Raw genomic sequence first — 57,671 nt, forward strand, 5'->3', positions numbered from 1 at the left:
GGGAAGTCGGTGGTGAGGGTGCCGTCGTCGTTGAGGGTGGTGGTGGACCCGTCCGGGTTGGTGAAGGAGTCGCCGGGGTTGAGCTGTTCGGTGGTGACGTTGCCGGCCGGGTCGGTGACGGTGATCTGGCCGGTGTCCGGGTTGAGCACCTCCGTCGAACCGTCCGGGAAGGTGGTCGTCACCGTCCCGTCGCCGTTGAGCTGCGCGGTGGACCCGTCCGGCGTGGTGAAGGTGCCGTCGCTCGGGTTCAGCGTCGACTCCGTCAGGGTGCCGTCCGGGTTCAGGGTGCTGACCTGGCCGGTCGCCGGGTCGAGGGTCTGCTCCGTGCCGTCCGGGAAGGTGGTGGTCAGCGTGCCGTCGTCGTTGAGCGAGGTGGTCGAGCCGTCCGGGTTGAGCACGCTGGTCCCCGGATTGAGCTGGGAGGTCGAGGTGACACCGTCCGGCGAGGTGGTGGTGACCAGGCCGGTGTTCGGGTCGATGGTCTGGGTGGAACCGTCGGAGAACGTGGTGGTGAGGGTGCCGTCGTCGTTGAGCTGAGTACTGCCGCCGGTGGGGGAGTTCAGCAGCGACGAGCCGCCCTTCGTGGTGTCGTCCGAGTCGGTCGACGTCAGCCCGTTGCCCGTCAGCCCGTTGCCCAGCGCGTTCAGCGCGGACAGGGTGCTCGCCGTCTCGGGACCGGTGCTCCCGTTCAGCGTCTCGTCGGTGATCGGATTCCCGTTGCTGTCGAGCCCCAGGTTGTTGAGGCTGTCGGTGCTGGTCAGGCCGTCCCCGAGGTCGCCCAGACCGTCACCGAGGTCGCCCAGGCTGTCGTTCAGACCGTCATTGAGGTTGGTGAACCCGTCCCCGAGGTCGTTCAGGCTGTCGTTCAGACCATCGTTGAGGTCGGTGAGGTTGTCGTTCAGCCCGTCGTTGAGGTCCTCGAAACCGTCGCCGAGATCGTTGAGGCTGTCGTTCAGTCCGTCATTGAGGTCGTTGAACCCGTCCCCGAGGTCGTTGAGGTTCTCGTTCAGGTCCTCGTTGAGGTCGTTGAAGTCGTCGCCGAGGGTGTTGATGTTGTCGTTGAGATCGTCGAGGTAGTCGTTGAGCTTGTCGTTGTTCGCGTTGGCCTCGTCCTCGGCGAGGTCGGCCTCCTCCTCCGCGAGTACCTCGGCGAGCGTCTCGGAGTTCTTGTTGGTGACTTCCTTGTCGAAGGCGTCCTGCACGTCGGCCCAGGCGTTCTTCACGTTGCTGAGCGCGTCGATGGCGGGCTGCTTCAGCATGTCGTCCGCGTGGTTCGACCAGCTCTCGACGGCGGCGTCGGCGATCTTCGTCCAGGTGGTGTGCTGGGTGAGGTCGCCGTACTCGGAGGTCTGCTTGAACTCCGCGGTGGTCGAGTAACTCTTGTACGTGCCGCCGCCGCTCGGACTGGAGTAGGTGTTGGTCTCCACCTGGACGTGCGGGACATTGTTGTCGATGACCCACTCGGCGACCTTGTCGAGGATCTGCTTGACGTGGTAGTGCGGGTCGTGCTTGCCGTCCTTGGCCCAGTTGGTCCACGCCGTCTGGAGGTCGCTGATCGCCTCCTTCAGCGCGTTCTGCGCGGCGGCCAGCGCGTCGCTCAGTTCCGACTTCGGCACGTAGCCGCCCAGCGTGCTGTTCTTGGCGGCGTAGTCCCGGCCCCCCAACTGGGAGACGTAACCGTCGTAATTGGTTTTCAGCTCGTCCAGCAGGTGCCAGAAGAGGCTGGCCGCCTTGCCCTTCCAGGCGGCCTGGTCCTCGCCCAGCGAGGTCATCCACTGGTTGACGATGTCCGAGCGGGCCTGGAAGAAGCTCATCGCCCGGTCGAAGGACTGCCCGGTGTCCTCGAAGGACTTCAGCTCCACGGCGTTGTCGTCGATGACCGACAGGCCGCTGTAGCTCCAGCCCTTCGTGGAGTAGTTCGGGCCCGTCAGCAACTGGTCCAGCGCCAGCTTGCTGCCGGAGATGTACTGCGCCATCGGCCCGGAGTCCCACTGCACATGCGAGTACGAGCCCTCGAACGCGCCACCGCTGGTGATCTGCCCGTCGCCCCACAGAGTGGCCCGGCCGTCGGAGTCGACGGACACCCCGATCATCACGATCCGGGCCTTCTTCAGGCTCACGCTGTTGTGCGCGCCGTCCCCGCCGGCGTCGTAGAAGGCGAGGTCGTAGTCCTCACCGTTGTTGATCTGGTAGCCACCGATGGCGGAGTAGTCCTCCGGCGCGACCGCCCGCATGCTCTGGCCCTTGATGTCCATCCGGAACAGCTTCAGGTCGGAGAAGTCGTCCCCGCTGTCGCTGCTCAGGCTGTCGAACAGGGAGGAACGGGGTGGAATCGTGTAACCGGTGAAATTGGAGACGGCCTGGGCGAAGTAGTCGTCGGGGTCGTACGTCGGGGTACCGGAGGTGCTGGTGCCGTCGGCCATGGGGCTGAGCTCCGCTGCTGAGGGGGGAGGGAAGGGACGGGTGAGGGCCGGACGCGGGCCGGGCGGCCGGACGAAGCCGCCGCGGCCCCGCGTCAGTCGTCGCTGCCGGTGCCGCTCATGTCGTCGTCGACCGTGTCGAAGATGTCCATCAGCTTCTCGCCGTCGATCGAGGTGAGACTGTCACCCTGCGTCTTGAGCAGAGTGGTGATCGTCTCCCCCAGCGCGTCGTCGATGTCGTCGAACAGGGTCTTCTGGCTCGTGAAGATGTCGTCCAGGCTGGTGGCCTGCGTCTTCAGGGCCGTGACCAGCGCGCCGCCGCCGGTCGGGTCCTCGGTGTCGCCGCCGCCCATCAGCCCGATCCGCAGGATCTTGGCGGCGCCCGACGCCGAGCCGGTGCCGGTCTCGGCGACCAGGTTCTTCAGCGACCGGACGCCCGCCTTGTCCTTGCGGATCTCCAGCAGGGCGTCGATGAAGTCCGCGACATCGTTGTTCCTGAAGTTCTTGAGCGCCTCTGAGTCAAGATGGGTGAGGTCTGCCATGAAGTGCCTCCGCTGGCGGAATGCGCCGGACCGGGCGTTGCGGCCCGGCGCCGGTACGGGGAGATACCGGTACCGCGCCGACCGGGCAGGAGCCGGTCGGCGCGGTGGGGACGCGGGCCGGCTCAGCGGCCGATGGTCACCTCGGACCACATCTGGCTGAGCGAGTTCTCGCTGTACTTGTAGTTGCCGGAGATGTCGTTCAGGAGCGCCGCGTGCGACGTGAGCAGCGTCTCCATGTTCTGCACCGCGGCGTCCCACGCGGCCTGCTTCTGGCGGTAGGTGTCGGCGTCGTTTCCGTACCAGGTCTTGGACAGCTCGCTCAGCTCTGCCTCAAGATTGGACAGGGTCTGGGCGATCGCCTTGGTCTGCATCACCATGTCGTCCGCCGCGTTCGACATGTGGTTGTAGCTGACGTAGATGTAACCGTCGCTCAGGTTGTCTGCCACGGTCTGCCTCTTTCACACGATGCGGAGGGTGGGGGGAGGCCGGTCCGGCGGTCAGCCGACCAGCTGGTCGAAGGCCGACTGCGAGGCGTTGTACGCCTGGTTGATCGCGTCGTTCGACGAACCCTGGGTCTTGTTGTGCTCGACGAGGCTCTGGTTCAGCCGGTCGATGACGTCCTCGAGGTTCTTGAGGATGATGTTGCACTGGCCGTCCCACTGCGCGAGGAGCTGGCCGTACTGGCCGCCGTCGCTGCCCTGGTAGCCGGAGCCCAGGGCGGACTTGGTGCTGTCGACATCCTGGCGGATCTTCATGATGCCGCTGAAGGCCGACTCAAGGGCCTGGATGCCGTTCCGGGTTGATGATTCGCTTGACTGCTGGCCGTCTCCCGCCATCGTCCCACCTTTCATAAGCCGGATCTTGTTCGAGCAACGTGAGCCTAAAGTGGTGCTTGTTGCAAACACAACAAGCTGAGGAAGATCTGAGGTCCCGGAAGCAGAGCTTCCCGGATGCTTAACCGGCGAGAAACCTGGCCGGAACCCGACCGGATCCCGACCGGATCCCGGCCGGGCGCCGCGTTCCGCCAAGTCAGTCGCCCGCGACGGCCCTTGGCGCACCGGCCGCCGCCGGACCCGCGGGCCCGTCCGCCTTCCCGGCCGCCGTCGCGGCGCCCTTCCCGGCGTCGCCCCCGGGGCCCTGCTCGGCACCGGCGCCGCTGTCGGCGCACTGGCCGGCCGCCGCGCCGGCCGCCGCACCCGTTGCCGCCTGCCGCGACCCCGCCGCCGCGGCCGTGTCCAGGTCCGGGCCGGTCGGCAGCAGCGACAGCAGGGTGGACGGCACCCGCACCGCCGACGCCTCGTCGTAGCCGAGCGCGGCGAGCGCCTCCGCGTCCGTGATGCGGTACTTCACCCCGTCGTCGCCCACCAGGAACGTGGTGTCGCCGACCGCCGCGCCGGCCGAGCCGAGCACCCGCACCAGCGTGCCGTGCCCGGGGCGCGTCACCACCTGGTCCACCGCCACGCAGGCCGGTGTCGCCGCCGCCGGATCGGCCTGGGCGACCGGCGCCAGCGCCGTCTGCTCGACCCGCACCGAGGTCACCCGCACCGTGTCGCCGTCCGGGTCCACCTGTGTACACGCCGCCTGCTCGGCGGGCAGCCGCACCGCGCTCGGCGGCGCGTCCGGCAGCCCGGTCACCGACGGGTCCGTACCCGCCGTGCCCGGCGCCTGGTGCGCCCGCAGGTCGGAGACACCGATCGGGACGGCCGTCGGGGACACCCCGGCGTAGGCGTCCTCGCGGGTGTCCGGGTCGCCCAGCAGCAGCACCGACTGGGTCGCCGTCACGGCGTGCAGCCCGTCCTTCTGGAGCACGTAGTCCTGGCTGCCGGAACCCGCCGCCACCCGGAACACCTGCCCCACCTTCGTCTCCCGTCCGGCCAGCTCCGGCCCCGCCGCGCCCCGGCCGGTGACCTTCAGGGTGGCCAGCTTCGGACCGCTCACCAGGGCGTCCAGGAACGCCGCCGACACCGGACGCGGTGTCACCGCGCCGTAGCCCAGGGACTCCGCGGCACCCGAGTCCTCGTCCAGTTCCAGCCGGCTGCCCTGCCACACCAGGTAGGTCCGCTCGTCCGGACCTCGCACCACCAGCCCCGAGCCCGCGCCGATCGGGCTGGTCGCCACCGGCGCCCCCGGCACCACCGTGGTCCGCTCGCCGGTGCCCGTCGAGCACACCTGCCACGCCGAGGTCTCCAGGTCGCCGGCGCCCGGCACCGCGTCCGGAGCGCCGGCGATGCCCACCGGCGTGCCCACCGGGGTGCCCTCCAGGGACGCCGTGCGCACCGACGTGGTCTCCAGGGCGGCGCCGCCGATCAGCATCGCCGACGCGTAGTTGCGCACCGGCCGCAGCCGGCCCTCGGTGTACAGGTAGCGGGCGCCGGTGTCCTCGTTGACGATCAGCGTGTCGCCGCTGCGCCACGCGTCGTTGCCGCCCGGCCGCAGCAGCCCGTAGACGAAGGCGCCGGCGGCGACCAGGATGGCGACGATGATCCCGATCAGGGCGCCGCGCGTGGTGCGGCCCAGCGGGCTCTCCGGGGCGTCGGGGTCGGCCAGCAGCATCCCCGAGGTCAGCCGCCCCATCATGAACGTGTGCGCTTGCACCTGGTCGCGCTTGGACCGCACGGTTGCCTCCTGGCGGGTGAGTGGTTCGTGGTGGTCGCGGGGCCGGTCAGCCGTTCCAGCCGCGCAGGGCGCCGAACACGCCCAGCAGCCAGAGCGTCAGCGGCAGCAGGGCGATCGCGAGCAGCGAGTGCAGCAGCTCCGCCGCCCGGCCCCAGTACGGCACCAGGCGCCGCCCGGGGACCGTCCACACCGCCACCGTCAGCACCGTCGCCACCACCAGCAGACCCGCCACCAGCAGCGCCCGGTCCACCCCCCGCAGGTCCAGGCCCCAGCCGAACGCCAGCAGCAGCAGACCCCAGGCGCCGGGCAGCACCAGCACCAGCCGCTGCGCGATGTTGACCAGCCCCCGGCCGTGCAGGAGCAGCAGCAGCGACAGGGTCAGCGCGCACAGCAGCGCCGGCAGGTTCGGCCGGTAGGCCAGCGCCACCAGACAGGCCGACGCCAGCACGCCCGTCGCGCCGTACAGCGCCGTCATCCACTCCCCGGCCAGCTCGGTGCGGACCGCCACGTCGGCGCCCCGGTAGGGGTCGATGCCCTCCTGCAACTGGCCGGCGTTGGTCGGCAGGGCCGGCATCCGCATGCCCGCGAACCGGAACGACAGCGCCGGCACCAGCCCGCCGAGCAGCACCGTCAGCATCGCCACCACGCCCGCCGCGCCGGCCGGCCGCACCTCGAATACGGTCATGACGCCGCCGCCCACCGCCACCGCGCACGCCGTCAGCGCCGACGCCAGGAACAGCGGCGCCCGCACCGCGGTGGCCGCCAGCGCCAGCACCGCACCGCCCGCCCACGGCGCCGCCGCCGCCAACAGCCGGGCCCCCAGCACCTGGTGGGCCTGCGGCCCGCTCAGCTCACCGCCCGGCACCAGCCAGCCCGCCAGCGCCAGCGCCGGGGAGGCCAGCAGCCCGAGCACCGCGCCGGTGGCGCCGTCGCCCACCGCCCGGCTCGCCGAGGCCGCGCCGGCCAGCAGCAGCGCCCCGGTGACACAGGCCGCGCCCGCGCGCAGCGCCACCGAGCCGCCCGGCCAGGCCAGCAGGGCCAGACCGGCCAGCACGGCCACGGTGATCAGGACCCGCAGCAGATGCCGCGCCGCCCCCTCGCTCCAGTCGTGCAGCCGGTCCCGGGTGACCGACGCGATGCCGTCCACCAGGTCGTCCAGGCGCACCTCGGGCAACGCCTCGGTGTGCGGCCGCAGATGCAGGGTCTCGCCGTCGGTCAGACCGAGCGAGGCGAGCGTGGCCTCCTCGTCGAGCGGCGGTCCGCCCAGCCGCTGGAGTATCCAGCCGTCGTGTTCGAGGCCGTGCTCCTCGGCGTCCTCGCCGGCGTACCGCAGCACTGTCGGCAACAGGTCGGCGACCGGCACGTCGGAGGGCACGGCGAGGTCGATGGTCTGGCGCGGGGCGCGCACGGTCAGGTGGCACAGATCGGCCACGGAGGTGTCGGTCATACCGGGGCTCACGTCTCCTGGGCGTCGGGACGGGGGGTGGCGTGTGCTGGGCGACATACCACTGAGGGGGGCGGGCGCGGCGAGATGGTCTGGCGGTGAGGAAGTGACACGGGATGGGGGAGGGGGTGACGTGGACTTACGGAGTTGACGGGGTGCACACTACTGTCACTCCCCGAGGTCGTCGTCAAGGGGAGTCCCGGCAGCGTTCGGGGCACATCACCGGCCGAACCCGCGCCCCGCGCGGGGCCGGCCGCCGCTCCCGGAGCCCCCCCCCACGTGCTCGATGACCCGTTAGGAGCCCCAGCGTTGAGCGTGGTCCTGTTCCGCCGTCCGGCCCGTCGCCGCGGACCCGACATGCCGAGCGGCGAGTTGACCCTTCAGGAACCGCCGACCCTGATGGAGACCGTGCCGGACACGTCCGCGGTGTGGACGTACCTGCCGATGGCCATGATGTCGGTCTCCATGATGCTGATGTTCCTGCGCATGGGCGGAATGGCGTACGGCGCCTTCATGTACATCGCGCTCGGCATCATGGGACTGGCCGTCGTCGCGATGCTGGTCGGCCAGTACATGCGCAAGGCCGGCGACCGCAAGCAGCGGCTGCGCGGCGAGCGCCGCGACTACCTGCGCTACCTCGCGCAGAGCCGGCGCACCGTGCAGCGCACCGTGGTCGAGCAGCAACTGGCCCTCGCCTGGCGCCATCCCGAGCCGCAGGTGCTGCGCTCCATGGTGCGCACCACCCGGCTGTGGGAGCGCCGCCCCAAGGACGTCGACTACGGCGAGGTCCGCGTCGCCGTCGGCGACCAGCAGCTCGCCCTGCGCCTCAACCCCGTCTCCACCAAGCCGGTCGAGGACCTGGAACCGCTGTGCGCGCACGCCCTGCGCCGCTTCATCCGCGCCTACAGCACCGTGCCCGGCCAGCCCATCGCCCTCTACCTGCGCTCCTGGTCCCGGCTGCTGCTGCGCGGCGACCTCGACGCGGGCCGCGACATGCTCCGCGCCGCCCTGTGCCAACTGGCGGTCTTCCACCCGCCGGAGGAGGTGTGGATCGCGGTCTGCGCGGACGACGAGCACCGCGCCGAGTGGGAGTGGGTGAAGTGGCTGCCGCACAACCAGCACCCGCAGGAGACCGACGGCGCCGGCCCGCTGCGGATGGTCGCCGCCGCCTTCACCGACCTGGAGAACCAGCTCGGCAGCGAGTTCGCCGAGCGGCCCGCCTTCGACCCGGACGCCGTACCCGGCCGGGACGAACCGCTGGTCATCGTCGTCGTGGACGGCGCCACCGTCCCCGCCGGCCACCGCTTCGACGGCCCCGGCTTCCGCAACGCCGTCGTCGTCGACCTGTCCGCCACCCTTACCTGGCGCCCCGGCCGCACCACCCTGCGGCTCGACGTCGCGCCCGACGCCGTCGCCCTGGTGCGCACCGACCGCAGCCGCAAGGAGCAGACCACCGTCCTCGGCCGCCCCGACCGGGTCGGCCCGCGCGCCGCCGAGTCGCTGGCCCGGCTGATCTCCCCGTACCGCATGAGCCTCACCGCCGACGCGGCCGAACCGCTCTCCGCCGACGTGGAGCTGACCACCCTGCTCGGCATCCCCGACCTGCACCGCCTGGAGCCGGACGTGCTGTGGCGCCGGCACACCGGGGCCGGCCGGCTGCGGGTGCCGGTCGCGGTCGGCGCCGACGGCCGCCCGGTCGAACTGGACATCAAGGAGTCCGCGCAGGGCGGCATGGGCCCGCACGGCATGCTCATCGGCGCCACCGGCTCCGGCAAGTCCGAACTGCTGCGCACCCTCGTGCTCGGCCTCGCCCTCACCAACTCCTCCGAGACCCTCAACTTCGTCCTGGTCGACTTCAAGGGCGGCGCCACCTTCCTCGGCCTGGACGAACTCCCGCACACCAGCGCCGTCATCACCAACCTCGCCGACGAGGCCGCCCTCGTGGAGCGCATGCAGGACGCCCTGCACGGCGAACTGCTGCGCCGCCAGGAACTGCTGCGCGCGGCCGGCAACTACACCTCCGCCCTGGACTACGAACGGGCCCGGGCCGGCGGCGCCGACCTCACCCCGCTGCCCAGCCTCTTCGTCGTGGTCGACGAGTTCAGCGAACTGCTCGCCGCGCACCGCGAGTTCATGGAGCTGTTCGTGATGATCGGCCGGCTCGGCCGCTCGCTCGGCGTGCACCTGCTGCTCGCCTCGCAGCGCCTGGACGAGGGCCGCATGCACCAGCTGGAGTCGCACCTGTCCTACCGGGTCGGCCTGCGCACCTTCTCCGCCATGGAGTCCCGCGGCGTCCTCGGCGTCCCCGACGCCTACGAACTGCCCTCCCAGCCCGGCAGCGGCTACCTCAAGAGCGGCGTCGAGGCCCTCACCCGGTTCCGCGCCGCCTACGTCTCCGGCCCCTACCGGCGCCGCGGCGGCGCCGTCGCCCAGGCCCGGGTGGCCAGCCAGGTCGTGCCCTGGTCCGCCGGGTACGTGGTGCCCCGCGCCCCCGCCCCGGCCGTACTGGAACCGGAGCCGGCGGAGGAGTCGGAGGACGGCGCGACCCTGCTGTCGGTGGCGCTGGAGCGGCTGCGCGACGCCGGACCGCCCGCCCACCGGGTGTGGCTGCCGCCGCTGGAGGACGCCGCCCCGCTGGACGTCCTGCTCGGCGGCCTGGAGACGGTCCCGGGGCGCGGCCTGACCGCCCCCCACTGGAAGGGCACCGGCCGGCTGCGGGTCCCGGTCGGCCTGGTCGACAAGCCCTTCGACCAGCGCCGCGACCCGCTGCTCGTCGACCTCGGCGCGGCCGGCGGCCACGTCGCCGTCGCGGGCGGCTCGCAGAGCGGCAAGTCCACCGTGCTGCGCAGCCTCATCCTCGCCCTCGCCCTCACCCACACCCCGCGCGAAGCGCAGTTCTACTGCCTCGACTTCGGCGGCGGCACGCTCTCCCAGCTCACCGGGCTGCCGCACGTCGCGGGCGTCGCGGCCCGGCTGGACACCGAGCGGATCAGCCGCACCGTCGCCGAGGTCACCGCCGTACTCACCCAGCGCGAGCAGTTCTTCCTCGACCACTCCATCGACTCGATGGCCACCTACCGGCGCCGCCGCGCCGCCGGGGAGTTCCCCGACGAACCGCACGGCGACATCTTCCTGGTGATCGACGGCTGGTCCGCGGTCCGGCAGAACTTCGACCAGTTCATCCCGACGTTCAACCAGATCGCCACCGGCGGCCTCAACTACGGCATCCACCTCATCGTCGCCACCGCCCGCTGGCTGGAGCTGACCGCGCCGGTGCGCGACCAGGCCGCCACCCGCCTGGAACTGCGGCTCGGCGACACGATGGACTCCGTGGTGGACATCCGCAAGGCCGCCGCCGTGCCCCGTACCCCGGGCCGCGGCCTCACCGTCGACGCCAAGCTGCACTTCCTGTCCGCGCTGCCCCGCGCGGACGGCTCGGCCGACCCCGAGACGCTCAGCGACGGCGTCGCCGACCTGGTCGAGCGGATCGCCGGCGCCTGGACCGGGCCGCGCGCCCCGCAGGTACGGATGCTGCCGCACCGGCTGCCGGTCGCCGAACTGCCCGCGCCGGAACTCGGCCAGGGCAACGCCCTCAAGCTGGCGCTCGGCCAGGACGAGGAGACCCTCGGCACCGTCTGGCACGACTTCTCCCGCACCCCGCACCTGATCGCCGTGGGCGACACCGAGAGCGGTAAGACCAACCTGCTGCGGGTGGTCGCCGACGCCATCGTCGCCCGCTACGCGCCCACCGAGGCCCGCATCCTGGTCGTCGACTACCGCCGCGACCTGGTCGAGGCGGTGCCGGAGGAGTACCGGCTGGGGCACGCGGTCTCCGTCGACGGCCTCAAGCAACTGGTCGGCGGTTCCGCCAAGGCGCTCCAGACCCGGTTGCCCGGCCCGGAGATCACCCCGGCCCGGATGCGCGGCGCCGACTGGTGGAACGGGCCCCGCCTGTTCGTCCTCGTCGACGACTACGACATGGTCGGCGGCGGCACGGTCATGGACCACCCCTTCGCGCCGCTCTTCGACCACCTCGCCCTCGGCCACGAACTGGGCCTGCACCTGGTCGTGGTGCGCTCCGCCACCGGCGCCGGCCGCGGCCTGGGCGACCAGCTCCTGCGCCGCCTGGACGAGGTCAACACCCCGGGCCTGCTGATGTCCGCCCCGCCGTCCGAGGGCTACCTCTTCGGCAACGTCAAGCCACGCGTCCTGCCCCCGGGCCGCGCCCTGCACATCGTCCGCCGCAAACCGGTCCTCATCCAGACCCCGCTGGCAGCGGGCACGGATTCCGCCTCGTCCGAGGGGTGAGACGGGACCGTTCGGGCTGAAGCGGGGGAGGGGGGCTGGGGCGCGGCCCCCTAGGGATGGGCTCGGGGCGTCGGTCAGGGGCCCAGGGGGCCGGAGTGCGGTCTCCAGGGCCGGATTGGGGCACCGGTCAGGGCGTCGACGCGCTCGGCGGGCGGGGACGCGGCCGTTCAGGCCGAAGCGGGGTTCCTCGGGCCCGGGGCGCGACCCCTGGAAACGGGTTGGGGCATGGGTCCGGGGCGCGGCCCGCCAGGAGCGGGCTGGAGCACCGGGCAGGGGCCCGGGGCGCGACCCCTGGAAACGGGTTGGGCGCACGGGTCCGGGCGCGGCCCCAGGGACGGGTGGGGGCACCGGTCAGGGGCCTGAGGTCCAGGGACGCGGCCTCCGGGGCGGGTTGGGGCACCGGTCAGCGGCCCGAGGCCAGGGAGGCGCCCCCCGGGGCGGATTGGGGCACCGGTCAGCGGCCCGAGGTCCTGGGACGCGGCCTCCGGGACGGGTCGGGGCACCGGTCAGGGGCCCGACGTCCCCCGGGCCCCCGGGTTCGTCGGGCGCCAGCCGTTGCGCCGGCCGCGGGGGATGACGATCGCCAGCCAGACCACCGTGATCACCACGGCGAGACCCCCCACCGCCGGCCACAGGGCGCGGCGCAGCGGCCCGGCCGCCTTGTCCGGCGGCATGCTCACCGCCGCGGCCTGGTCTTTCGGAGCGGCGACCGCGGCCGTCGACGGCAGCACCGAGGTGACCGCGGCGTACGGGTCGACGCGGGGCACCTCGGCCGGGTAGGCGGTGGACCGCAGCAGACTCGCGGTCTGCGCGGCCGTCAGCTCCGGGTGCACGGAGCGCACCAACGCCGCCGCGCCCGCCACGAATCCGGCCGCCAGCGAGGCGCCCGAGCCGATGTAGTGGCCGTCCTTCGCCGGGCCGATGCCGACGACCCCGTCGCCGGGGGCGGCGAGCAGCGCGCTGCCGGTGGTGTACGCGCCGGTCGGCCGGTCGCCGTTCTTGTCCACGTCCAGGACGGACAGCACACCGTCCGAGGCGGCCGGGTAGAAGTCCTGGGCCGGCGGGTCCTCGCTCACGCCACCGGTCGGCACGTCCGGCACGGCCGCGGCCACCAGCAGTACGTCCTTCTTCGCGGCGGCCTCGACCGCCGACCGCAGCGCGGCCGTGTCGGCGCCGAACGCCGCCGACACGGTCACCACCTTCGCACCGCCCTCGACGGCGGCCTCGATGCCCTCGGCAACCCGGCCGGGCGTGACGGCGCCGCGCTCGTCGGTGCCGCGCACCGCGAGGACCCGCGACTGCGGGGCCACGCCCGCGAACTTCACGCCCTTCTCCACCTGGGCGGCGATCAGACCCGCGACGAAGGTGCCGTGCCCGACGCAGTCCGTGCCGGCCGCGCCGACCGCCGTGACCCGGCCCTTCAGCGCGGGCACCGACGTGGACACGCCGGTGTCGACCACGCCGACGGTCACCCCGGCGCCCGAGGCGAACTGCCAGGCCCGGCCGAGCTGGAGGCCGACCTGCTCCCACGGCACGGCGGTGGCCCGCCGGCCCGAGCCCTCGGTGCAGGAGTCGGTGGCGGTCAGCTCCGCCTTCAGCACCGGCAGCTCCACCGTGTCGCCGTCGGCCGCAGCCGCGCGCTGGGCACCGGCACCGCACACACCAGCCGCCAGCAGCAGCGCCAGCGCGCCGGCGACGGGCCGCAACGCCCGTGTCGTACGTGCCGCATGCGCCGTACGTGCCGTACGCGTCGTGCTCATCGTCTTCGTCTTCCTCACCGTCACGCCCCGGCCCGCTGGCCGGCGGCGGGCGCCGACGCCGGATCGGTCAGGTCCTCCGGAAGCAGCAGCCGCAGGTCGTCGAGGCTGGGCGCGGCCACCCGGCTGAGCCGGCCCGCCTGCCGGGTCATCATCCGCTCCAGCACCTGCCGGGCGGTGCGCGCGTTGCCGAACGACCGGTCGCGCGGCAGCGTGTCGAAGTGCTGCCGCAGCACCGAGCCGAGCCCCGTGCCGCACTCGTAGCCCGCCTGGAGCGCGTGCTGGCGCACGATCGTGACCAGCTCGTCGGAGGAGTAGTCGGCGAACTCGATCTTCCGGGAGAACCGCGAGGTCAGACCCGGGTTGGAGGCCAGGAACCGCTGCATCTCGGCGGTGTAGCCGGCCACGATGACCACCACCTCGTCGCGGTGGTCCTCCATCAGCTTCAGCAGCGTGTCCACCGCCTCCCGGCCGAAGTCCGCGCCGGACCCCTCGCGCGGGGTGAGGGTGTACGCCTCGTCGATGAACAGGACACCGCCCAGCGCCCGCTGGAACACCTCCGTGGTGAGCTGCGCGGTGTGGCCCACGTAGCGGCCGACCATGTCGGCGCGGGACACCTCGACGAGCTGGCCGCGGGGCAGCACGCCCAGGGAGACCAGGAGTTCGCCGTAGAGCCGGGCCACGGTGGTCTTGCCGGTGCCGGGCGGGCCGGTGAAGACCAGGTGGTGGCTGAGCCGCGGCACCGGCAGCCCGGCGGCCTCCCGCTGCCGGGCCGTGGAGACCAGGTTGACCAGGTCGGTGACGTCCCGCTTGACCGCCGAGAGCCCGACCAGGGCGTCCAGCCGGCTCAACGCGTCGTCGCCGGCGTCGAGACCGTCCGGACCGGCCTCGGCCTCGCGGGCGGCCTCCTCGCTGATGTCCTGCGGCAGCAGCAGCGTCAGGTCCTCCTCGGTGACCTGGCTCAGCGCGGCCAGCCGCATCGCCTGCCGGTCCACCATCTCCTCGAACACCTGCCGCGCCGCGCGGCCGTTGCCGAACCCGGCGTCCTTCGGTATCCGCTCGAAGTGCGTGGACAGCGCCCGGCGGGTCTCGTCGTTCAGCACGTACTGGTGCCGCCCGCACATGCTCTCCACGATCTCCACCAGCTCGGGCACCGAGTAGTTCTCGAACTCGACGGTGCGGGAGAAACGGGAGGCCAGGCCCGGGTTGGAGTTCAGGAAGCTGCGCATCTCTTTGGAGTAGCCGGCCGCCACGACCACCACGTCCTCGCGGTGGTCCTCCATCAGCTTCAGCAGGGTGTCCACCGCCTCCCGGCCGAAGTCGACGCCCGAACCGCGGGAGTCGGCGGTCAGCGTGTACGCCTCGTCGATGAAGAGCACCCCGCCCAGCGCCCGTTCGAAGGTCTCGGTGGTCTTGATGGCGGTACCGCCGATGACCTGGGCGACCAGGTCGGCACGGGACACCTCGACCAGGTGCCCGGAGCGCAGCGCCCCCAGCTCGGCGAGGATCGTGCCGTAGAGCCGGGCCACGGTGGTCTTGCCGGTGCCGGGCGGGCCGGCGAAGACCAGGTGCCGGCTCATCGGCGGCGCCGACATGCCGAGCTGGGCCCGGCGCCGGGCCAGCTGGGTCAGGTTGACGAGGGTGCGGACCTGTTCCTTGACGTGGCCCAGGCCGATCAGGCCCTCCAGCGAGGCCATCGGCCCGTCCGGCCGCCCGGGGCCGTCCGACTCCGGGACGGTGCCCGCCGGGTCGGTGCCCTCGGCCTCGCCGTAGCCCCAGGCGTCGCGGGCCTCGTTGCCGGTGCTGGTGAGGTTCTCCACCGCCAGCCGGCCGTCCGCCTTGGACTGGACGAGGCCGCCGCCCTTGTTGTCCCGCACCGTGCAGCCGACCACCGACACCGGCGCGTCGGACTCCACCCGGATGCCGTCCCGGCCGTTGCCGGTGGCCTCGCAGCCGTTCAGGTTGGCCCGGCCGCCGTCGCGGACCAGGAAGCCGTGGTCGGTGGCGGCGGCGGCCCGCACCCGGGTCGCGGTCAGCTCGCCGCCGCTGTCCACCACCACGCCGCAGCCGCCCGCCGAGACCAGTTCGCCGTCGCGCAGCGCCGCCGTGCCCTCGCCGCCGATCTCCAGGCCGGCCCCGCCCGGGGCGCTCACCTTCAGGCCCGCCAGATAGACGTTGCCGCCGGTGCTGACCACCGCGCCGGCGCCGCCCGGTGTCTCCACCGCGCAGTCCTCGACCCGGCCCCGGCCGCCGTCGGTCACCGCGACGCCCGCGCCGCCCGCGCCGGTGATCCGGGCCCGCCGCACCAGCGGGTTGGCGCCGCCCTTGACGACCACGCCGCTGCCCTTGACGTCGACGATCTCCACCCGGTCCAGTTCGGCCGCCGAGTCCTCCTCCAGCAGGACACCCTCCGCGTCGCCGTCCCGGACGGTCAGCGAGGTCAGCGTCGGCGAGGAGGCGCCGGCCACCCGCAGCGCCGGGGCCTGCGCGCCGGTCAGCCAGCAGTCCTCGTACGTGCCGCGCGAACGGTCGGTGACGAAGAGGCCGTGGCCGGCCGTGCGGGAGGTGCGGCAGCGGCGCAGCACCGGGTCGGCGCCGTGCGAGACGATGATGCCCTGGCCGGTGGTGCCGTTGATCCGCACGTCGTCCATCTCGACCCGGGCGGCGCTGGTCAGGTGGGCGCCGACCGCGGTGTCGTGCACGACGGTCCGCAGCACCCGCGCCACGCTGCGCTCCTCCATGGCGAGGGAGGGCTTGTCGGTGGAGGACAGGTCGCAGTCCTCGACGGACACCTGGGCGTCGCCGTTGGCGAGGATGCCGTTGCCGCGCGCGTCGCGCACCGTGCAGCCGCGCACCGTCGCCCGGCCGCGCTCGCCGACCACCACACCGCTGGTGCCGAGGTGTTCGAGAGTGCAGGACTCCAGCGAACTCTCGGTGGCGGAGGTGACGACGACGCCGGCGCCGGTCCGGCTGGAGACCCGGCACTCGCGCATGGCGAGCGACCCCGAGTTGCGGGCGAGCACGGTCGCCCAGGAGGCGCCGGACAGATCACAGCCCTGCATGGCGACCTGCCCGTGGGAGGCGTCCACCGCGGGCACCTCCGGGTCCTGCCCCTGCACGACCAGGTCGGTCAGCATCACCGCGTCGACGCGCAGCGATATCGCCGTGCCCGTGCGCGGTGCCAGCCGGACGCTGCCGCGCGACTGTTCGGCGACGATGGTCACCCGGGTGGTGACGACAAGGTTTTCCTCGTACGTTCCCGGACGGACACTCAGCACCGCCCCACCGCGCGCCCTGGCCAGGGCCTCTGAGACCGTCCGGGCGTCCCCGGTGCCCTCCGGACAGACCGTCAGTACCTGGCGCACTCCGCTGACCTCCTCGTTTTGGCACCCGTGGGTGGCGGCCGGACCCATCATGCCTTCCTCTTACCTGCGATCCCACCCCGGACCGGTGACAGGCATGAGGCGACAGGGGCGCCGTACCCCCGGATTATGGGACGTTCCGCAACGTCCGTACCAGCATGGGCGCTAGTCCGGGCCGATAGTTAACGCGGGTGGAATGACGTGCCCCACATGAGTGTGCGTGAATGAGGCCGAGCACTGGGACGAGCGATGACCGCGGGACGGATGGGACGTATGGCGGACCGGACCGAATCAGCGACGAGCACGGCGGCCGAGGCAACGGCCGCCGAGAAGAAGACGGCGACGCCGGCAACCCCAGCGGAGCCGGCCACCGGAGCGGCCCCGAGCGCCCCCGACACGGAACCGGCACCCGCCAAGAGCACGCAGACACCCCCGCCCACCGCGGCCGAACCACCCACTGCGGCCGCCTCGGCGGAGTCGACCGTCAAGACGGAACCGGCTGCGAAGGCGAAGTCGCCGACCAAGACGGAACCGACCACCAAGACGGACCCGGCCACCAAGACGGAGTCGCCCACCAAGACGAAACCGGCCACCAAGACGGACCCGGCCACCAAGACGGAGTCGCCCACCAAGACGAAACCGGCCACCAAGGCGGAGCCGACCGCGGAGGCCGCCCTGGCGGCCACGGCCACGGCCACGGCCACCGCGGCCCCGGGAGCCCCGGCCCCCGGCGCCGAGGCCGCGCCGCACCCGGGCCGCCCCGGCCGTCCGCTGCTGGCGGGCGCCGCCCTGCTGGGCGCCGCGCTGGTGGCCGTGCCGGTGCTGCTGATGAACCGCGACGCCACACCGGAGCGGCACGACACGACCGTCGCCGAGGAGGCGGGCACGGTGCTGGGCGGCGGCGCGCCGACCTCGCAGGACCCGGAGGCGTACGCGTCGTCGAGCGCGTCTCCCTCGAAGACGGCCGCGCCCAAGAAGCCCGCCACGCCGAAGGCGGCGGCGAAGGAACAGGCCCCGGTGGCGGCGGCCCCGCCCGCCTCCCCCTCCGCGTCCGCGACCAAGAAGCCGGCGGCGACGAAGACCACCCCCAAGGCGACGAAGAAGGCGACCACGAAGGCGAAGCCGAAGGCACCGTCCCTCCCGGCCGAGATCACAGTCACGGCGACCCGGGTGCTGCGGGCCGGCGAGTCCATCGAGGCGAACAAGACCCGGCTGCGCATGCAGAACGACGGCAACCTCGTGGTCTACGACGAGAACAACAAGGCCCGCTGGGCCACGATGACCTTCGGCGACAACTACCAGGCGGTCTTCCAGGCGGACGGCAACCTGGTCGTCTACACCGCCGACAGCCGCCCGGTCTGGGCGAGCAAGACCCAGGGCCACGACGGCGCGACCCTGCGCCTCCAGGAGGACGGCAACCTGGTGATCTACTCGGGCGGCGCACCGATCTGGGCATCGAAGACCCAGCACTGAGCGCGCGGTCGAGGCCGGTCGGGACGAAGACGCCGGCGACCGGACGGTCAGATGACCGTGCCGACGTCCTGGGCGGTGACGGCGTCCAGCGCGCGTTCGGCGACGGCGGCGATGGTCATGGAAGGGTTGTTGCTGAGGTTGAACTCGTGTTGTCGTAGGGGCTGACGGGCTGCCGGGAACATGACGCGCATCGACTTCGACGGGGTCGGCATCGACATCGCCGGCACCCGGATCGTGTCCGACGTGTCGTTGAGCGTCGCGCCCGGCGAGATGGTGGGGCTGGTCGGGCCCAACGGAAGCGGCAGGTCCACGCTGCTGCGCAGCGCGTACCGGGTACTGAGACCCGTCGCCGGAGCGGTGCTCATCGGGGGCGAGGACGTGTGGGACCTGTCGGCGCGGGAGGCGGCCCGCCGCCGCGCGATCGTCACCCAGCACACCGTGCTCGGCGCCGAGTTCTCCGTCGAGGAGGTCGTCGCCATGGGCAGGACACCGCACAAGGGAATGCTCGACCGGGACGGCGCCGAGGACCGCCGTACGGTCCACCGGGCGCTGGAGGACGTGCACATGGCCTGGGCGGCCCGGCGCTCGTTCGCCACGCTCTCGGGTGGCGAACAGCAGCGGATCCTGCTCGCCCGCGCGCTCGCGCAGGAGGCGCGGCTGCTGATCCTCGACGAGCCGACCAACCACCTCGACGTGCGTGCCCAGTTCGAAGTACTGGATCTGCTGCGGCGCCTGGGTCTGACGACGCTCACCGCACTGCACGACCTGGACCACGCGGTCTCCTACTGCGACCGGGTCGCGGTCATGGCGGAGGGCCGGCTCGTGGCGGTGGGCGCCCCCGCCGACGTGCTGACACCCGACCTCGTGCACCGGGTCTTCGGGGTCCGCGCGGTGCTCGACAGCCCCCCGATCACCGGCGGGCCCCGTATCGCGGTCGCCTCCGCCGCTTCCGCGCCCGACCGATCCCCGTCCTGACAGGAGCCCACCATGCGGGTAGCGATCGTCCTCTATCCCGACTTCACCGCACTGGACGTCATCGGGCCGTATGAGGTCCTGGGCCGGCTGCCGGACACCGAGGCCGTGTTCGTCGCCGAGTCCCCGGGGCTCGTCCGCAACGACCTGGGCGGTCTGTCGATCGACGCCGTGGCCCGGCTGGACGACGTGCCCGAGCCGGACGTCGTGGTCGTCGGCGGCGGTCCGGGGCAGGCGGACCAGATGTCCGACGGCCCCCTGCACGCCTGGCTGCGGCGCGTCGACCGGCCGGGAGCATGGCTGACGTCCGTGTGTACGGGCTCCCTGATCCTCGCCGCCGCCGGGCTCCTCACCGGCCGCCGGGCGACGAGCCACTGGGGAGCCCTGGAGCAGCTCACCGAGTTCGGTGCGACCCCGGTGAAGGAGCGCGTCGTCATCGACGGTCACTTCGCGACCGGGGCGGGCGTCTCGGCGGGGATCGACATGGCCCTGACCCTGGCCGGCCTGATCGCGGGCGACGACGTGGTCCGGGCCGTGCGACTCCTCATCGAGTACGCGCCTCGGCCGCCCTACGACTCGGGGACCAGGGACACCGCGTCACCGGAGGTCGTCGAGAAGCTGTTCACTCTGTTCGCGCACGACTGACCGCTGTACCCGGGCCTTCCTGGACACCGGTTCAGCGCAGCGCGGCCACCAGTGAGTCGCTCGCCGAGCACCAGATCTGCCGTGCCTCGCCGAAACCCTGCTCGCGCAGGGTGTCGAGGTGCCACTGGACGGCAGTGGGACGGTCGGGCCTCGCGCCCGCCGGCCGGGGTTCGCGCGGGTCGCCGAGCAGGGCGAAGCGGCGGGCGGCCGGTTCGGCGAGGGCCGGTTCGCCGGCGACCCGGCGCCACCAGTCGGCCCAGTCGAGGGCGCCTTCGGCCCGCTGCCGTTCCTGACGCGCGGTGAGCAGGGCGTTCATGGCCGAGTTGAGACGGGGCGCGGACTCGTCGTACATGTGGTCGGCGTTGAGGAACACGCCGCCCTCGCGCAGCAGCCCGGCCAGGGTGCCGTACAGGCGGCGCAGTGGTTCGGTGTCCAGCCAGTGCAGGGCGGTGGCGGTGACGACGGCGTCGAAGACGGTGTGGGGCAGGCGCGCGGTCCAGTCGGGGTCGGTGAGGTCGGCTTCGGCGAAGGTGACGCGGTCGTCGCCGGCGAAGTGGCCGCGGGCGATGGTCAGCAGGGCCGGGTCGATGTCCACGCAGACGGTGCGGGCGCCGGGCAGCGCGCGCAGGACGCGGGCGGTGATGCTGCCGGTGCCGCAGGCGAGGTCGAGGACGAGCGGGGTACGGCCCGCCACGGCCTCGACGGCGTCGGTCATGACCCGGAGGCGTTCCTCCCGGTCGGGCATGTACCACTCCTGCTGGCGGTCCCAGCTCGTCTGCCACTGCTGCCAGTCGGTGGAGGTGGAGGCGGGGGTGGTGGTCATGGGCGGGGGTGTTCCCTTCACTGGTGGGTGGCGGTGGCGAGGTTTCGGGACCGCAGCAGCAGGCGGGTGGTGCCGGCGGCGGGGGCGGCCAGGACCGTGGCGCGGGGACCGCTCTCGACCACCTTGCCGGTGTCCAGGACGACCAGGTCGTCGGCGAGTCGCTCGACGAGGGTGAGGTCGTGGCCGATCCACAGCACGGCTGTTCCCCTTTCCTCGCGCAGCCGCGTGATCTCGGCGGTGACCAGGGCGGTGCTGACGGCGTCGAGGGCGGTGGTGATCTCGTCGCAGATCAGGACGTCGGGTTCGGCCAGCAACGCCCGTGCCAGGGCCGCTCGTTGCAGTTCGCCGCCGGAGAGGGCGGCGGCGTGCCGCGTGGTGTGCTCCGAGGTGAGCCCGAGCCGTTCCCACAGCTGCCGGGCCTGCCGTTCGGCCTCGGCCGGGGTGCGGCCGCGCAGGCGTACGGCGGTGCGGACGACCTGGTCGAGGACGGTGCGGCGGTCGTCGAAGGAGTTGCGTACCTCCTGCCAGACGTACTGCACGCCGCGGATCTGGCGGGTGGTGCGGTGGCGGAGGGCGGGGAGCGGCTCGCCCTGGTGGGTGAGGTGTCCGCGGTGGCGTTCGTGCAGTCCGGCGAGGCAGCGGGCGAGGACGGTCTTGCCGCTGCCGGACGGTCCGACGACCGCTGTGCAGCCGCCCTCGCGCACCCGCACGGTCACGTCGTGCAGCACTTCGCCACGGTGGCCCGGGTGCAGCCACGCGGTCAGGTTCCGGGCCTCCAGCGCGGTCCCGGCCGGCTCCGCGGAGGTGGCTCGTGCCGGGGGAGGGGACGGTGGGGCGGCCGGGGCCGGGAGGACGTCCGGTGTGGGGCCGGTCGCGGTGACCCGGCCGTGCTCCAGCAGGATCGTGCGGGCGGCCACCGCGCGCACCAGGTCGTGGTCGTGGCTGAGCAGGAGCAGGGCGTATCCGGCGGCGGTCAGCCGGGTCAGCTGTTCGGCCAGCCGTAGCCGGGCCACCGTGTCCAGACCGGTGCTGGGCTCGTCGAGGACCAGGACGCGCGGGCCGCAGGCCAGGACCTGGGCGAGGGCGACGCGTTGCCGCTGGCCGCCGGAGAACTGGTGCGGGAAGCGGCGCAGCACCGCGTGGTCGTCGGGCAGACCGGCGGTGCGCAGGGCGTCGGCCGCGACCGCCCGGTTCTCACCGGAGGACCGATGCAGGCGGGCGAGTTCGGTGAGGACCGGGCCGATGCGGCGGGCGGGGTTGAGCGCATGGGACGGGTGCTGCGGCATGTACGACACGACCCCGCCCCGGACGGTGCGCGCGATGCCGGTCGGGCCCTCCTCGTCCACCACCGCCACGCCGTCGACCCGTACTGTTCCCGTCAGCCGGACCCCGGGCGCGGCCTCGCCCAGCAGGGCCAGCGCGGCAGTGGTCTTGCCGCTGCCGGACGGGCCCACCAGGGCGGTCACCTCGCCGGACACAACGGTGAAGTCGACCCCGTCCAGGAGCCGGGCCGTTCCCGCGCGGGCGGTGAGTCCGCCGACCTCGATCACCGGCTGCACGCCGGCACCCTCTTCCGGTTCCTCGCCGCGCCCGGCAGCAGGCCGTCCGCCAGCAGGTTGACGCCGACCACGAACATCACCAGCAGCACCGTCGGTGCCAGCACCGCCCACGGCTGCACGAACAGTGCCTCCCGGCTCGCGGCGATCACCACACCCCAGTCGGGAGAGGTCGGGTCGAGGCCGAGACCGAGGAAGTTGGCGGCGGCCACCGTGAACACCGCCCCGCCGACCCGGGTGCCGGCGTCGGCGGCGGCCACCGGCAGCACCGCCCGCCCGACGTGCCCGAACAGGACCCGCGCCGGGGACTCGCCCTGCAACCGCATCGCCTCGGCGACGGGTCCGCTGGCCGCGTCCAGCGCCGCCGCCCGCAGCAGCCGGGCCACGGCGGGCACGTTCAGCACCGCCACGGCCAGGGTCACCGCGACCGGATGGCCGCGCCAGCCGACCCCGACCACGCTGATCACCAGCAGCGAGGGCAGCGGCAGCAGCAGCTCCACCGGCCGCATCAGCAGATCGTCCAGCCACCGGCTGCGGGCCGAAGCCGCCGCCAGACCGAGCACGGCTCCCACGGCGACGGCCAGCGCCACCGCGGCACACGCCACCCCCAGGGCGCTCGCCCCGCCGCGCAGCACCAGTGTCAGCACGTCCCGCCCCAACGCGTCCGTGCCGAGGGGATGCCCGTCGCCGAGGGCGTAGGGCATGCCGTCGGAGGGAACGGCGGTGTCCGTCACGAACGGGCCGACGACGGCCGCGGCGACCGGCACCACCAGCAGCAGTGCCCCGGCCGCCGCCCGCCGGGTACGTCCACCGGTACTCATCGCAGCACCTCCGTACGGGGAGCCAGCCGGTGGCTGACGAGGTCCGCCGCCAGGTTGAGCAGGCAGGCGACGGCGGCCAGGGTCAGGGTGAGGGCCTGCACGGTGGGCACGTCCCGGTTCTGCACCGCCTCCACCAGCGCGGTCGCGGTCCCGGGGACGGCGAAGACGGCCTCGACGACGAGTACGCCGCCGAGCAACTGGTCCCCGGTCCGGGCCAGTTCCTGGACGCCGGGCACGGCAGCGCCCGGCAGGACGTGCCGCAGCACCAGCCGGGCCGGCGGCACCCCGAGGCGACGGGCCTGCACCGTGTAACCCGCGTCCAGCGCGGTGACCGTACCGGCGCGGATCTGCCGGGACAGTACGCACACGGTGCGGGCCAGCAGGACCGCCACCGGCAGCACGAACAGCTCCGGACGCCGCCACCACCCGTCGTCCGCGCCCACCCAGGTCGACGGCAGCCAGCCCAGCCGCAGCGAGAACACTCCCACCAGCAGCAGCGCGAGGACGAAGTCCGGTACGGAGGTGAGGGTCAGGGTCACGGCGGACACGACCCGGTCGGTGCGGCTGCCCGCCCGCAGCCCGGTCAGCAGACCGACTCCGACGGACAGCGGCACCAGCAGCACGATCGTCACGGCGGCCAGCGCGGCCGTCACCGGCACCGATGATGCCAGTACCCCGCTCACCGGTCCCCCGCCGACCAGTGACGTCCCCAGATCACCGGTGACCAGTCCGTGCGCCCAGTCGACGAACCGCTCGACGGCCGGCCGGTCGAGCCCCATCTGCTCCCGGAGCCGTGCCACCTGATCGAGGCCCGCCTGCTCGTTGAAGTCGACGGTCGCCGCGTCACCGGGCAGCAGATCGGTCAGCAGGAAGACGATGACACTGAGCGCGGCGAGCTGGACGAGCGTCCACCCGGACCGCCGCAGGGCATAGCGCAACATTCGAGGTCAGGCCAGCCACACCGTGTCGAACCTGGCCCAGTCCACGGTGTTGGGCGGGGCCTCCTTCACCCCCTGGACGCTGCTGGAGACGGCGTTCAGCCACTCGGGATGCCCCCACAGCACCAGACCGCCCTGATCGCGCAGGGTGGTCTGCACCGACCGGTACCGGGCGGTGCGCTCGTCGTCGTCGACGACGGCCCGCGCGGCGGTGAAGGCGTCGTCGAAGTCGTCGTGCTGCCAGGCGGACTGGTTCTGCGGGGCGTCGGTGAGCAGCCGTTCGCTGATGTAGGTGGGGATCGTCATGGCACCGCACCGGTGGTTGGTGACGGTGCCCTTGGCCAGCGCGTCCGTGAAGTACGACTCCGGCGGCCCGTTGACGACCTCCACCTTCAACCCGGCCTCCCCGGCCTGCTCGGTGAACAGGTGGGCGGCCTGCGCGAAGCCGTCGGCGGCGGTGGAGGTGTAGAAGGTGACCTTCTTGTTGTACAGACCGGTGCGCTTGAGAAGCCGGCGGGCCTGCGCCACGTCCCGCTCGCGCTGCTCCAGGCCGTCGGGGTAGTAGGTGTAACCCTTGCCGTACAGGTCGTTGCCGAGCTCGGCACGGCCCGAGCAGACCACCTCCACCAGCCGCTTGCGGTCCACGAGCAGCTTGACCGCCATCGCCGCGTCCGGGTCGTCGAACGGCGCCCGGTCCGTCTTCAGCGCGAACCCCTGCACACCGCTGCGCTCGGTCGCCACCACCCGCACCCGGCTGTCATGGGCGACCGTACGGGCGAAGGTGGGTGTCATCTCGTGCGCGAAGTGCACCTCACCGCTGCGGACGGCGGCGGCGCGGGCCTCGGACTCGGCGGACAGGATACGTATCACGTCCAGGTGCGGGGCGCCGTTCCAGTGGTCGTCGAAGCGGCGGCCGGTGAAGGTGCGCCCGGCCGTGAAGGCGACGAACCGGAACGGGCCGGTACCGACGGGCTTCGCCGGATCGTCCCAGCCGTCCCGGACGATCGGCGTGCCGGTCATCGCCAGCTGGCTGGGCAGCTCCGCGTCGGGCCGGTCGAGAGTGATCACCACGCCTCGCTTGCCGACCTTGCGGCAGTTGGCCAGATCGATGTGGGACAGGGAGTTCTTCGCCAAGTGGTCCGCGGCGTCCGGGTCGAGGATGCGGGACAGGCTGTACAGCACGTCGTCCGCACCGAGCACGTGCCCGTCGTGGAATCGGGCCTCGCGCAGCTCGAACCGCCACACTCGGGCCGCGTCGTCACTGGACCAGGAACGCGCCAGGCGCGGGACCGGCCGCAGGGCCGAGTCCAGCTCCACCAGCTTGTCGAAGACGGCCTTGTGCCGGGCGATGTCCACGAACTGCCGCTGCGCGTGCGGGTCCATGGTCTCCTTCACCCCGGCGCCGGGGAAGGCGGCGCTCAACGTGCCGCCCTTCTTCGGCGTGGAGGAAGCGGAACCGGCGGACGAGCAGCCGGGAAGCAGCAGCCCGGCGCCGGTCGCGGCCGCCGCGGCGAGCACACTCCGGCGAGTGGGGGTGACCGGCATGTGGGCGTACCTTCCTGCCTGTTGGGTTCCGGAATCACGGCACACGCATCCAATCCGTAATTGCAAGCTATGTGCAAGAGGGGTCGTTGTGGAACTGATCACTCAACTCCGCGTTGTCGTCGGGCATGATGCGCGGCGTACCCACGAGCGACGGGAACCAGGAAGCCGGTGCGAATCCGGCGCGGTCCCGCCACTGTGACCGGGGAGCGAACCCCACACGCCGCGGCCGCCCGGCCGGAAGGCGCGGCGAGCGGTGATCCGGCAGCCAGGAGACTGGCCCGTCGCCCTCACCGACCGTCCGGGGCGTGGACTCCCCAGGAGGAGGCGCGTGATGCGTGTCGGGAACCGGCGTACGGCCGGCGCGTCCGTCTGCCCTGGACCACCTTCGGCGACCAGGGGAAGGCCCCGCAGACATGACGTCCTCCTTCGCACGCCGCCGCCTGGTCACCGGGCCAGGTGCCCTCGTCGCCGGCGCCGCCCTCGCCAGCTGCTCCTCCGGTGGCGGTGACGGCGGCGGCTCGTCGGGCGGCCGCCGGTTGCGGGCCGCGTTCAGTGCCGGCGGCTCGCAGGAGACCCTCGACCCGCACATCTCCTCGCTCTTCGTCGACCAGGCCCGCGCCAAAGCCCTGTTCGAACAGCGTCCTGACGTACAAGGACGACATGTCCGTGCAGGCCCGGCTCGCAGAGCGCTGGGAGAGCGACCGGTCCGGCAGCCGCTGGACGATACGGCTGCGCTCCGCCGCCCGCTTCCACGACGGCGGCCAGGTCACCGCCGCCGACGTGCTGTGGAACTACCGGCGCATAGCCGACCCCGCCACCGGTGCCTCCGCCCAGCAGCTGTTCACCCGGGTCGACTTCGGCGCGAGCACCGCCAAGGCCGCGAGCTGACCCTCGTACCGAAGGAGCCCGACTTCGAGTTCCCCGCCGCTCCTGGCGCCTCCGGCACCGAGATCGTCCCCGAGGATACGAAGGACTTCACGAAGCCCGTCGGCTCCGGGCCCTTCCGGGTACCGCTCCTTCACGCCGGGCGGCAACGCCCTGTTCACCGCGTGGGGCGACCACTGGGGCGGCGGCCCGCGCGTCGAGAAACTGAAGTTCGTGCCCGTCAACGACGAACGGGCCCGGCTCAACGCCCTGCTGTCCGGGCAGGTGCACTACGCCCATGATCTGACGGCGTCCTCCGCGAGCCGCGTCGCCGACCGGGACGGGTTCGCCGTGCTGCGCAGCAACCCATGACAGGGCCCTCATCGCGCCGGTGGCCCAGCGTCGGCTGCGAGTCGCCGACGGACGGGCCGAGGAGCGCGCCACGCCCACGCCTGACGAGTTGACGTGACGCCAGTCACAACATCGTGGGGAACTCCCGCCGTCACGCGCCCGACTACTGCACCGGACGACCGAAGACGGCGGTAGCCGTTCCGGCAGAGAGGACCGTCATGACGGAGAGCCGTGCGGCGCGGGAGACGACCAGTGCCACCACCACGGAGCCGCCGCCGGGCGCGCCGGACCCGGAACCGGCACCCGCGTCGTCCGGGAAACAGGTCACGGCCGCACCGGCCATGTCCTGGAACGCCCTGCGCCCACTGCTGCTGCGACTGCACTTCTACGCGGGTGTCCTCATCGGCCCGTTCCTGCTCGTCGCGGCGGTCACCGGGCTGCTGTACACGGCGACACCCCAGATAGAGGCGATCGTCTACCGGCACGAACTGCACGTGACCCCCGAGGGCGAGCCCGACGCGCTGTCGGCGCAGGTGGCCGCCGCGCGCGAGGCGGTACCCGAGGGGACGCTGGTGTCGGTGACCCCGGCGCCCGGCCGGGACGACAGCACCAGGGTCGTCTTCGAGAAACCCGGGCTGCCGGACAACTGCACGCAGACCGCGTTCGTGAACCCGTACACCAGTGAAGTACTGGGTCAGGAACGCACCTTCGCCGGCTGGTGGATGCCGGTGCGGGCCTGGGTGGACGGCCTGCACCGGCACCTCAACGTCGGCGAACCCGGGCGGGTCTACAGCGAGATCGCCGCGAGCTGGCTGTGGGTGGAGATACTCGGCGGCCTCGCCCTGTGGCTGACGACCCCCCGCGCCCACAACCGCGTCCGGCGGGTGTTCGTCCCGCAGCGCGGGCCGAAGGGACGCAAGCGCACCATGTCCTGGCACGCCGTGGTCGGTGTGTGGGCCTCGGTCGGTCTGCTCGGGCTGTCCGTCACCGGCATGACCTGGTCCACGTACGCGGGAGCGAGCATCGGGGAGATCCAGTCGGCGTTGGCAGGACCCAGCCCGGCCCTCGCCACGGACCTGCCCACCGCCGGGAAGAACTCCGGCACCGGGTCGGGGCCGGCGGCCGACGTCGGCATCGACGCGGTCGTGGCCTCCGCGCACGAGGCCGGACTGCGCGGAGTGATGAATGTGTCGCCGCCGACGAAGGACCAGGTCACGTACGTGGTCAAGGAGAACACCCGCAGTTGGCCCGAGCGCCATGACACCGTGGCTGTCGACCCCGCCACCGGCGAGGTCACGGACCGCACGTACTGGGCCGACTACCCGTTCCTCGCCAAGTTGACCAGCTGGGGCATCGATGCCCACATGGGCCTGCTGTTCGGCCTGGCCAACCAGATCGTCCTCGCCCTGCTCGCCATCGCCCTCATCGGCATGCTCCTGTGGGGCTACCGCATGTGGTGGCTGCGCAGGCCCACCCGCACCGAGGGGCTCGCACTCGGGAGGGCGCCCGCACGCGGGGCCTGGCGGCGGCTGCCGGGCCGGTTCCTCGCACCCGCCGTCCTGGTCACCGCCGTGATCGGCTACTACCTACCGCTGTTCGGCCTGCCCCTGCTGGGCTTCCTCGCCGTCGACCTGGTCGCCGGCTCCCTGCGCCGGCGCCGTGCCGCCCGGACGGGGGCGTCCGCATGATCAACGCGACCGGTCTGAGGTGGATCCTCACAGCCCTGTTCGTCCTGCCCACCCTTTACGCGCTGTGGCTCGCGGCGACATCGGGCCGCTCGGTACCCAGCCGGGTGGGTCACCTCCTGCACGCCGTCATGGGCGCCGCGATGGCGGCGATGACCTGGCCCTGGGGCATGGGCCTTCCCGTCACTCCACAGGCCGTCCTCTTCTCGGCGGGAGCGGTGTGGTTCGCGGCCACCGCCGCGTTCCGCTCCCCGGCGACGGACCAACTGCGGGCACGTCTGCTCGCCTCGGTCCCGCACGTCGTCATGATGCTCGCCATGGCGTGGATGGCGGCCGTGATGGACGGCTCCGCGACGGCGTCCGGCGGCTCCGGGGCCGGGCACCACGACATGGCGGGAATGGACATGTCCGGCTCGGGCGCGCTCGGCATGATGTCGCTGACCGGTGCGGGAGAGCGGTGGACCGCCGCGCTCCTGGCCCTCGTCCTCACCGTGCTCGGGTTGCTGTGGCTGTCCCAGGCGTTCGACCGGGGGCGCGTCGCCACACCGTCGGCGCGGGGCACCGTCGTCCTGGTCGCCGACGGCGTGGCGGCCGAACCGGCCTGTCACGCGGCGATGGCCCTGGGCATGGCGGTGATGTTCGTCCTCATGCTGTGACGCAGCCCACGACCGGTCGCCGGAACTCGGAGATCCGTCGGCACGACTACTGGAGCGGTACGGCTACGACTGCCACGTTGGCAGGACGGCTCGACGTGACCAGGAAAGGCCGGGCATGACCGATGGTCCGCTGTCACCCCGCCCCGTCGGCGTGACCGCACGCAGATTTCTCCCTCCTCCCGCGCTCTGCGGCTTCCTGCTGCTGCTCGTGCTGGTGTTCGCGGTGTCCTATGCCGTCGGTACGGCGGCCGGTCCCGTGGCGCCGGGCATGCACGGCACCGGCGGATCCGGCGGATCCGGCGGCGGAGGCGACGGCGACGGTACCGGTGGCGGCATGGAGGACATGCCGGGCATGAGCCACGGGAGCGGTGAGTGATGGCCGGCGAACCGACGGCGAGTCTCACTGTCACGGATCTCACCGTCGGCGGGATGACCTGCGCGGCCTGTGTGCGGCGGGTGGAGAAGAAGCTCGCCAAGCTGGAGGGCGTCACGGCCACGGTCAACCTGGCCACGGGGCTCGCCCGGGTCAGCCATCCCGCCGGGGTGGCTCCCGCGGACCTCGTCGCAGCCGTCGAACAGGCCGGTTACCAGGCCGCGCTGCCCACGCCGTCGCCCGACGCCGGCACGGCCGCCGAGGAGACGGACGCGGGCGCCGCCGAAGCCCGCCGCGAGCGGGAACGGCTGCTGGTCACGGCGCTGCTGGCGGTGCCGGTGCTGGTGCTGTCGATGGTCCCGGCGCTGCAGTTCCGCAACTGGCAGTGGCTGTGCTTCATGCTGGCCGCCCCGGTCGCGGTGTGGAGCGCCTGGCCGTTCCACAGCAGGGCCCTGCGGGGGCTGCGGCACTCCTCGGCCACCATGGACACCCTCGTCTCGCTCGGCGTCGCGGCCTCCTTCTCCTGGTCGGTGTACGCCCTGTTCCTCGGCGGAGCCGGCGAGCCCGGGATGCGGATGTCGTTCAGCCTGCTGCCCTCCGCGTCCGAGGGCATGGTGCACCTCTACCTCGAAGCCGCGGTGAGCGTCCCGCTGTTCGTGCTGACCGGGCGGTACCTGGAGACACGGGCGAAGCGGGGAACCGGGGCGGCGCTGCGGTCGCTGGCGGAACTGGCCGCCAAGCAGGTGACCGTACGCGACGAGAACGGCGAACGGACGGTCCCCGTCGAGCAGTTGCGGGTGGGACAGGTCTTCCTGGTACGGCCCGGTGAGCGGGTCGCCACCGACGGGCGCGTCACGGACGGCGGTTCGGCCGTGGACCTGTCCCTGGTCACCGGCGAGAGCGAGCCGGTGGAGGTGGGGCCGGGCTCGGCCCTGATCGGCGGGGCCGTCAACGCGGGCGGCCTGCTGCTCGTCGAGGCCACGGCGGTCGGCGCGGACACTCAGCTGGCCCGGATCACCCGGCTCGTCACCGAGGCGCAGGCCGGCAAGGCGCGGGCCCAGCGGCTCGCCGACGCCGTCGCCGGGGTGTTCGTCCCCGCCGTCCTGGCCGTCGCCGTGACGGTCCTGGGTTTCTGGCTGGGTGCCGGCGCCGACTCCCAGGCGGCCCTCACGGCCTGTGTGGCCGTCCTCGTCGTGGCCTGCCCCTGTGCCCTGGGCCTGGCGACGCCGACCGCCCTGATGGCCGCCACCGGGCGCGGAGCCCAGCTCGGCGTGCTGGTGAGCGGACCGCAGACACTGGAGGCACTCCAGCACGTGGACACCGTCGTCCTGGACAAGACCGGCACGCTGACCACCGGCCACATGACGGTGGCCGAGGTGACCGTACCGCCCGGCTCCCTCGACAAGGACCAAGTGGTGCGCCTGGCGGGGGCGGTCGAGCAGGGCTCCGAACATCCGATCGGTCGGGCGGTCGTCGCGTACGCTCGACGCGCGTCGGCCGCCGGACCGCTGCCGGACGTCACGGACTTCGCCGCGACGCCGGGCCACGGGGTCAGCGGCCGGGTCGAAGGCCACGCCGTCGAGGTGGGCGCACCGGGGGACAAGCTGCCGCGCGCACTGGCCAAGGCACTGACCGCGGCCGAGGAGGCCGCGCACACACCCGTCCTGGTCACGGTCGACGGCCGGGCCAAGGCGCTGATCGCCGTCGGCGACCTGCTGCGCCCCGACGCCTACCGTGCCGTGGACCGGCTGCGCCGGCTCGGCATCCGCCCCGTGCTCGCCACCGGCGACCGCAGGGCGCCCGCCGCGGCCGTCGCGGCCGCCCTGCGGATCGACGAGGTGCACGCCCGCCGCACGCCCGAGGGCAAGGCCGCCCTGGTACGGGAACTGCGGGAGGAGGGCGCCCGGGTCGCCGTGGTCGGCGACGGGGTGAACGACGCCGCCGCGCTCGCCGCCGCCGACCTCGGCATCGCCATGGGCAGCGGCACCGACGTGGCCATCGGCGCGGCCGATCTCACCCTGGCCCGCGGGGACATCGAGGCGCTCGTCGACGCGGTCCGCCTCGCGCGGCGCACCCTGGGCACCATCCGGACCAACCTCGTCTGGGCGTTCGGCTACAACGCCGTCACCGTGCCGTTGGCGATGGTGGGACTGCTCGACCCGATGGTCGCCGCCGCGGCGATGTCGCTGAGTTCGGTACTGGTGGTCGGCAACAGCCTGCGGCTGCGCGGCTGGGAGCCCTCACCGGCCCGAGTCCGCGGCCATCAGGCCGGGCGTGGCCGCAAGGCGGGTGTCCGATGAGGTGGCTCACCGACCGGGTGTCCGCGCTCGGGCGTGCGGACCGGCGACGGCTGCGCGACGGAGCGCTCGCCGCCCTGGTGCCCGTCGCGGCGTGCAGCGTGACACTGGGCGCCCTGACCACGTGGGTCGGCACGGGCCGCGCCGGCACGCCGGCGCGCGTCGACGTCGTGCACGGTCTCGTCCTCCTGCCGTCCGAGGGGGCCGCGGAGACCGCGGCGTTCTTCGACATCACCAACGACGGCGGTTCGGCCGACACGCTCGTACGGGTCATGGCGCGGGGCGTGTCCGGTGAGGTGACGCTCTCCCAGCACCGCATGCGGCAGGGGAACGCGGCCTACCGGTCCGAGATCGACTCCGTCTCCGTCGCGGGAGGAGACACCCTGGTCATGTCGCCGAACGGGGTCGACCTGACGGTGCCCGTGTCCTCGGGCCGGTGGCAGGTGGGCGATCTCTTGACGTTCACCCTGGAGTTCCGGCACGGTGGCCGCGTGACGGCGCGGGCGGTCGTGGTGCGGCCCGGTGGGCTGTCCTTCGAGTAGTCGTTCCCCGCGCTCCATGAGTTCCCCGGTTCCGGACGTGATGTGCGTCACCCCTCGACAGGTGAGTCGGGAAGCGGGGGCTCGTACGTACCCCTTGCCGACGACCGAATCCCGGGTGCGAGGATGAACGGGCTATGACTGTCCGAGGGTGGTGCCGCGCGGCGCGGGCGGGCGTGTTCGCCGCCGTCTGCGTGCTGCTCGCCGCCCTCGCGCACGCGACCATGTCGGGGGACTCCGTCCCTCCGTGGGCCATGGCCGCCGGGGCGGGTGCGACCGGCCTGGCGGGTTGGCTGCTCGCCGGGCGGGAGCGCGGCCGTGCCGTGATCGTCGCGGTGGTGACCGGCGTGCAGCTCGTGCTGCACGAGGCGTTCTCCCAGGCTCAGGCCCTCGCGTTCGCGCCGATACCCGCCCCGGCGACCCCGACCGGCACGGGTTCCTTGGGCACGCAATCCATGGGCGCCCACTCCACTCACTCGGGTTCCATGGGCACCCACTCCATGGGCGCGATGGACATGGGCTCCATGAGCGGGATGCCCACGGGAGGCGGCGCCTCCACGGATCACGCGATGACCGGCCTCGGCCACGCGCACACCATGAGCGGTGCCGCCTCGGCCGGCATGTTCGCCGCGCACTTGCTGGCCGCTGTCCTGTGCGGGCTGTGGCTGGCCCACGGCGAGCGGGCCGTCTTCCGGGTCCTGCGGGCCACGGCGGCCCGGCTGGCGGCGCCCCTGCGACTGCTGCTGGCCCTGCCCGAGCCCATGGACCGTCCGACGGTACGTCGGCGCCGTACCGCCGTTGTCGATTCCCCGGTGCGTCTGCTCCTTCGCTCCTCCCTCACCTTCCGCGGGCCGCCCGTGGGCGCCGCTGTCGTCTGAGACAGCAGGAACCACCCGGAGCCGTCTCGCCCCGCACCCGCGCCGCTTTCGCCGGCGCGAGTTTGCCGAAGCCGCCCTCGTCTGCCGTGCGCCTGTGCCTGTGTCCGGGCGAGCGGTCGGCGGTAGTCCCAGGGGCTCCGGGCACAGCCGTACCTCTCGCGTACGGACGCGTCCACGCACCCGGTGACCCGTGCCCTCTCCCGGGCCCGACGCCGGGAACACCCGAGAAGGACTTCACGTGATGAGCTCTGTCCTGCCCGCATGCCGGGCGAGCCGTGCCGCCGCGGACGCGTCGGCGACCGCCTGGGCGCTGGCCGCCCGCGGCGGGGACCCCGACGCCGCCGACCACTTCGTCCGCGCCCTCCACGGCGACGTACTGCGCTACGTCACCTACCTCAGCGGCGACCCTCAGACCGCCCACGACCTCACCCAGGACACCTTCGCGCGGGCGCTCGGCAGCCTGCACCGCTACGAAGGACGCGCGTCCGCCCGTACCTGGCTGCTGTCGATCGCCCGCCGCGCCGTCGCCGACCACCTGCGGCGCGCCGCCGTCCGGCCCCGGATCGCGGACGCCGTCGACTGGCGGACGGCGATGGAACGCGCCCAGCCGCGTGACCTGCCCGGCTTCGAGGACGGTGTCGCCCTGCTCGACCTCCTGGACGCGCTGCCCGGCGAACGCCGCGAGGCGTTCCTGCTGACGCAGGTCGTCGGGCTGTCGTACGAGGAGACCGCCGGATTCACCGGATGCCCCGTCGGCACGGTCCGCTCCCGGGTGTCCCGCGCCCGCGCCACCATGGAACGGCTGCTGCGGGAGGCCGAGACACCGAGCGTCGTCGCGGCCTGAGCCGACCGGCGGTCCTCCCGGCGGCGCTGGACTCGAAGAGTCCTGCCGCCGGGAGCCCGGTCCTTTGTCCGGGCCGCCGTCGCGGCAGGACAGACGGCGGCCGGCGGTCGAGGCGACCTCGTCGCAACCGGCCCGACAGCATGGCCCGCCCTCAGTTCGTCGGTGACGGCCCGTCTACGGTTCCCGCCGTACCGCGGCCGCGGAAGCACAGGGGGCGAGCCGGCGCACGGTGACGCGGCCCCGTGCTCCGGCGACCGTGCGCGCGGGCGCGTCGCGCCGTGGGCGCGGGGTATGTCCCAGCGGTAACCGGCCTCGGCGGAACACACTCGCGGCCGTCCGGCATCCCTGAGAGGCAGTGCACCATGAGTGACATCACCGGCCTGGAGCCGTTGGCCACCTTCTGCGGTGAGTGCAACTGCGGCTGTCCGCAACTGTTCGTCGACCCGGGCGCGCCCGCCGAACGTCGTGTGCTGCTCACCGACGACTTCGGCCAGCGCGTCGAAATGAGCACGGTGCAGTTCGCCTCCCTGGTGGAGGAGGCGAAGGCGGGCAACCTGGACGGCATCGCCACCGCCTGACCGATGGCGCGCATACGACGGAACCCGCGTCAGCAGGTGTGGCCCTGGGAGGAGTCGCAGGGCAGGAGAGCGGCGGGACATCGCGGGAAGCGGTCCGGTCCGGTCTGGCTGCTGTCGGCTGGCACGGTGGCGTTGTCGGCCGGAGGCTACGCCTGGCTGGGTGCCGTGACGGCCGGGCCGCCGGGGGCCGTCGTCGGCTGCCTGGTCGGCCTCACGCTCAGCGGACTGCTCCACGTGCTGGTGCACCGCATGGTGTCCGGCCGTCCGCCCACCCGGCTGTCGCCGCCCCCGCGGGGCTGATCCCGCCCGGTCTTCCGGCCGTACGGTGTCGGGCAGTTCCGGGGAGGCGTCCGGAGCCGGTGCGACAGTCCTGGCACGCCGACTGTCCGTTCCTTGGCGGCGACCGGCCGCTCCCGGGAGCGCGGCTTCCACGCCCTGCGCCACTTCTTCGCCTCCGAGGAACTGGAGGCCGGCGAATCGGTCGTCTCCCTGGCACGCTGGCTGGGGCACTCCGACCCTGGGTTCACGCTGCGGAAGTACTCCCACTTCCTGCCCCGCGCCGGCGCACGGGGCAGCGCCGCAATCGGCGCGATCTTCGCGTAGCCGTAGCCGTAGCCGTAGCCGTAGCCGGTCCGCTGGGCCCGTGGAGCGTGGCTCGTAGCCCGCCGCAGGCGCAAAGTCCCAGAGAAGTCCCAAACATGCCGCCGCACCCCTCCCTGACCCGCTAAATGGCAGGTCAGGCGGGGTGTGGCGGCATCGTCGTGTCAAATGTCGCGGAAAATCTCGATCTGCGCCCCGATCGAGTTCAGCCGCTCCGCCAGATCCTCATAACCCCGGTTGATGACATACACGTTCCGCAGCACCGACGTGCCCTCCGCCGCCATCATCGCCAGCAGCACGACCACGGCGGGGCGCAGGGCCGGGGGGCACATCATCTCGGCGGCGCGCCAGCGGGTCGGGCCCTCGACCAGGACGCGGTGCGGGTCCAGGAGCTGGAGCCGGCCGCCGAGGCGGTTGAGGTCGGTCAGGTAGATCGCGCGGTTGTCGTAGACCCAGTCGTGGATCAGGGTCTTGCCCTGGGCGGAGGCGGCGATCGCGGCGAAGAACGGGACGTTGTCGATGTTCAGGCCGGGGAACGGCATGGGGTGGATCTTGTCGATGGGCGCCTCCAGTTTGGAGGGGCGCACGGTGAGGTCGACCAGGCGGGTGCGGCCGTTGTCGGCGAAGTACTCGGGGGTGCGGTCGTGGTCGAGGCCCATCTCCTCCAGGACCGCCAGCTCGATCTCCAGGAACTCGATGGGGACCCGGCGGACCGTCAGTTCGGACTCCGTGACCACCGCGGCGGCCAGCAGGCTCATCGCCTCTACCGGGTCCTCGGAGGGGGAGTAGTCCACGTCCACGTCGATGACCGGGACGCCGTGCACAGTGAGAGTCGTGGTGCCGATGCCCTCGACCCGTACGCCCAGCGCCTCCAGGAAGAAGCAGAGGTCCTGGACCATGTAGTTGGAGGAGGCGTTGCGGATGACGGTGACGCCGTCGTGCCGGGCGGCGGCCAGCAGGGCGTTCTCGGTGACCGTGTCGCCGCGCTCGGTCAGCACGATCGGGCGGCCGGGGCGGACCGAGCGGTCGACCACCGCGTGGTACTGGCCCTCCGTCGCCGCCACGTCCAGGCCGAAGCGGCGCAGCGCGATCATGTGCGGCTCGATGGTGCGGGTGCCCAGGTCGCAGCCGCCGGCGTAGGGCAGCTTGAAGCGGTCCATGCGGTGCAGCAGCGGGCCGAGGAACATGATGATCGAGCGGGTGCGCACCGCTGCCTCGGCGTCGATCGCGGCCATGTCGAACTCGGCCGGCGGCACGATCTCCAGATCCACGCCGTCGTTGATCCAGCGGGTGCGCACGCCGATGGAGTTCAGCACCTCCAGGAGGCGGTACACCTCCTCGATGCGGGCCACCCGGCGCAGTACCGTGCGCCCCTTGTTGAGCAGCGAGCCGCACAGCAGCGCCACGCACGCGTTCTTGCTCGTCTTGACGTCGATGGCGCCGGACAGCCGCCGGCCGCCGACCACGCGCAGGTGCATCGGACCCGCGTACCCCAAAGAGACGATCTCGCTGTCCAGCGCCTCGCCGATCCGGGCGATCATCTCAAGGCTGATGTTCTGGTTGCCGCGCTCGATGCGGTTGACCGCGCTCTGACTGGTGCCGAGCGCCTCCGCGAGCTGTGCCTGCGTCCAGCCCCGGTGCTGCCGGGCGTCACGGATGAGCTTGCCGATGCGTACGAGGTAGTCGTCTGCCATGAGGTTGAGGCTATCTCAGATATGAGATCGCGCCTCCCCGGGGGTCCGTTCGGGTGACGAACGGGAGGTCGACGAGGTGACGGGCGGTCAGCGGCGCTTGGTGGTCCGGCGCCAGCCGAACGGGCCGGGCAGATCCATCGACGTCGTACGGCGTCCGGTGGAGCTGTGGGTGTGGCGGGGGCCGTTCTTGCCGCCGGTGGTGACGGACCAGGACTTCTTGTTGATGTTCAGGCGCACTCCGGGAAGTATCCGGAAACTCTTGCGGAACGTGAGGGGCATCGTGCCTCCATCCGGGTCGTGCCGGGCCGCCCCGGCACAAGTCGGCTACCCCCGCTCGGCGTACTGATGGCCCCCGCTCGGCGTAGTGATGGCCCCCGGGGTCACCCGGGTGGGGGCGGACGGGCGGGGGCGGATGTGGGGCGCACGCCACACCGGGTCCGGGCATGACCGGTCCGACCTCATGTACTAGAGTTATCTCGACATCGAGATATCTGCCGAGGCGTACTGCGGTCGCCACCCCGGCCCCACGCTAGTAAGGGTTACCTAACTTAGCCTTACCTTAGCGGATTGGCCAGGGCGGCGTGGCGGCAGGATGCGGTGGTACGCGCACATGAATGAAGGAGACTGTCGTGTCGGCGAACAGCTTCGACGCCCGCAGCACGCTGCAGGTGGGCGACGAGTCGTACGAGATCTTCCGGCTGGACAAGGTCGAGGGCTCCGCGCGCCTTCCCTACAGCCTGAAGGTGCTGCTGGAGAACCTGCTCCGTACCGAGGACGGCGCGAACATCACCGCCGACCACATCCGCGCCGTCGGCGGCTGGGACTCGCAGGCGCAGCCGGCGCAGGAGATCCAGTTCACGCCGGCCCGCGTGATCATGCAGGACTTCACCGGCGTGCCCTGTGTCGTGGACCTCGCCACCATGCGTGAGGCCGTCAAGGAGCTGGGCGGCGACCCGAACAAGATCAACCCGCTCTCCCCGGCCGAGATGGTCATCGACCACTCCGTCATCGCGGACAAGTTCGGCACCAACGACGCCTTCAAGCAGAACGTCGACCTGGAGTACGGCCGCAACAAGGAGCGCTACCAGTTCCTGCGCTGGGGCCAGACCGCCTTCGACGACTTCAAGGTCGTCCCGCCGGGCACCGGCATCGTCCACCAGGTCAACATCGAGCACCTGGCCCGCGTGGTCATGGTCCGCGACGGCAAGGCGTACCCGGACACCCTGGTCGGCACCGACTCGCACACCACCATGGTCAACGGCCTCGGTGTGCTCGGCTGGGGCGTCGGCGGCATCGAGGCCGAGGCCGCGATGCTCGGCCAGCCGGTCTCCATGCTGATCCCGCGCGTCGTCGGCTTCAAGCTGACCGGCGAGCTCCAGCCCGGCACCACCGCCACCGACCTGGTGCTTACCATCACCGAGATGCTGCGCAAGCACGGCGTGGTCGGCAAGTTCGTCGAGTTCTACGGCGAGGGCGTGGCGGCCACCAGCCTGGCCAACCGCGCCACCATCGGCAACATGTCGCCGGAGTTCGGCTCCACCGCCGCGATCTTCCCGATCGACGACGAGACGCTGAACTACCTGCGGCTGACCGGCCGCAGCGACCAGCAGGTCGCCCTGGTCGAGGCGTACGCCAAGCAGCAGGGCCTGTGGCTGGACCCGGCCGCCGAGCCGGACTTCTCCGAGAAGCTGGAGCTGGACCTCGCCACGGTCGTCCCCTCCATCGCCGGCCCGAAGCGCCCGCAGGACCGCATCGTCCTCGCCAACGCCGCCCAGCAGTTCGCCCAGGACGTCCGCAACTACGTGGACGACGTCGACGAGGCGGGCAAGGAGTCCTTCCCGGCCTCCGACGCCCCGGCCATCGCGCCGAACGGCGCCCCGTCCAACCCGGTTCAGGTGACCGCCCCCGACGGCACCACCTACGAGCTGGACCACGGTGCGGTCACGGTCGCGGCCATCACCTCCTGCACCAACACCTCCAACCCGTACGTCATGGTCGCCGCGGCGCTCGTCGCGAAGAAGGCCGTGGAGAAGGGCCTGACCCGCAAGCCGTGGGTCAAGACCACCCTGGCTCCGGGCTCCAAGGTCGTCACCGACTACTTCGAGAAGGCGGGCCTGACCCCCTACCTCGACAAGGTCGGCTTCAACCTCGTCGGCTACGGCTGCACCACCTGCATCGGCAACTCCGGCCCGCTGCCGGAGGAGGTCTCCAAGGCGGTCAACGACCACGACCTCGCCGTCACCTCGGTCCTGTCCGGCAACCGGAACTTCGAGGGCCGCATCAACCCCGACGTCAAGATGAACTACCTGGCGTCCCCGCCGCTGGTGGTCGCCTACGCGCTCGCCGGGTCGATGAAGGTGGACATCACCAAGGACGCGCTCGGCGCCGACCAGGACGGCAACCCGGTCTTCCTCAAGGACATCTGGCCCTCCGAGGCCGAGGTCAACGAGGTCGTGGCGAGCGCCATCGGCGAGGACATGTTCTCCAAGTCCTACGCCGACGTCTTCGCCGGCGACGCCCAGTGGCAGGCGCTGTCCATCCCGACCGGCAACACCTTCGAGTGGGACAGCGAGTCCACCTACGTCCGCAAGCCCCCGTACTTCGAGGGCATGACGATGGAGACCACCCCGGTCTCGGACATCTCCGGCGCCCGCGTCCTGGCCAAGCTCGGCGACTCGGTCACCACCGACCACATCTCGCCCGCCGGCGCCATCAAGGCCGACACCCCGGCCGGCAAGTACCTCACGGAGCACGGCGTCGAGCGCCGCGACTTCAACAGCTACGGCTCGCGCCGCGGCAACCACGAGGTCATGATCCGCGGCACGTTCGCCAACATCCGGCTGCGCAACCAGATCGCGCCGGGCACCGAGGGCGGCTACACCCGCGACTTCACCCAGCCCGACGCGCCGGTGTCGTTCATCTACGACGCCTCGCGCAACTACATCGAGCAGGGCATCCCGCTGGTCGTCCTGGCCGGCAAGGAGTACGGCTCCGGCTCGTCCCGCGACTGGGCCGCCAAGGGCACCGCGCTGCTCGGCGTCAAGGCCGTCATCGCCGAGTCCTACGAGCGCATCCACCGCTCCAACCTGATCGGCATGGGCGTCCTGCCGCTCCAGTTCCCGGAGGGCCAGTCCGCGTCCTCCCTCGGCCTGACCGGCGAGGAGACCTTCTCCTTCACCGGCGTCGAGGAGCTCAACAACGGCACCACCCCGCGCACGGTGAAGGTCACCACCGACACCGGCGTGGAGTTCGACGCGGTCGTCCGCATCGACACCCCCGGCGAGGCGGACTACTACCGCAACGGCGGCATCATGCAGTACGTGCTGCGCAGCCTGATCCGCAAGTAGGCGGCGGAGCAGGGCAGTTGAGGGCCGTGTTCGCCATCTCCGGTGAACACGGCCCGGCGCCTGTCACCCGGCCGGTTCCCGTATGGTCGCTCCCATCCGACTTCACTTACGCTTGTTTTCCGGTGACTCAATGTGGGGGACGAACGGCCGCAGAGGTTTCCGGGTGGGGGATTTCCGGGTACTCGCCTGCGGTAGTGCACACTCGTCCACTAGCCTGGACGTCGGGCACGAACCAGGTATGCGGGGGAAGCAGGGGGGCTGGTGCAGTGCATAAGGGGAAACCCTTGTGGCGCAGGAGCAGCAAGTGTGGCAATGAGAGCGAGTGCGTGGAGGTAGCTGTGCGCATGGGCCGAGTGCTGGCGCGCGACTCCAAGGCGCCCGCGCATACGCCACTGCGCTTCACCGCCCCCGCTTGGACACATTTCCTGCATGCCGTGGCACAAGGAGAGTTGGACGGTACGTGACGTTCTTATCCAGCCATCGGCAGGCGGTAGGGGGCCAAATGAATGCCGAGGCATCCGCGGTGCGGCGGTCGGGCGGGCGGCGAGGCGTCGTCGTGGGCGGCGTCATTACCTTCACCGTGAGCGTCGGAGTGGTGGCGACACTGGTCGCCGCCGTCGCCTCCATGCTGGTCGACAGTGTGGTCGCCAAGAGAATCCTGTGGGTCGCCGTTGTCGTCGCCGTGGCGGTGAGCGCCGGGCTGTGGCGTGCCGGGAACGGGACTACGACGTCCCTACCTGATTCTGGTCGCCCTCGCTACGATTCTCAGGCGGGTTCTGCGGAGTAGCGGAGCCGCCCCGCCCGGACATCACCTTCCGCTTCAGCCACCAGACCAGTCCGCCGAGGAAACCGGCGGACAGCACGCTGCCCAGCGTCGTGCCGATCTCGGACCAGGGCAGTTCCAGAGCGCGCGCCGCTTTCAGGACGACCGGCCCCATCTTGACCAGAATGACGAGTGCGACCAGCGCGAAGACTCCGAGCAGGGCCAGGAGCTTGCGCTTGTCGCTCGCTCGAGACTTCTCGATGGCTATGAGACGCTCCGTCTGACCCGGGTCCTGGATGGCCTGGGCCTTCAGTTCCTCGTCGTTCATGCTGGAGCCGAAGGCTATTCGTACCGTTTCCAGAAGCGCATCGACTATCGACCTGGAGACCACGCCGGTCCTCCCCTGCCTCTGCCCGCCCTCAGTGCCGCGGCTCTAGCGGGCTTCGAGGTTCTGCTTGACGCGATCGATCAGGCCGAGGGACTCGGTCTCGTCCAGGGCCCGTTCTGTGATCGTCTGAAAACACTCCTGGTACTGACCCAGCAGTTCCAGATTCTCGCCACCGGTCATGCTGCCGGCCGCGTGCTCCAAGTACACCAGGTCGCCGTCGTCGAGGAAGCGGAGCAATACGAAGCTGCCCAGCGTGCTGTAGTGGGCCCCGGCCTCGAAGGGCAGTACCCGGACGGTCACGCCGTCGCGTCCGGCGAAGTCCAGAATCTGCTCCAACTGGGCGCTGAACACGGCCGGTCCACCGATCTGCCGCCGTACCGCGGCCTCGTCCAGAACGAAGGTCGCCGTCGGCCGGCCCGATCCGTCGAGCATGCGTTCTTGGCGCTCCATCCTCAGGTCCACCAGGCGGCGCACGCGTTCGGCGCTCAGCCCGCGCTCGGCCAGCAGCGCCTGCGCGTACGCGCGGGTCTGGAGGTGCCCCGGGACGACGATCGGGTGATACGTGTCGACGGTGTGCGCGGCACCCTCGTAGCCGAGATATTGGGCGAACTGCGGCGAGACCACCTCATGGTAATGGGACCACCAACTGGGGCCCTTGCTGCCCCGGGCTGCCTCCTCCAACTCGCTCACCGTGTCCGGGCGGGTGATGTCGTACAGCGTCAACAGGGCACGCAGGTCGCTGACGGACACACTCACCGTCCCGGTTTCCACACGGATGAGCTTCGACTGCGACCACTCCACCCGCGCGGCGGCCTCACGCTGGGTGAGCCCGGCACTCTCCCGTGCCTTGCGCAGGGCAAGGCGCAGCTTGCGCCGGTTGAGGCTGGGGTCTACGGGGGGTGTCATCGCCGCTCCTTCGACCGTGCACGTACCCTGAACAAGTCCGGCCATGCACAGAAAGATCCTAGCTTTCAGCTCAGGTCATTATGCATCAAGCCATCTGCATAGAGCCAAATGCTCCGAGCTGGCAGGAGAAACGGTACGGCGTCCGGCTGCCGGCACGCGAAACGGCCCGCCCGGAGACCGGGCGGGCCGTATGGATGACGACGTGTGTGCTAGGCGAGCAACTCGACCTCGGCTAGCGTTGATTCGCCCGTCAGCACCAGCCGGTACTTCCCGTAGGCCCCCGGCGACCTCACCGAGAACGCCCGGGTCTGCCGGTCCCAGGCGAAGGACTCGGCGGAGCGTTCGTCCAGCGTCTTCCAGGTCGTCCCGTCGGCCGAGCCCTCCAGCTTCCAGCCGGTCGGCGCCGAGGTGTGGTCCTTCGGGGAGGTCAGCGTGTACTGCACCGCCTTGGTGCCCTCGGCCACCGGCAGGTCGACGGAGGTCACCGCCGCCTCCGTCCCGGACGTGTCGTCGAAGAGCGGGCCGTCGCCCTCGACGGCGTCCTTCCGCGGCGTCGGCACCTCGTCGTCCTCGGTGATCGACACCGGCGCCGCGTTCTTGCCGGTGCCCCACGAGGACGGCCGCGAGCCCATGTCGAACTCCAGGACGCCGCCCTTGGCGAGCACGGAGTGCGGCAGCGACGTGGAGTTCCAGGACCGTCCGTTCACCTTCAGGCCCTGCACGTAGATGTTCTTCGTGCTGTTCTTCGGCGCCTTCACCACCAGCTCGTGCCCGTTCTCCAGGTGCACGGTCGTCTTGGTGAACAGCGGGGAGCCGATGGCGTACTCGCCGCTGCCCATCACCAGCGGGTAGAAGCCGAGCGCGGAGAACAGGAACCAGGCCGACTGCTCGCCGTTGTCCTCGTCGCCGTGGTAGCCCTGCCCGATGTCGCTGCCGGTGTAGAGCCGGGAGAGCACCTCACGGACGTTCTTCTGCGTCTTGTACGGCTGGCCGGCCGCGTCGTACATGTACAGGGCGTGGTGGGCGACCTGGTTGGAGTGCCCGTACATGCCCATCCGGACGTCCCGCGCCTCGGTCATCTCGTGGATGACACCGCCGTAGGAGCCGACGAACTCGGACGAGGCGGTCTCCGGGGTGGCGAGGTACTCGTCCAGCTTGTCGGCGAGACCGGAGCGGCCGCCGTACAGGTTGGCCAGGCCCCGGCTGTCCTGCGGGGCGGTGAAGGCGTAGCCCCAGCCGTTGGTCTCGGTGTAGTCGTAGCCCCACACGCGCGGGTCGTACTTCTCCGAGTCCACCCGCCAGTCGCCCGACGCGTCCTTGCCCTGGAAGAAACCGGCCTTCGAGTCGAACATGTTGACGTAGTCCTGGGCGCGGTTCAGGAAGTAGGCCGACTCCTCCTTGTAGCGCTTCTGGCCGGTCTCCTTGTACAGCTTCGCGCCCATCTGCGCGATGCCGTAGTCGTTGAGATAGCCCTCCAGCGCCCAGGAGAGGCCCTCGTGCGTGTCGGTGGCGGTGTAGCCGAGGAACGGCGAGGTCTCCATGCCCTTGCGGCCCACACCCGAGGACGGCGGCACCACCGTCGCGTTCTTCACCGCCGCGTCGTACGCCGCCTTCGCGTCGAAGTCGACGCCCTTGACATAGGCGTCCGCGAAGGCCACGTCGCTGGAGGTGCCGGTCATCAGGTCCGCGTAGCCGGGGGAGGACCAGCGCGAGGTCCAGCCGCCGTCCTTGTACTGCTGCACGAACCCGTCGACCAGCTCACCGGCCTTGTCGGGGGTCAGGAAGGAGTACGCCGGCCAGGTCGTCCGATAGGTGTCCCAGAAGCCGTTGTTCACGTACACCTTGCCGTCGACGATCTTCGCGCCGGTGTGCGTGGGGGTGTCCGCCGACTCCATCTTCTGGAAGGGGGAGGCGTACTGGTACTTCCCGCCGACCTTCTCGAAGCCCGAGTTCGGGTAGAGGTAGAGCCGGTACAGGCTGGAGTACAGCGTGGTCAGCTGGTCCTGGGTGGCGCCCTCGACCTCGACCTTGCCGAGGATCCGGTCCCACGCCTTCTGGGCGTTCTTCCTCACCTTGTCGAAGGAGGTGCCCTTCGGCGCCTCCTGACGCAGGTTGTCCTTCGCCTGGTCGACGCTGATCAGGGAGGTGGCCAGGCGCAGGGTGACGGTACGGTCCTTGCCCGCGTCGAAGCTCACGGAGCCCTTGACGCCGCTGGAGTCGCCGCCGGTCACCTTCTTGTCGAACTCGCCGTATACGAACAGCCGGGTGGCGCCCGTCGACAGGCCGGACTTGACGTCCGAGTAGCCGGTGAAGGTGCCGTTCGCCTTGTCCAGGGTCAGGCCCGCCTGGTCGGTGACGTTGTCGAAGATCACGCTCGCGTCGTCACCGGGGTAGGTGAAGCGCATCAGCGCCGCGTGGTCGGTCGGCGCCATCTCGGCCTTCAGACCGTTCTCGAAGGTGACGCCGTAGTAGTACGGGCGGGCCGTCTCGTTCTCGTGCCGGAAGGGCAGCGCGCGGGCCTCCCGGCCGGTCTCCGGGGTGCCGGAGGCCGCCGACGGCATCACCTGGAAGGTCTGCCGGTCGCCCATCCAGGGGCTCGGCTCATGGCTCGCGCTGAACGCCTGGAGGGTCGGCAGGTTGTCCGCGTTGTTGCCGCGCGCGTAGTCGTACAGCCAGCTGAGCGAACCGGCGTTGGTCACCGGCGTCCAGAAGTTGAAGCCGTTCGGGACGGCCGTCGCGGGGAAGTCGTTGCCGCGCGAGAAACTGCCGCTGGAGTTGGTGCCGCGGGTGGTCAGCGCGTAGTCCGAGAGGTGCGCCTTGGGCTTGGCGGCCTTCGCCTCCTTGATCGACACGTCGTCCAGCCAGCCCCGGAACTTCGCCGGGCCCTTGGCGGAGTCGTACGCGACGAGGACGCGGTCGATCGTCTTGCCCGCCGCGACCGACCCGATGGCCGACGCCACGCTGTTCCACTGGTTGACGTACAGGATCTTCGAGTCGCCCTGGCCGCGCGGGGTCAGCGGGAAGCCGTGGCGGTCGGTGGCCCCCAGGCCGCTCAGATACGTGCCGTCGGTGAAGGCGAGGTCGACGGAGACGTTGGTGGCGTCGTAGTCGAGGTCGCCGTCGGCCATCGACGGGAAGATCTTGTAGGACAGCTCGGTACGGCGGTCCACCTTGACGTTGACGTCGAAGACCTTGTTGTACGAGTAGGCCCGGCCGTCGGCGGTGTGCCGGCCCGCGTAGCGCAGCGCCCGCTTGCCGGTGAAGCCCGCGCCCGCCTTGGCCGTCGGGGAGCCGGTCGGGCCCTTGTCGACCAGCGAGAGCATGTCCTCGGGCACGGTGGTCTCGTCACCGCCGGTGGAGAACTGCACGTCGGCGAGCTGGAGCGCGTCGCCCGCCCCGTTGTTCTTGGTGAACTCGATGCGGAAGTGCTGGTACTCGGCCTGCTCGGTCAGCTCGTACGTCTTGGTCTGGAACCGCTCGGCGAAGGACTCGCCGGACCGGGTGTCCACCGTCGTCCAGCTCTCGCCGTCCGCCGAACCCTGCAACGTCCAGTCCACCGGGTCGCGTTCGTCGTGGTCGTTGGCGGAGGTGAGCGCGTACCGGGTGACCGGCGTCGCCGCGTCCAGGTCGAACTCCACCCAGCCGGTGGGCGCGAAGGTCAGCCACTTGGTGGACGGCTCGGTGTCGACGAGGTTCTCCTTGACCTCGCCGCCGCCGGTGTTCTCCGCGCTGGCCCGCACGTCGGTGACATGGTCGCTGACGTTGCCGGGGATGCCGGTGCTGTAGCCGCCGTCCACCCCGGCGGCGCGCTTGGCGCCGCCCGGACCGGTGTCGACGGTATTCAGCCAGTCCGGAGCCGGGTCGTCCGCCTCGAACGAGGACGTGAACTCCCGGTCCGGCGCGGCGGCCGCCCGCGGCAGCGCGACCGCCGCGCCCTGCGAGCCCACCGCCAGTGCGAACGCGGTCGTCACCACGACCGCCGGACCCCATCTGTGCCGAGTTCTGCGCTGCATCTCCCAGACCCTCCCTGCACGCCGGACAACGTTGTCAAAACTTCTGCGCAGGGTCCAGTAGTGGGTGAAGTGGTCAGTGCTGTCAAGGGTGTTGGCTGCGGCGTTCGGGGTGTATGTCAGGGATTTTTCCGGCAAGCTGCACACAGGCCACTCAAATGTCCGCCAGGTCTCAACTCGGAAAAGACCAGTGACCAACCTTGCCCTCGATCTTGCTCCACCGGCGGAAAGTGGACTATACCTGTCGGCCACTGGAGAGATCCGCGTACGCACAGCCCGCACAGCCCGCACAGCCCGCACCACCCAGCGAGACCCGACAGCGGTGCCGGGAAGGATCCGGTTCACCGCCTGAGTCCTGGAGAAGGCGAGGACTTGAGCATGGGATCCACTTCCGCCGAGCACACCGGTACCACCGCGGGCGTCGGCCGCCGCGACCTGATCAAGCGGTCCGCCGCGCTCGGCCTGATCGCCGTCCCCACGATGAGTTTCCTGTCCGCCTGCGCCAGCGGTGGCGGCGGCGGTGACCAGGACAAGGCGGCGGCGGGGGAGAAGACCGCCAAGAACCCGCTGGGCGTCAACAACAGCGCCCAGTTGGAATTCGTCCTCTTCGACGGCGGCTTCGGCAAGGAGTACGCCGAGGACGCGGTGAAGATCTACGAGAAGAACTTCCCCGACGCGACCGTGAAGTTCTCCGCCACCCAGAAGATCCAGTCCACCCTCCAGCCCCGGTTCAACCAGGGCACCCCGCCCGACCTCATCGACAACTCCGGTGCGGAACAGATGGACATGGGCGTGCTGGTCAGCAAGAAACAGCTCGCTGACCTCACCCCGCTGCTCGACGCGCCCTCCTACGACGACCCGGACAAGAAGGTCCGCGACACCCTGCGCCCGGGCATCGTGGAAATGGGCCAGTTCAACGGCGAAAAGGTGTGGATCTTCTACTACGCCTACACGGTGTACGGCGTCTGGTATTCGCAGAAGGCACTGGACTCGCTGGACGCCGAATACCCGCAGACCTGGGACGAGATGCTCGCGGTCTGCGCGAAGGCTAAGAAGAAGGGCATGGCGGGCTGGACGTACGCGGGCAAGTACCCGTACTACCTTCCCTTCTCGCTCTACCCGATGATCGGCAAGGTCGGCGGCACCGAAGTCCTGGACGCCATCGACAACCTGGAGCCGAACGCCTGGAAGCACCCGGCCGTCAAGGCGTGTTTCGAGGCGTACTACGAGCTGTACCAGAAGGGATACGTCCTCAAGGGCACCCCCGGCCTGGACCACATCCAGTCGCAGACCGCGTGGGCCAAGGGCGACGCCCTGTTCCTGCCCAACGGCTCCTGGGTGGAGAACGAGTCGGCCAACGTCATCCCGGCCGACTTCGACCTCGCCGTCTCCGCCCCCTCCGGGCTCGACGACTCCGACAAACTGCCGTTCGGCACCATCTGGGCCTCCGGCGGCGAGCCGTTCATCGTCCCCGCCAAGGCCAAGAACGGCACCGGCGGCATGGAGCAGCTGCGCGTCATGCTCAGCGAGGCGTCCTCGAAGAACTTCACCGCCAAGGTGAAGTCGCTGACCGCCTTCGACGGCGGCACCGACGGCATCGAACTCACCCCGGGGCTGAAATCGGGCGTCGCCGCGCTGGAACTGGCCGGCGACAACGTGGTCAACCCGCGTATGCAGGACTGGTACGTGAAACTCCAGAAGGAGCAGATCGGCGTCGGCGGGCTCGGCGAGATGATGGCCGGCCGGCTCACCCCGGCCGAGGCCATCAAGAAGATCCAGGGCTACGCCGACGACGCGGCCAAGGACTCGTCGATCGAGCACTACAAGCACCAGTAGGACGCCGGAGCGGGGTCGAGTAGGCAATGCAGCACGGCAAGTACCGGTTCATCGTGGGATTCCTGGCGCTGCCGCTGGGAATCTACGCACTCTTCGTCATCTGGCCGTTCGTCCAGTCCATCTACTACTCGTTCACCGACTGGACCGGGCTGAGTCCCGAGTTCAAGATGGTCGGCTTCGACAATTACTCCCGGCTGCTCGACGACGACGTCTTCTGGAAGTCGCTGTGGCACAGCGTGCTCTTCGCGCTGCTGGTCCCCCTGGTGACGCTCGGCCTCGCGCTGTTCCTGTCCTTCATGATCAACGTGGGCGGCCGGAAGCGGAAGGGCGGCCCGGTGATCACCGGTGTCCGCGGCTCCGCCTTCTACAAGATCGTCTACTTCTTCCCGCAGGTGCTGTCCATCGCGATCGTCGCGCTGCTGTTCCAGTTCGCGTACAACCCGGACAGCGGCGCGATCAACTCGCTGCTGCGCGGGGTGGGGCTCGACGGTCTCCAGCCGCTGTGGCTGGGCGACCCGAACCTGGCGCTGTGGGCCGTGATGGCGGTACTGGTCTGGTCCACGGTCGGCTTCTTCGTGGTCCTCTTCTCGGCCGGCATGGCCTCCATCCCGGCGGAGCTGTACGAGGCCGCGCTGCTGGACGGGGCCACCCGCTTCACCACGTTCTCCCGGGTGACCCTGCCGCTGCTGTGGGACACCGTGCAGTCCGGCTGGGTCTACATGGGCATCCTCGCGCTCGGCGCCGAGTCCTTCGCCGTCGTACAGATCATGACGGTCGGACCCGGCGGTCCGGACTACTCGACCACCGTGCTGGTCCTGTACGTGTACCAGAAGGCGTTCCGGGACGGTCAGGCCGCCTACGCCACCACCATCGGCGTCGCCCTGCTCGTGGTCACCCTGGCCTTCGCGGCCGTGGTGATGCGGCTGGGCCGGCGCGAGCGGCTGGAGTACTGAACGCATGAAGACGACCGACACTCCCGCCCCCGCCGCGCGAGAAGGGAAGAAGGAGGGCGCCAAGGAGGGGGCCCTCAACGCCTTCTCCCACGGCATCCTCGTCATCTGGGCGATCATGGTGGTGCTGCCGCTGCTGTGGGCGGTGATGACGTCCTTCAAGGACGACGCCTCGATCTTCGGTTCGCCCTGGTCGCTGCCGGACACCCTGCACTTCGACAACTGGTCGCGGGCCTGGACCCAGGCTCACATGAGCGACTACTTCCTCAACACCGTTCTGGTGGTGGGCGGTTCGCTGGTCGGTACCCTGGTGCTCGGCTCGATGGCCGCCTATGTGCTGGCCCGGTTCGACTTTCCCGGCAACCGGTTCATCTACTTCCTGTTCGTCGGCGGCATGAGCTTCCCCATCATGCTCGCCCTGGTCCCGCTGTTCTACGTGGTGGACAACATGGGGCTGCTGAACACCATCCACGGGTTGATCCTGGTCTACATCGCCTACTCGCTGCCGTTCACGGTGTTCTTCCTGACCGCGTTCTTCCGCACCTTGCCGACCTCGGTGGCGGAGGCGGCGTTCGTCGACGGGGCCTCGCACACCCGGACGTTCTTCCAGGTCATGCTGCCGATGGCCAAGCCGGGCCTGATCAGCGTCGGCATCTTCAACTTCCTGGGGCAGTGGAACCAGTACATGCTGCCGACCGTGCTGAACACCGACCCGGACAAGCACGTCCTGACCCAGGGCCTGGTGCAGCTCGCGGTCAGCCAGGGGTACAAGGGCGACTGGTCGGGTCTGTTCGCGGGCCTGGTGATGGCGATGCTGCCGGTGCTGGCGGCGTACATCCTCTTCCAGCGGCAGGTGGTGCAGGGACTGACGGCGGGGGCCCTGAAGTAACCCGCGAGCAGTCCTGTCAGCCGCCCCCGGACCGGCCGGGGGCGGCCCGTCCGTATGCCCGCCGGTTACCCGGATGCGGTTCAACCTCTTGACGGGAGGCGACCCGAACAGCTCAGCTTAGAGTTCACTAGTTGGACATGGACGGGGCCTCATCGCTGCGGTCCCGCGCGCAGGAGGTCGTCGTGGAGACTCCGGGGTCGCAGTCGTCGCTGCACCGAGCCAACCTGGAGAGGGTCGTACGAGCGGTACGACTGGCCGGGTCGCTCACGCAGGCGGAGATCGCGAGGACCACAGGGCTGTCCGCGGCCACGGTCTCCAACATCGTCCGGGAACTGAAGGACGGCGGGACGGTCGAGGTCACGCCCACCTCGGCGGGCGGCCGGCGGGCCCGCAGCGTCTCGCTGAGCGGGGACGCCGGCATCGTCATCGGCGTCGACTTCGGCCACACCCACCTGCGGGTCGCCGTCGGCAACCTCGCCCACCAGGTGCTGGCCGAGGAGTCCGAGCCGCTGGACGTGGACGCGTCCTCGGCGCAGGGCTTCGACCGGGCCGAGCAGCTGGTCAGCCGGCTGATCGTGGCGACCGGGGTGGACCGGAGCAAGATCGCCGGGGTGGGCCTCGGCGTACCCGGCCCGATCGACGTGGAGTCCGGCACGCTCGGCTCGACCGCGATCCTGCCCGGCTGGAGCGGCACCCGGCCCGCCGAGGAGCTGCGGGGGCGGCTCGGCGTGCCCGTGCACGTGGACAACGACGCCAACCTCGGCGCCCTCGGCGAGCTGGTCTGGGGCAGCGGCCGGGGGGTGCGGGACCTGGCGTACATCAAGGTCGCCAGCGGCGTCGGCGCCGGGCTGGTGATCGACGGCAAGATCTACCGGGGACCCGGCGGCACGGCGGGTGAGATCGGGCACATCACCCTCGACGAGTCCGGCCCGGTCTGCCGCTGCGGCAACCGCGGCTGCCTGGAGACCTTCACCGCCGCGCGGTACGTGCTGCCGCTGCTCAGATCGAGTCACGGCACCGATCTGACCATGGAGGGCGTGGTACGGATGGCCCGGGACGGCGACCCGGGCTGCCGCCGGGTGGTGGCCGACGTAGGCCGGCACATCGGCAGCGGGGTCGCCAACCTGTGCAATCTGCTGAACCCCAGCCGGGTCGTCCTGGGCGGCGATCTGGCCGAGGCGGGCGAGCTGGTCCTGGGCCCCATCCGGGAGTCCGTGGGGCGCTACGCCATCCCCAGCGCCGGACGTCAACTCTCGGTACTTCCCGGGGCACTTGGCGGCCGGGCCGAGGTGCTGGGCGCCCTCGCCCTGGCATTGAGCGAGATGGGCGATTCGACCCTTCTGGACGGAAGCGCGGCCGGCACTCTGCCCGCTGCCACCCCCGTCTTCACTTAGAGAACGGATGGCACCGTTGCCATCTCGTTAAGGATTTACTTCTTGACGTCGCACGTGTGGCCGAGTTGACTTCCAGCCACCTCGGCCGCAACGACGCGGCCTCGTCAGGGAGGTTTCTGAAGTGAACACGCGTATGCGTCGTGCCGCCGTTGCCGTAGCCGCCACCGCGATGGCCGTTTCGCTCGCCGCCTGTGGCAGCGCCAAGGAGTCCGGCGACAACGCCGACTCGAAGGAGTCCAGCAGCTCGAAGGGCGACGCCATCAAGGTCGGCCTGCTCCTGCCGGAGAACCAGACCGCTCGGTACGAGAAGTTCGACAAGCCCTTGATCGAGAAGAAGGTCAAGGAGCTCACGAACAACAAGGGCGAGGTCATCTACGCCAACGCCAAGCAGGACGCCAGCCAGCAGGCGCAGCAGGTCGACACCATGGTGACCAACAAGGTCGACGTGCTCATCGTGGACGCGGTGGACTCCAAGGCCATCTCGGGTTCGATCACCAAGGCCAAGCAGGCCGGCATCCCGGTCGTCGCCTACGACCGCCTGGCCGAGGGCCCGATCGACGCCTACACCTCGTTCGACAACGTGACCGTCGGCAAGACCCAGGGCGAGGCGCTCCTGGAGGCGCTGGGCGACAAGGCCAAGGACGGCCAGATCGTCATGATGAACGGTTCCTCCACGGACCCGAACGCCGCCCAGTTCAAGGAGGGCGCGCTGTCCGTCCTCAAGGGCAAGGTGAACATCGGCCGCTCCTACGACACCAAGGAGTGGAAGCCGGAGAACGCCAACGCCAACATGGAGGGCGCCATCTCCGCCCTGGGCAAGGACAAGATCATCGGCGTCTACTCGGCCAACGACGGCATGGCGGGCGGCATCATCACCGCCCTGAAGGCGGCCGGCATCGACGATGTGCCGGTCACCGGCCAGGACGCCGAGCTCAACGGCGTGCAGCGGATCCTCACCGGCGAGCAGTACATGAGCGTCTACAAGTCCTACCCGCAGGAGGCGGCCACCGCGGGTGAGATGGCCGTCGCCCTCGCCAAGGGCGAGTCGCTCGACTCCATCGCCACCAGCAAGGCCAGCAGCGCCACCACCAAGGACGTCCCCACCGTTCTCGTCCCGGTCGTCTCGCTGACCAAGGACAACATCAAGGACACCGTGGTGAAGGAAGGCTATTACACGGTCGACGAGATCTGCGCCGGCAAGTACGCCTCGGCCTGCAAGTCGGCCGGCCTGAGCTAAGCGGCCCCGCCCCGTACCGCGTGACACGCGCACGGGACCGGCTGCCCCAGATCCTCCGGCGCCCCGCACTCATCAGCCCCGCAAGCTAGGCGGGGCGCCGGACGGACCACCCGCGGGTATCTCCCGCCACCCCCCAAAATCTTCTGCACAACCTCCCGCCGGGTCAGGCGGCGAAGGAGTTGGTTCTTGTGTCCGCTACGCCCGTGCTGGCGTTGCGCGGGGTCTCCAAGCGGTTCGGTGCCGTCCAGGCGCTCACCGACGTAGAGCTTGAGGTCCACGCCGGTGAAGTGGTCGCCCTGGTGGGCGACAACGGCGCCGGAAAGTCCACGCTGGTCAAGACGATCGCCGGCGTGCACCCCATCGACGAGGGCGCCATCGAGTGGGACGGCAAGGCCGTCACCATCAACCGGCCGCACGACGCCCAGAGCCTGGGCATCGCGACCGTGTACCAGGACCTCGCGCTGTGCGACAACATCGATGTCGTCGGCAACCTGTACCTCGGCCGGGAGATCCGCAAGCGCGGCGTCCTGGACGAGGTGGAGATGGAGCGCCGCAGCCGTGAGCTGCTGGACACCCTCTCCATCCGCATCCCCAGCGTCCGCATCCCGATCGCCTCGCTCTCCGGCGGTCAGCGCCAGGTGGTGGCGATCGCCCGCTCCATGCTCGGCGAGCCCAAGCTGGTCATCCTCGACGAGCCCACCGCGGCCCTCGGCGTGGAGCAGACCGCGCAGGTCCTCGACCTGGTCGAGCGGCTGCGCGAGCGCGGCCACGCCGTCATCCTCATCAGCCACAACATGGCCGATGTGAAGGCGGTCGCGGACAAGGTCGCGGTGCTGCGGCTCGGCCGCAACAACGGCATCTTCGAGGTCAAGTCGACCTCCCAGGAAGAGATCATCTCCGCCATCACCGGCGCCACGGACAACGCCGTGACCCGTCGTGCGGCGCGCACCAATGGGGAGATCCAGAAGTGAGCATCGACAAGACCCCCGCCCCGGCCACCGAGCCGGCGGAGAAGACCGCCGCCGCGGCGGTCCCCGCGGTCGACCCCCGCCTGCTGGTGCGCGAACAGGGCTTCGCGGGCTACCTCGGCGAGTTCAAGCGCAAGATGAAGGCCGGTGACCTCGGGTCCATACCGGTCGTCGTCGGTCTGCTGGTCATCTGGATCATCTTCACCAGCCTGAACTCCAACTTCCTCACCGCCGGCAACTTCTCCGACATGTCGGTCGCCATGGTCGGCACCGGCATGATCGCCGTCGGTATCGTCTTCGTGCTGCTGCTCGGCGAGATCGACCTGTCGGTCGGCTCGGTCAGCGGTGTGGCGGGCGCCGCCTTCGCGGTGATGAACGTCACCCACGGCATGAACGAGATCCTGGCCCTGGTGCTGTCGATCCTGACCGGCACGGCGGCCGGCGCGATCCACGGCTTCGTCTTCGCCCGCATCGGCGTCCCGGCGTTCGCCGTCACCCTGGCCGGCCTGCTGTTCTGGCAGGGCTTCATGCTCCGCATCCTCGGTGACAACGGCACCATCAACCTGGACCCCGACGGCATCGTCGTCAATCTGACCAGCTACTACTTCAGTGACGTGGCCGCCGCCTACGGGCTGGCGATCGTGGTGACCGCGGGGTACTTCCTCTCCGCGTTCTTCGGCAACCGCCGCCGCGAGGCCGCCGGGGTGCCGTCCCGGCCGCTGAGCGAGATCATCGTGCGCACGGTGCTGCTGGCGGTGCTCGCCTTCATCGTGGCGATCGTCTTCAACCAGTACAAGGGCCTGCCGCTGGCCGTGGTGGTCTTCCTGGCGTTCCTGCTGCTCACCGACTTCGTGCTGCGCCGCACCGCCTACGGCCGCAAGGTGTTCGCGCTCGGCGGCAGCGTCGAGGCGTCCCGCCGGGCCGGCATCAACGTGGAGCTGATCCGGATCTCGGTCTTCGCGATCGCCGGCACCTTCGCCGCGATCGGCGGCCTGTTCGTCGCCTCGAAGATCGCCTCCGCCAACCAGGGCGCGGGCACCGGTGAGTTCCTGATGAACGTCATCGCCGCGGCCGTGATCGGCGGCACCTCCCTGTTCGGCGGCCGCGGCCGCACCTGGGACGCGCTGCTCGGTGTGATGGTCATCGTCTCCATCCAGTACGGCCTGGCCCTGGAGGGCATCGCCTCCCCGGTCCAGTACATGATCACCGGTGGCGTGCTGCTGGCCACGGTCGTCATCGACGCGGTGACCCGCAAGACCCAGAAGACGGCCGGCCGCGCCTGACGCCGCCACCGCTTCTGCACAAGCCTGTGCCCGGTACCAATGGCGGTACCGGGCACAGCCGCGTCCGGGGCGGGGCCACTGACCGGGTGCCGCTGGGCGGGTCCGTTCTGCCGGGTCGGCGGTGTGTGCGGGGCCGGTGCGGTGGGTGGGGTGCTCTTCGCGGGCAGGGGTCTTGGCGCGCCCGCCCGCTGCTGCGTCGAGCTGTGCCGGGTACTGCCGGCGCTACCGGCACAGCCGTGTCCGGGGCGGGGCACCGGCCGGTTCGGGTTGCTCTTCATGGGGGGCGGGTCCGGCCGCTGCCGCAGGCGACCGTGGCCGGGTACGAACAGCCGTAGCGGGCACAGCCGTGTCATAGGTGGGGCGCGTGCGGGGTAGGGCCGAACGCGTGACGTACGCCGCACCGCCCGGAGTCGTAGCGCCGGAGCGGAACATTAGACTCGACAGGCCCGGCAACAGCTCTACTGCAAGGAGGCACGGGTGCCGCTGCTGACCCGCATCAGGGGACCGCGCGATCTGGACCGGCTCAGCCTGGAAGAGCTGGACCGGCTGGCCGAGGAGATCCGGACCTTCCTCGTCGACGCCGTCTCCAAGACCGGCGGCCACCTCGGCCCGAACCTCGGCGTGGTGGAGCTCACCATCGCCCTGCACCGCGTCTTCGACTCGCCCCGCGACAAGGTGCTCTTCGACACCGGCCACCAGTCCTACGTGCACAAGCTGCTCACCGGCCGGCAGGACTTCGCCAAGCTGAAGATGAAGGGCGGCCTGTCCGGCTACCCGGCGCAGGCCGAGTCCGAGCACGACGTCATCGAGAACAGCCACGCCTCCACCGTGCTCGGCTGGGCCGACGGCATCGCCAAGGCCAACGAGATCCAGGGCCTGGACCGGCACGTCGCCGCGGTCATCGGCGACGGCGCGCTGACCGGCGGCATGGCCTGGGAGGCGCTGAACAACATCGCCGCCGCCAAGGACCGCCCCCTGGTCATCGTCGTCAACGACAACGAACGCTCCTACGCGCCCACCATCGGCGGCCTCGCCAACCACCTCGCCACCCTGCGCACCACCGACGGCTACGAGCGCTTCCTGGCCCGCGGCAAGGACCTCCTGGAGCGCACCCCGGTCGTCGGCCGCCCGCTCTACGACACCCTGCACGGCGCCAAGAAGGGCCTGAAGGACTTCATCGCCCCGCAGGGCATGTTCGAGGACCTCGGCCTGAAGTACGTCGGCCCGATCGACGGCCACGACATCGAGGCGCTGGAGTCCGCGCTGACCCGCGCCAAGCGGTTCGGCGGCCCGGTCATCGTGCACTGCCTCACCGAGAAGGGCCGCGGCTACCAGCCGGCCCTGGCCGACGAGGCCGACCGCTTCCACGCCGTCGGCAGGATCCACCCCGACACCGGCCTGCCGATCGCCACCTCCGGCGCCGACTGGACCTCCGTCTTCGGCGCGGAGATGGTCAAGCTCGGCGAGGAGCGCGCGGACATCGTCGCGATCACCGCCGCGATGCTCCAGCCGGTCGGCCTGGACAAGTTCGCCAAACGCTTCCCCGAACGGGTGTACGACGTCGGCATCGCGGAGCAGCACGCCGCCGTCTCCGCGGCCGGCCTCGCCCACGGCGGCCTGCACCCGGTCTTCGCCGTCTACGCCACCTTCCTCAACCGGGCCTTCGACCAGGTCCTGATGGACGTGGCCCTGCACAAGTGCGGCGTGACCTTCGTGCTGGACCGGGCCGGCATCACCGGCACCGACGGCGCCTCGCACAACGGCATGTGGGACATGTCGATCCTCCAGGTCGTCCCCGGCCTCCGGCTCGCCGCGCCGCGCGACGCCGACCAGGTCCGCGCCCAGTTGCGCGAGGCGGTCGCCGTCGACGACGCGCCGACCGTGGTCCGCTTCTCCAAGGGCGCCGTCGGCCCCGCCGTACCGGCTGTCGGCCGGGTCGGCGGCATGGATGTGCTGCGCGAGCCCGGCACCGACAAGCCCGACGTGCTGCTGGTCTCGGTCGGCGCGCTCGCCCCGATGTGCCTGGAGATCGCCGGCCTGCTGAACCAGCAGGGCATCACCACCACCGTCGTCGACCCCCGCTGGGTCAAGCCGGTGGACGAGGCCCTGGCCCCGCTCGCCGAGCGGCACCGGGTGGTCGTCACCGTGGAGGACAACTCCCGGGTCGGCGGCGTCGGCTCCACGATCGCCCAGGCCCTGCGCGACGCGGGCGTCGACGTACCGCTGCGCGACTTCGGCATCCCGCCGCGCTTCCTCGACCACGCCTCCCGCGCCGAGGTGCTCGCCGAGATCGGCCTGACCGCGCCGGACATCGCCCGCCAGGTCACCGGCCTGGTCGCCAAGCTGGACGGCCGGTACGAGCAGGCCGGCGCCGCAGCGGTGGAAGCCGCCCGCGACTGACGCACCCGAGCGGCCACGACGGACCGGTGCCGCCACCCGATGCGGTGGCGGCACCGGTCCGTTTGCGTGAATCCACGCGCGCCGGGGCACACGTACCGCGCCCCCTCTCGATCATGTCGAGGGCGACAAGCGTGGGAGGTCCCGTGAGCAGCACCCTCTTCCGGACGAAGAAGATCGAGCAGTCCATCCAGGACACCGAGGAACCCGAGCACGCGCTCAGAAAATCGCTGTCCGCGCTCGATCTGACCGTCTTCGGCGTCGGCGTCGTCATCGGCACCGGCATCTTCGTGCTGACCGGCACGGTCGCCAAGAACAACGCCGGCCCGGCCACCGCGCTCGCCTTCGTCGTGGCCGGCGTGGTCTGCGCGCTCGCGGCCCTGTGCTACGCCGAGTTCGCCTCCACGGTGCCGGTGGCCGGATCGGCGTACACCTTCTCCTACGCCTCGCTGGGCGAGCTGCCGGCCTGGATCATCGGCTGGGACCTGGTGCTGGAGTTCGCGCTCGGCACGGCGGTGGTGGCCGTCGGCTGGTCGGGGTACGTCCGCTCACTGCTGGAGAACGCGGGCTGGACGTTCCCGGACTACCTCGGCGGCCGGGACGGCGCCGACGGCTTCGGCTTCGACATCCTCTCCGCCGCCCTGGTCCTGGTGCTGACCGCCATCCTGGTCCTCGGCATGAAGCTCTCCGCGCGGATCACCTCGGTCGTCGTCGCCATCAAG

At 71.2% G+C, this 57,671-nt stretch carries 44 protein-coding genes, 1 pseudogene and 1 riboswitch (1 of these 46 only partly in view); of the genes and pseudogenes, 26 read left to right on the forward strand and 19 right to left on the reverse strand.

The window, feature by feature from the left end:
* From ACTT8P_RS13605 to eccD, 6 genes are all read right to left on the reverse strand, one after another.
* The coding region (locus tag ACTT8P_RS13605) for an AAWKG family protein (protein WP_442831873.1) at positions 1 to 2,423 on the reverse strand (2,423 nt) is incomplete at its 3' end.
* A 92-nt stretch (positions 2,424 to 2,515) separates the two neighbouring features.
* Complete coding sequence (locus ACTT8P_RS13610; RefSeq protein ID WP_442831874.1) at positions 2,516 to 2,962, reverse strand: type VII secretion system-associated protein; 447 nt, start codon at positions 2,960 to 2,962, stop codon at positions 2,516 to 2,518.
* Between the two features lie 122 nt (positions 2,963 to 3,084).
* Positions 3,085 to 3,408, reverse strand: a complete 324-nt coding sequence (locus ACTT8P_RS13615) for a WXG100 family type VII secretion target (RefSeq protein WP_361164265.1) — start codon at positions 3,406 to 3,408, stop codon at positions 3,085 to 3,087.
* Positions 3,409 to 3,459: 51 nt separating this feature from the next.
* Positions 3,460 to 3,798: a hypothetical protein gene (locus ACTT8P_RS13620; protein WP_442831875.1), complete on the reverse strand. Its 339-nt coding sequence runs from the start codon at positions 3,796 to 3,798 to the stop codon at positions 3,460 to 3,462.
* Between the two features lie 193 nt (positions 3,799 to 3,991).
* Entirely contained in the window at positions 3,992 to 5,578 is a 1,587-nt protein-coding gene (gene eccB / locus ACTT8P_RS13625; protein WP_442831876.1) for a type VII secretion protein EccB, read from the reverse strand.
* A gap of 46 nt (positions 5,579 to 5,624) precedes the next feature.
* The gene (gene eccD, locus ACTT8P_RS13630; protein WP_442831877.1) at positions 5,625 to 7,025 is read right to left on the reverse strand and encodes a type VII secretion integral membrane protein EccD; all 1,401 of its coding nucleotides are present in this window, start codon (positions 7,023 to 7,025) and stop codon (positions 5,625 to 5,627) included.
* 354 nt (positions 7,026 to 7,379) lie between these two features.
* Here eccD and eccCa point away from each other — a divergent pair, with 354 nt between their 5' ends.
* A complete protein-coding gene (gene eccCa, locus ACTT8P_RS13635; protein WP_442831928.1) occupies positions 7,380 to 11,330 on the forward strand; it encodes a type VII secretion protein EccCa in 3,951 nt (1,316 codons plus the stop codon).
* A 506-nt stretch (positions 11,331 to 11,836) separates the two neighbouring features.
* Here eccCa and ACTT8P_RS13640 read toward each other — a convergent pair.
* Positions 11,837 to 13,090: a S8 family serine peptidase gene (locus tag ACTT8P_RS13640; protein ID WP_442831878.1), complete on the reverse strand. Its 1,254-nt coding sequence runs from the start codon at positions 13,088 to 13,090 to the stop codon at positions 11,837 to 11,839.
* Between the two features lie 20 nt (positions 13,091 to 13,110).
* Complete coding sequence (locus ACTT8P_RS13645; RefSeq protein WP_442831879.1) at positions 13,111 to 16,452, reverse strand: right-handed parallel beta-helix repeat-containing protein; 3,342 nt, start codon at positions 16,450 to 16,452, stop codon at positions 13,111 to 13,113.
* Between the two features lie 270 nt (positions 16,453 to 16,722).
* Here ACTT8P_RS13645 and ACTT8P_RS13650 point away from each other — a divergent pair, with 270 nt between their 5' ends.
* Positions 16,723 to 17,922, forward strand: a complete 1,200-nt coding sequence (locus ACTT8P_RS13650; protein ID WP_442831880.1) for a hypothetical protein — start codon at positions 16,723 to 16,725, stop codon at positions 17,920 to 17,922.
* Between the two features lie 47 nt (positions 17,923 to 17,969).
* Here ACTT8P_RS13650 and ACTT8P_RS13655 read toward each other — a convergent pair whose 3' ends face one another.
* Positions 17,970 to 18,104 (reverse strand): hypothetical protein, encoded by a 135-nt coding sequence (locus ACTT8P_RS13655; RefSeq protein ID WP_442831881.1) that lies wholly within the window; start codon positions 18,102 to 18,104, stop codon positions 17,970 to 17,972.
* Between ACTT8P_RS13655 and ACTT8P_RS13660 the strand changes: the two genes are divergently transcribed.
* Both ACTT8P_RS13660 and ACTT8P_RS13665 read left to right on the forward strand, forming a co-directional pair.
* Positions 18,103 to 18,897, forward strand: a complete 795-nt coding sequence (locus tag ACTT8P_RS13660; protein ID WP_442831882.1) for an ABC transporter ATP-binding protein — start codon at positions 18,103 to 18,105, stop codon at positions 18,895 to 18,897. The genes ACTT8P_RS13655 and ACTT8P_RS13660 overlap by 2 nt on opposite strands.
* A 12-nt stretch (positions 18,898 to 18,909) precedes the next feature.
* On the forward strand, positions 18,910 to 19,539 hold the full coding sequence (locus ACTT8P_RS13665) for a DJ-1/PfpI family protein (RefSeq protein WP_442831883.1): 630 nt from the start codon (positions 18,910 to 18,912) through the stop codon (positions 19,537 to 19,539).
* Between the two features lie 31 nt (positions 19,540 to 19,570).
* On the opposite strand, the gene ACTT8P_RS13670 is transcribed toward ACTT8P_RS13665, so the two are convergent.
* The 5 genes from ACTT8P_RS13670 to ACTT8P_RS13690 are packed head-to-tail and all read right to left on the reverse strand — an operon-like array spanning position 19,571 to position 25,222.
* Positions 19,571 to 20,362 carry a class I SAM-dependent methyltransferase gene (locus ACTT8P_RS13670; RefSeq protein ID WP_442831884.1) on the reverse strand — a complete coding sequence of 264 codons (792 nt, stop codon included), beginning with the start codon at positions 20,360 to 20,362 and terminating at the stop codon, positions 19,571 to 19,573.
* A gap of 17 nt (positions 20,363 to 20,379) precedes the next feature.
* Complete coding sequence (locus ACTT8P_RS13675; protein WP_442831885.1) at positions 20,380 to 21,921, reverse strand: ABC transporter ATP-binding protein; 1,542 nt, start codon at positions 21,919 to 21,921, stop codon at positions 20,380 to 20,382.
* A complete protein-coding gene (locus tag ACTT8P_RS13680; protein WP_442831886.1) occupies positions 21,909 to 22,739 on the reverse strand; it encodes an ABC transporter permease subunit in 831 nt (276 codons plus the stop codon). Before ACTT8P_RS13680 ends, ACTT8P_RS13675 begins: the two co-directional genes overlap by 13 nt.
* A complete protein-coding gene (locus ACTT8P_RS13685) occupies positions 22,736 to 23,680 on the reverse strand; it encodes an ABC transporter permease (RefSeq protein ID WP_442831887.1) in 945 nt (314 codons plus the stop codon). Before ACTT8P_RS13685 ends, ACTT8P_RS13680 begins: the two co-directional genes overlap by 4 nt.
* A gap of 6 nt (positions 23,681 to 23,686) precedes the next feature.
* Positions 23,687 to 25,222, reverse strand: coding sequence for an ABC transporter substrate-binding protein (locus tag ACTT8P_RS13690; RefSeq protein ID WP_442831888.1), 1,536 nt, complete (start codon positions 25,220 to 25,222; stop codon positions 23,687 to 23,689).
* A gap of 104 nt (positions 25,223 to 25,326) precedes the next feature.
* A riboswitch (cobalamin riboswitch) is annotated at positions 25,327 to 25,518 on the forward strand.
* A gap of 364 nt (positions 25,519 to 25,882) precedes the next feature.
* Here ACTT8P_RS13690 and ACTT8P_RS13695 point away from each other — a divergent pair.
* The 11 genes and pseudogenes from ACTT8P_RS13695 to ACTT8P_RS13745 all read left to right on the forward strand — a co-directional run bounded on the left by ACTT8P_RS13695 (position 25,883) and on the right by ACTT8P_RS13745 (position 34,890).
* Positions 25,883 to 26,458, forward strand: a pseudogene (locus ACTT8P_RS13695) (ABC transporter substrate-binding protein).
* A 197-nt stretch (positions 26,459 to 26,655) separates the two neighbouring features.
* Positions 26,656 to 28,125: a PepSY-associated TM helix domain-containing protein gene (locus ACTT8P_RS13700; RefSeq protein WP_442831889.1), complete on the forward strand. Its 1,470-nt coding sequence runs from the start codon at positions 26,656 to 26,658 to the stop codon at positions 28,123 to 28,125.
* Complete coding sequence (locus ACTT8P_RS13705) at positions 28,122 to 28,778, forward strand: DUF5134 domain-containing protein (RefSeq protein WP_442831890.1); 657 nt, start codon at positions 28,122 to 28,124, stop codon at positions 28,776 to 28,778. Before ACTT8P_RS13700 ends, ACTT8P_RS13705 begins: the two co-directional genes overlap by 4 nt.
* A gap of 115 nt (positions 28,779 to 28,893) precedes the next feature.
* Positions 28,894 to 29,154, forward strand: a complete 261-nt coding sequence (locus tag ACTT8P_RS13710) for a hypothetical protein (RefSeq protein ID WP_442831891.1) — start codon at positions 28,894 to 28,896, stop codon at positions 29,152 to 29,154.
* Complete coding sequence (locus tag ACTT8P_RS13715; protein ID WP_442831892.1) at positions 29,154 to 31,451, forward strand: heavy metal translocating P-type ATPase; 2,298 nt, start codon at positions 29,154 to 29,156, stop codon at positions 31,449 to 31,451. Before ACTT8P_RS13710 ends, ACTT8P_RS13715 begins: the two co-directional genes overlap by 1 nt.
* Positions 31,448 to 31,990, forward strand: a complete 543-nt coding sequence (locus tag ACTT8P_RS13720; protein ID WP_442831893.1) for a copper chaperone PCu(A)C — start codon at positions 31,448 to 31,450, stop codon at positions 31,988 to 31,990. Before ACTT8P_RS13715 ends, ACTT8P_RS13720 begins: the two co-directional genes overlap by 4 nt.
* A 134-nt stretch (positions 31,991 to 32,124) precedes the next feature.
* Positions 32,125 to 32,865 carry a hypothetical protein gene (locus tag ACTT8P_RS13725; protein ID WP_442831894.1) on the forward strand — a complete coding sequence of 247 codons (741 nt, stop codon included), beginning with the start codon at positions 32,125 to 32,127 and terminating at the stop codon, positions 32,863 to 32,865.
* Positions 32,866 to 33,106: 241 nt separating this feature from the next.
* Positions 33,107 to 33,709, forward strand: a complete 603-nt coding sequence (locus tag ACTT8P_RS13730; RefSeq protein WP_442831895.1) for a sigma-70 family RNA polymerase sigma factor — start codon at positions 33,107 to 33,109, stop codon at positions 33,707 to 33,709.
* 362 nt (positions 33,710 to 34,071) lie between these two features.
* Positions 34,072 to 34,287, forward strand: a complete 216-nt coding sequence (locus ACTT8P_RS13735) for a hypothetical protein (protein ID WP_442831896.1) — start codon at positions 34,072 to 34,074, stop codon at positions 34,285 to 34,287.
* 3 nt (positions 34,288 to 34,290) lie between these two features.
* Positions 34,291 to 34,587 (forward strand): hypothetical protein, encoded by a 297-nt coding sequence (locus ACTT8P_RS13740; protein WP_442831897.1) that lies wholly within the window; start codon positions 34,291 to 34,293, stop codon positions 34,585 to 34,587.
* Positions 34,588 to 34,680: 93 nt separating this feature from the next.
* Complete coding sequence (locus tag ACTT8P_RS13745; RefSeq protein WP_442831898.1) at positions 34,681 to 34,890, forward strand: hypothetical protein; 210 nt, start codon at positions 34,681 to 34,683, stop codon at positions 34,888 to 34,890.
* A 161-nt stretch (positions 34,891 to 35,051) separates the two neighbouring features.
* Here the strand turns inward: ACTT8P_RS13745 and ACTT8P_RS13750 are convergent, their stop codons facing one another.
* Positions 35,052 to 36,581 (reverse strand): helix-turn-helix domain-containing protein, encoded by a 1,530-nt coding sequence (locus ACTT8P_RS13750; RefSeq protein ID WP_442831899.1) that lies wholly within the window; start codon positions 36,579 to 36,581, stop codon positions 35,052 to 35,054.
* 87 nt (positions 36,582 to 36,668) lie between these two features.
* Complete coding sequence (locus ACTT8P_RS13755) at positions 36,669 to 36,860, reverse strand: DUF4236 domain-containing protein (RefSeq protein ID WP_361164349.1); 192 nt, start codon at positions 36,858 to 36,860, stop codon at positions 36,669 to 36,671.
* 350 nt (positions 36,861 to 37,210) lie between these two features.
* On the opposite strand from ACTT8P_RS13755, the gene acnA reads away from it, so the two are divergent.
* Positions 37,211 to 39,928 (forward strand): aconitate hydratase AcnA, encoded by a 2,718-nt coding sequence (gene acnA / locus ACTT8P_RS13760; RefSeq protein WP_442831900.1) that lies wholly within the window; start codon positions 37,211 to 37,213, stop codon positions 39,926 to 39,928.
* Between the two features lie 344 nt (positions 39,929 to 40,272).
* Complete coding sequence (locus ACTT8P_RS13765; RefSeq protein ID WP_442831901.1) at positions 40,273 to 40,392, forward strand: DUF397 domain-containing protein; 120 nt, start codon at positions 40,273 to 40,275, stop codon at positions 40,390 to 40,392.
* A 258-nt stretch (positions 40,393 to 40,650) separates the two neighbouring features.
* Here the strand turns inward: ACTT8P_RS13765 and ACTT8P_RS13770 are convergent, their stop codons facing one another.
* From ACTT8P_RS13770 to ACTT8P_RS13780, 3 genes are all read right to left on the reverse strand, one after another.
* The gene (locus ACTT8P_RS13770) at positions 40,651 to 41,019 is read right to left on the reverse strand and encodes a hypothetical protein (RefSeq protein ID WP_442831902.1); all 369 of its coding nucleotides are present in this window, start codon (positions 41,017 to 41,019) and stop codon (positions 40,651 to 40,653) included.
* A 105-nt stretch (positions 41,020 to 41,124) separates the two neighbouring features.
* The gene (locus ACTT8P_RS13775; protein WP_442831903.1) at positions 41,125 to 41,985 is read right to left on the reverse strand and encodes a helix-turn-helix domain-containing protein; all 861 of its coding nucleotides are present in this window, start codon (positions 41,983 to 41,985) and stop codon (positions 41,125 to 41,127) included.
* 209 nt (positions 41,986 to 42,194) lie between these two features.
* The gene (locus ACTT8P_RS13780) at positions 42,195 to 45,998 is read right to left on the reverse strand and encodes a GH92 family glycosyl hydrolase (RefSeq protein WP_442831904.1); all 3,804 of its coding nucleotides are present in this window, start codon (positions 45,996 to 45,998) and stop codon (positions 42,195 to 42,197) included.
* A gap of 375 nt (positions 45,999 to 46,373) precedes the next feature.
* Here ACTT8P_RS13780 and ngcE point away from each other — a divergent pair, with 375 nt between their 5' ends.
* The 9 genes from ngcE to ACTT8P_RS13825 form a co-directional block, all read left to right on the forward strand.
* The gene (ngcE, locus tag ACTT8P_RS13785; RefSeq protein WP_442831905.1) at positions 46,374 to 47,831 is read left to right on the forward strand and encodes an N-acetylglucosamine/diacetylchitobiose ABC transporter substrate-binding protein; all 1,458 of its coding nucleotides are present in this window, start codon (positions 46,374 to 46,376) and stop codon (positions 47,829 to 47,831) included.
* Between the two features lie 26 nt (positions 47,832 to 47,857).
* Positions 47,858 to 48,784, forward strand: coding sequence for a carbohydrate ABC transporter permease (locus ACTT8P_RS13790; protein WP_442831906.1), 927 nt, complete (start codon positions 47,858 to 47,860; stop codon positions 48,782 to 48,784).
* A 4-nt stretch (positions 48,785 to 48,788) separates the two neighbouring features.
* The gene (locus tag ACTT8P_RS13795) at positions 48,789 to 49,670 is read left to right on the forward strand and encodes a carbohydrate ABC transporter permease (protein ID WP_442831907.1); all 882 of its coding nucleotides are present in this window, start codon (positions 48,789 to 48,791) and stop codon (positions 49,668 to 49,670) included.
* Between the two features lie 182 nt (positions 49,671 to 49,852).
* A complete protein-coding gene (locus ACTT8P_RS13800; protein ID WP_442831929.1) occupies positions 49,853 to 51,064 on the forward strand; it encodes an ROK family transcriptional regulator in 1,212 nt (403 codons plus the stop codon).
* 133 nt (positions 51,065 to 51,197) lie between these two features.
* Positions 51,198 to 52,301: an ABC transporter substrate-binding protein gene (locus tag ACTT8P_RS13805; RefSeq protein WP_442831930.1), complete on the forward strand. Its 1,104-nt coding sequence runs from the start codon at positions 51,198 to 51,200 to the stop codon at positions 52,299 to 52,301.
* Positions 52,302 to 52,480: 179 nt separating this feature from the next.
* Positions 52,481 to 53,272: an ATP-binding cassette domain-containing protein gene (locus tag ACTT8P_RS13810; RefSeq protein WP_361164387.1), complete on the forward strand. Its 792-nt coding sequence runs from the start codon at positions 52,481 to 52,483 to the stop codon at positions 53,270 to 53,272.
* A complete protein-coding gene (locus ACTT8P_RS13815; protein WP_442831908.1) occupies positions 53,269 to 54,552 on the forward strand; it encodes a sugar ABC transporter permease in 1,284 nt (427 codons plus the stop codon). Before ACTT8P_RS13810 ends, ACTT8P_RS13815 begins: the two co-directional genes overlap by 4 nt.
* A 477-nt stretch (positions 54,553 to 55,029) precedes the next feature.
* Complete coding sequence (gene dxs / locus ACTT8P_RS13820; RefSeq protein WP_442831909.1) at positions 55,030 to 56,952, forward strand: 1-deoxy-D-xylulose-5-phosphate synthase; 1,923 nt, start codon at positions 55,030 to 55,032, stop codon at positions 56,950 to 56,952.
* A 143-nt stretch (positions 56,953 to 57,095) separates the two neighbouring features.
* Positions 57,096 to 57,671, forward strand: the 5' portion of a protein-coding gene (locus ACTT8P_RS13825; protein WP_442831910.1) for an amino acid permease. Its footprint extends 918 nt past the window's final position; the window shows 576 of its 1,494 coding nt (coding positions 1-576); its start codon is at positions 57,096 to 57,098; the stop codon falls past the right edge of the window.

The sequence above is a fragment of the Streptomyces sp. JW3 genome, from assembly GCF_052216785.1.
In the GTDB taxonomy this organism is placed as follows: domain Bacteria; phylum Actinomycetota; class Actinomycetes; order Streptomycetales; family Streptomycetaceae; genus Streptomyces.

Excerpts from the sequence above, each read along its gene's own strand:
- ACTT8P_RS13655 (WP_442831881.1), bottom strand. The coding sequence starts at position 18,104 with ATGTTCCCGGCAGCCCGTCAGCCCCTACGACAACACGAGTTCAACCTC.
- ACTT8P_RS13730 (WP_442831895.1), top strand. The coding sequence starts at position 33,107 with ATGAGCTCTGTCCTGCCCGCATGCCGGGCGAGCCGTGCCGCCGCGGAC.
- eccD (WP_442831877.1), bottom strand. The coding sequence starts at position 7,025 with ATGACCGACACCTCCGTGGCCGATCTGTGCCACCTGACCGTGCGCGCC.
- ACTT8P_RS13665 (WP_442831883.1), top strand. The coding sequence starts at position 18,910 with ATGCGGGTAGCGATCGTCCTCTATCCCGACTTCACCGCACTGGACGTC.
- ACTT8P_RS13715 (WP_442831892.1), top strand. The coding sequence starts at position 29,154 with ATGGCCGGCGAACCGACGGCGAGTCTCACTGTCACGGATCTCACCGTC.
- ACTT8P_RS13705 (WP_442831890.1), top strand. The coding sequence starts at position 28,122 with ATGATCAACGCGACCGGTCTGAGGTGGATCCTCACAGCCCTGTTCGTC.
- ACTT8P_RS13755 (WP_361164349.1), bottom strand. The coding sequence starts at position 36,860 with ATGCCCCTCACGTTCCGCAAGAGTTTCCGGATACTTCCCGGAGTGCGC.
- ACTT8P_RS13750 (WP_442831899.1), bottom strand. The coding sequence starts at position 36,581 with ATGGCAGACGACTACCTCGTACGCATCGGCAAGCTCATCCGTGACGCC.
- ACTT8P_RS13720 (WP_442831893.1), top strand. The coding sequence starts at position 31,448 with ATGAGGTGGCTCACCGACCGGGTGTCCGCGCTCGGGCGTGCGGACCGG.
- ACTT8P_RS13780 (WP_442831904.1), bottom strand. The coding sequence starts at position 45,998 with ATGCAGCGCAGAACTCGGCACAGATGGGGTCCGGCGGTCGTGGTGACG.
- ACTT8P_RS13765 (WP_442831901.1), top strand. The coding sequence starts at position 40,273 with ATGGGCCGAGTGCTGGCGCGCGACTCCAAGGCGCCCGCGCATACGCCA.
- ACTT8P_RS13770 (WP_442831902.1), bottom strand. The coding sequence starts at position 41,019 with ATGAACGACGAGGAACTGAAGGCCCAGGCCATCCAGGACCCGGGTCAG.
- ACTT8P_RS13775 (WP_442831903.1), bottom strand. The coding sequence starts at position 41,985 with ATGACACCCCCCGTAGACCCCAGCCTCAACCGGCGCAAGCTGCGCCTT.
- ACTT8P_RS13670 (WP_442831884.1), bottom strand. The coding sequence starts at position 20,362 with ATGACCACCACCCCCGCCTCCACCTCCACCGACTGGCAGCAGTGGCAG.
- ACTT8P_RS13610 (WP_442831874.1), bottom strand. The coding sequence starts at position 2,962 with ATGGCAGACCTCACCCATCTTGACTCAGAGGCGCTCAAGAACTTCAGG.
- ACTT8P_RS13700 (WP_442831889.1), top strand. The coding sequence starts at position 26,656 with ATGACGGAGAGCCGTGCGGCGCGGGAGACGACCAGTGCCACCACCACG.
- ACTT8P_RS13685 (WP_442831887.1), bottom strand. The coding sequence starts at position 23,680 with ATGTTGCGCTATGCCCTGCGGCGGTCCGGGTGGACGCTCGTCCAGCTC.
- ACTT8P_RS13805 (WP_442831930.1), top strand. The coding sequence starts at position 51,198 with ATGCGTCGTGCCGCCGTTGCCGTAGCCGCCACCGCGATGGCCGTTTCG.
- ngcE (WP_442831905.1), top strand. The coding sequence starts at position 46,374 with ATGGGATCCACTTCCGCCGAGCACACCGGTACCACCGCGGGCGTCGGC.
- ACTT8P_RS13710 (WP_442831891.1), top strand. The coding sequence starts at position 28,894 with ATGACCGATGGTCCGCTGTCACCCCGCCCCGTCGGCGTGACCGCACGC.
- ACTT8P_RS13620 (WP_442831875.1), bottom strand. The coding sequence starts at position 3,798 with ATGGCGGGAGACGGCCAGCAGTCAAGCGAATCATCAACCCGGAACGGC.
- ACTT8P_RS13740 (WP_442831897.1), top strand. The coding sequence starts at position 34,291 with ATGGCGCGCATACGACGGAACCCGCGTCAGCAGGTGTGGCCCTGGGAG.
- ACTT8P_RS13725 (WP_442831894.1), top strand. The coding sequence starts at position 32,125 with ATGACTGTCCGAGGGTGGTGCCGCGCGGCGCGGGCGGGCGTGTTCGCC.
- ACTT8P_RS13790 (WP_442831906.1), top strand. The coding sequence starts at position 47,858 with ATGCAGCACGGCAAGTACCGGTTCATCGTGGGATTCCTGGCGCTGCCG.
- ACTT8P_RS13690 (WP_442831888.1), bottom strand. The coding sequence starts at position 25,222 with ATGCCGGTCACCCCCACTCGCCGGAGTGTGCTCGCCGCGGCGGCCGCG.
- ACTT8P_RS13735 (WP_442831896.1), top strand. The coding sequence starts at position 34,072 with ATGAGTGACATCACCGGCCTGGAGCCGTTGGCCACCTTCTGCGGTGAG.
- eccCa (WP_442831928.1), top strand. The coding sequence starts at position 7,380 with ATGCCGAGCGGCGAGTTGACCCTTCAGGAACCGCCGACCCTGATGGAG.
- ACTT8P_RS13680 (WP_442831886.1), bottom strand. The coding sequence starts at position 22,739 with ATGAGTACCGGTGGACGTACCCGGCGGGCGGCGGCCGGGGCACTGCTG.
- ACTT8P_RS13640 (WP_442831878.1), bottom strand. The coding sequence starts at position 13,090 with ATGAGCACGACGCGTACGGCACGTACGGCGCATGCGGCACGTACGACA.
- ACTT8P_RS13660 (WP_442831882.1), top strand. The coding sequence starts at position 18,103 with ATGACGCGCATCGACTTCGACGGGGTCGGCATCGACATCGCCGGCACC.
- ACTT8P_RS13650 (WP_442831880.1), top strand. The coding sequence starts at position 16,723 with ATGGCGGACCGGACCGAATCAGCGACGAGCACGGCGGCCGAGGCAACG.
- ACTT8P_RS13795 (WP_442831907.1), top strand. The coding sequence starts at position 48,789 with ATGAAGACGACCGACACTCCCGCCCCCGCCGCGCGAGAAGGGAAGAAG.